We start from the raw sequence: 57,671 nt of genomic DNA on the forward strand, positions 1-57,671 counted from the left end.
TTTAGATTTTTATGCATCTAAGCAACATCAAATTATTGCGAGTAGCTCGCTTATTCCTGGTAACGATGCGACTTTATTATTCACTAATGCTGGCATGGTGCCATTTAAAGATGTATTTCTTGGCGATGATATTCGCAGTTATACCCGAGCCACGTCAGCACAGCGCTGTGTTCGTGCCGGTGGTAAGCATAATGATCTAGAAAATGTCGGTTACACCGCACGTCATCATACTTTTTTTGAAATGATGGGTAACTTTAGCTTTGGTGATTACTTCAAAAAAGAAGCGATAAATTATTCTTGGGAATTTTTAACCTCAGTATTAGCATTACCAAAAGAAAAATTGCTGGTAACTGTTTATGAAAGTGATGTTGAAGCATACGATTATTGGTTAACTGTTATTGGTGTGCCAGCGGAGAAAATTATTCGTATTGGTGATAAATCAGTTGATAAACCCTATGAGTCAGACAATTTTTGGTCAATGGGTGATACCGGCCCATGTGGCCCATGTTCAGAAATTTTTTATGATCACGGAGACGATATTTTTGGTGGTCCTCCAGGTTCTCCAGATGAAGATGGCGATCGCTTTATCGAAATTTGGAATTTAGTTTTCATGCAATACAACCGTCAAGCCGACGGTACCATGGATAATTTGCCTAAGCCGTCAATAGATACTGGTATGGGTTTAGAGCGTATTTCAGCGATAATGCAAGGTGTGCATAGCAATTATGAAATCGATATTTTCCAAGGCTTAATTCGTGATACCGCTACATTACTTGAATGTAATGATTTAGCACATAAATCACTACGTGTTATTGCAGATCATATTCGTTCGTGTAGCTTCTTAATCACTGATGGTGTTATGCCGTCAAATGAAGGCCGTGGTTATGTATTACGTCGTATAATTCGCCGCGCTATTCGCCATGGTCACAAGTTAGAAGCTAAGTCATTTTTCTTCCATAAAATAGTCGCCTCACTTGCTGAGCAAATGGGCGAAGCTTATCCTGAACTTGTACAGCAACAGGCCATTATTGAGAAAGTTTTACTCAGAGAAGAAGAGCAGTTCGGTCGAACGTTAGACCGAGGCATGGCGCTGTTAGAAGATACGTTATCAGCACTTAAAGGCGATACTATCGCTGGCGATGACGTTTTTAAACTCTACGATACTTATGGTTTTCCTGCTGATTTAACCGCTGATATTGCCCGAGAACGGCACTTAAATATTGATCTTGACGGCTTTGATACCGCCATGGCTCAACAACGTGTTCGCGCTCAAAAAGCTAGCCAATTTGGCACAGACTACAACGACACCCTTAAGTCAGAACATCGGACTGAATTTAAAGGTTATACCCGCCATGAAATGTCTTCTACTGTGGTTGAACTCTTTAACAATGAAGCCTCAGTTGTAGCATTAAGTGCGGGTGAAACCGGTATTGTAGTGCTTGATAAAACCCCTTTTTATGCTGAGTCAGGTGGACAGGTCGGTGATAGTGGCATATTACAGTTTGATGGCGGCATATTTGAAGTTTCTGATACCTTTAAATTAGGTCATGCCTTTGCGCACAAAGGTATTGCCCGTGACACTATTGGTTTAAACAGTCGTGTTAACGCGCAAATTAATAGCGAACGTCGTGCCGCTATTGTTAAAAACCACACAGCTACACATATATTACACGCCAGTCTTCGCACAGTATTAGGCGATCACGTTACGCAAAAAGGCTCATTATGTGATGCAGAAAAACTACGTTTTGATTTTTCTCACTTTGAAGGCGTCACACGCGATGAGTTAAATACTGTTGAACGTATGGTGAATGAGCAAATTCGTGGCAATTTAGCGCGCGAAACCAATTTAATGCAAATTGACCAAGCGAAAGAAAAAGGCGCGATGGCATTATTTGGCGAAAAGTACGACGATGAAGTGCGAGTGGTCACCTTAGGTGGCTTTTCTACTGAACTTTGTGGTGGTGTGCATGTTGACCGAACCGGTGATATTGGCTTATTTAAAATTGTCTCTGAATCAGGCATTGCTGCCGGTGTTCGTCGAATAGAAGCCGTAACAGGTGAGGCCGCATTAAACTACTTTGCCGCACAAGAACAAACATTAAGTACTATTGCCGCCTTGGTTAAAACTGACCCAGTGAATGTGGCCGGTAAAGTTGAGCAAGTGATATTACGCAACAAAGAACTTGAAAAAGAATTAGCACAATTTAAGCAAAAACTTGCTAGTCAAGCCGGTGCTGATTTAGTCAGCCAAGCTATTGACGTTAATGGTGTGAAAACCCTTGTTGCTAATCTAGCAGGCGTCGAGGCTAAATCATTGCGTGGCATGGTTGATGACCTGAAAAATAAAATGGGCTCAGGCATTATTTTACTAGCCGCAACCAGTGACGATAAAGTGAGCTTAATTGCTGGTGTTACCAAAGATCTTGTTGGCCAAGTAAAATCTGGCGAACTCGTTAATATTGCCGCGCAAGAAGTCGGTGGTAAAGGTGGCGGACGTCCTGATATGGCTCAAGCCGGAGGTAGCCAACCAGAAAATATTGAAGCAGCCTTAAAAGCAGCACAAAGCTGGTTAAAAGATAAGTTGAGCTAATATCTAGGTAGGTAAGTAGATAAATTAATTTAAGGGGCTTTTGGCCCCTTTTTTTATCTATAGGATGTGCTTAGTGTGGTGAGTGTATTGTCGTTCTTAGCCATTTATGGCTCCACAGCATTGGTGCATTCATGTATATGGATGCACAAGAGCGAATAAATAGCATGTAGGTTATATTTAGAGGACATAGCCGTTCCTAGCCATCAATGCTCTAGGATACTCATATATCCTGGTACGTCGATGCACAGGAGCTTGTGTGACAGGAACATCAATAAGATCCATTGCAATATTTTTTGCCACTGAACTAACTTAATGAACTTGGTATAAATATAAATTCATTAATTTATTATTTTAATATAAATAATAAATTACAATCAGATAGAATTTTTATCCACCTTCAAGCTTTTTTGTTAATGGTATGTAGCTACAGTGTTTCTATTCATATGTTTTTGATAAAAATTTACAAAAACTTACTTATAAAGTGTTTATTGTTTCATGAAGGTTGTTAATATGAGCAGTAATTGCTGCAATTGCATTCTGCGATTGTTCTGCAAGTTTTTTGTTAAATATTGAAAATTCGATATGGTTAGTAGAATCGTCAATGTTTGATAAGTATTCTAGATGCTTATTGTGAACATTAGTGCACTTTTGCAAATAGTAGACTAAATTTAATTTGTTACTAGCTTATATATATTTAGTGGAGCTCGTTTTTAAACATAAAGGAAATTAAGATGTTAATATTAACTCGCCGAGTTGGTGAAACGTTGATGATCGGAGACGATGTCACAGTGACAGTGTTGGGTGTTAAAGGTAACCAAGTACGTATTGGTGTCAACGCCCCGAAGGAAGTCTCGGTTCATCGCGAAGAAATATATATGAGAATACAATCTGAAAAAGGTGAGGGTGAAGCCTCAGGTAATGAAATCTAATTACTTTCTCATAATTAAAGCCGACATCAGTCGGCTTTTTTGATCCAGCAATAAAATTAGCTAGACCATTTTAGCGTGTTTTTCGCAAGTTAACGTTTGAAAAATGACCGTGTTGTTTGAATTGTCACCAAACAGTCAGTAAATAGGAATAAAAGCGGGAAAAAGTTTGACTTATTTTTATAATCCCTTATGATTCGCCCCATTGGAGAGGTGGCCGAGTGGCCGAAGGCGCTCCCCTGCTAAGGGAGTATCTGGTTTGTAGCCGGATCGAGGGTTCGAATCCCTCCCTCTCCGCCAATTTTTTAGATTGGAATCGTAGGAACAACGATAGTTACATAGTTCATTGCGGGTACATATAATATTTACTAGGTTGTCTACCTAAGGGGATATTGTTTAGCTCGTTATCTCTTGAACTAGAGATATAAATAACAGGTTTGATTTTAGGACGCGTAGCTCAGCTGGATAGAGTACCTGGCTACGAACCAGGCGGTCGCAGGTTCGACTCCTGCCGCGTCCGCCACTTTTCTTTAAGTGGCTAAATAATAAAGACTAGCAAATATTAGCGCTAGTTAAAAAATAAATATATTATAGGTTGGTCATCTCCTAAGCATGAGATATAAAAAAACAGTTTATTGCGGACGCGTAGCTCAGCTGGATAGAGTACCTGGCTACGAACCAGGCGGTCGCAGGTTCGACTCCTGCCGCGTCCGCCACATTGAAAAAACCAGTCTTATGACTGGTTTTTTTTCGCCTAAAATTTCTTGCCAACCACTTATCTGCGATAACTTTCCCCAAAAATCTTTTAAAGCTAGTTTTTATCCCTGTTGGATTTATAGTAACTTGATGAATTACCTGTTTATTTTTAATAGTTAAAATTAAAAGCTACAGCGTCATAAAATTTATAAGATGAAAAATACCAATCTCACTAATTATCTGATCATTTTTACGGGTTAAAATAACCCACTACTGCGTTATTTATTTAATAATTAGAACCACTAGTGATTAAATAAATGCCTTATATTTGGCCATTTTTCCTGCGTATAAAGTTGACCACCTAATTAATGAAATTGGTATAACTAGTGATTAAATTTAATTTCTTGTATTTATTCACTTTTCCGGATTAAAAAGTAGAACACTTAATTAATTTAATAGGTATCAGTGAGCTAAGTACAATAAATATTAAATTTAGCATAAGCAAAGTGTTTGAAACATTATGACTATCGGTTATGTTTTTTGAGTTAGCGCAATACAGGCACTCATTTGGTTGAGTATTTTTATAGTTATTAGCTTGCCTCTGAACTAACCACCTCCCTCTGAACTAACCAAAGGTGAGTTTAAAAAACTTTTGATCGACATTCTTATTATCAACAACATTTATCTGAAACTAAAAATATGCATTACTAGTATTTTAATGCTGTCTAAATAAGCCATTATTTAGTCTAATCAGTTTATGTGTTTTTAGATTTTTATTGACAATAAAATAATGATTTATTGTGATTTATGTGTGTTTTTTGAGCAAAAAAAGGTGATTAGTTAGTGTCGGCTTTAAGTGTTGTATATTGTATAATATCTTTGTTTTTCTGTTTCTAATAACCGCTATTCATGGATTTAATATTGTATACAATTTACTTGATATACCATTTTTTATAAAATAATGACGAAATATTATTAAATTTAGTTGTTTTTTTGAACTATTTTAGCTTGACATCGTTTTTTTTTACCAATTTGTAATAAATTGTTTGCTTTTTACACATTGGAGTGATTATTCTAATTATATAAAATTGCTTGAGAGTAAAAAAATGGAAAATCTTCAACACTTATTTATTGAAGCAGGTACTTTAATGCTAGCCGGTATGGTCTTTGTATTTACCTTTTTAGGTTTGTTGATTGTTTTTATCAAGGTTGTGCTGGTTAGGTTGGCAACAAAATTTCCTGATGCCATTGTTGAAAGTAGAGCCTCAAGTAAAAAAAACAATAAAAAACAAGATGGCAACGGTGTATCACCGGCAGTCGTCGCAGCAATCTCTTGTGCTGTTACCCAATATCGTCAACAACATTCTGCACAGAAATAGGAAATGACCATGACTAAGCCCTTAGGAATAACTGAAGTCGTATTACGCGACGGCCATCAATCATTGCTCGCCACACGTTTACGTTTGGAAGATATGTTACCCATTGCTGCTAAAATGGATGAAATTGGTTATTGGTCAATTGAATCTTGGGGTGGCGCAACATTTGATTCTTGTATTCGTTATTTAGGTGAAGATCCTTGGGAGCGTCTTCGAGCGCTAAAAAAGGCGATGCCAAAAACAAAACAGCAAATGTTGTTTCGTGGTCAAAATATTTTAGGTTACCGTCATTATGCTGACGATGTGGTAGAAAAATTTGTTGAGCGCGCTCACGTTAATGGCATTGATGTGTTTAGAATTTTTGATGCGATGAACGATGTGCGTAACTTACAAACATCGATTAAAGCCGCGGTAAAGGTTGGCGCGCATGCTCAAGGAACCTTAAGCTATACTGAGAGTCCTGTGCATACCCTTGAAGGCTGGCTAACCATGGCTAAGCAACTAGAAGACATGGGCGCACACTCTTTGTGTATCAAAGATATGGCTGGCCTGTTGAAGCCTTACGATGCCGCTGAGTTGATTAGCCGTTTAAAAGAAACTGTAGCTTTACCTATTGCACTACATTGTCATGCTACAACAGGCTTGAGTGTTGCTACCCACATGAAAGCCATTGATGCAGATATTGACGTGATCGACACGGCTATTTCTTCAATGAGTATGACTTACGGCCATTCACCAACAGAAACTATTGTTTCTATTGTTGAAGGTACAGCACGTGATACTGGCTTAGACATGCTTAAATTAGCAGAAGTAGCCACTTATTTTCGTGAAGTTCGCGAAAAATATGCCCAGTTTGAAGGTAGCTTGCGGGGTATTGATGCGCGTATCTTAGTCGCACAAGTACCTGGTGGCATGCTAACCAATATGGAAAGTCAATTAAAAGAGCAAGGCGCGGCTGATAAACTTGATGAAGTGCTAACAGAAATTCCAAAAGTGCGTAAAGACCTGGGTTATATTCCTTTGGTAACACCAACCTCGCAAATTGTCGGCACACAAGCGGTATTAAATGTCTTGACCGGTGAACGCTACAAGTCAATTACCAAAGAAACGGCCGGTGTATTAAAAGGTGAGTATGGTAAGACTGCCGCGCCAGTTGATGCTGAATTACAAGCAAAAGTGCTCGATGGCAAAGCAGCAATTACTTGTCGCCCAGCAGACTTACTTGACCCAGAAATGGATAAATTATCGGTTGAATTGCAACAAATTGCCGAAGAGAAAAATATTACGCTAGCTGAAGATACTATCGATGACGTGCTAACTTATGCATTGTTCCCACAAATTGGTTTGAAATTTTTAACCAATCGCAATAACCCAGATGCTTTTGAACCAGCACCGACTAAAGCCTCTGCTAAAATTACGGCTGCAGCACCAGCAACGAGTTCAGCAAACACTGGCCCTGAAAGTTACGCGGTAAGTGTTGACGGTAAAGTCTTCGACGTTGTTGTTGCCCCTGGTGGTTCAATAGATACTATTGCGCCATCGAGCAAAGCACCTGCGGCAAGTTCAAGCGATGGTGAACCTTTGAAAGCGCCTTTAGCGGGTAATATTTTTAAAGTGCTGGTAAATGAAGGTGACGAAGTCGAAGCAGGTGAAGTAGTTATCATTATGGAAGCGATGAAAATGGAAACTGAAATCCGGGCAATAAAAGCCGGTGAAATATCCGCTATTCACACCAAAGAAGGTGACTCAGTTGCCGTTGGTGATATCTTGTTAAGCTTGGTATAGGATAACCCATGGATTCTTTAAAATTATTGTGGATGTCTACAGGCCTAGCAAACTTTGAATTAGGTCAAGTGATCATGATGCTAGTGGGTTGTGGCTTACTTTATCTTGCCATTGCCCGTAACTTTGAACCGCTATTATTAGTGCCGATGGGTTTTGGTGCTATTTTAACTAATATTCCTGCCGCCGGTTTTTCTGAAGTAGGTGGTTTGCTGCATTACATTTACTACGCTGGAATTGATACCGGCATATTCCCGTTACTAATCTTTATGGGCGTTGGTGCCATGACAGATTTTGGCGCACTGATTGCTAATCCTAAAACATTGCTATTAGGTGCTGCTGCGCAGTTTGGGATATTCGCCACTTTGTTTGGTGCCATAGCGTTGAACTTTGTTGGTCTAGACTTCTCTATGAAAGATGCCTCAGCTATCGCTATCATTGGTGGAGCAGATGGTCCGACCGCGATATTTTTAGCTTCTAAACTTGCCCCTGACTTACTGGGAGCTATTGCTGTTGCTGCTTATTCATATATGGCGTTAGTACCGATTATTCAACCGCCAATTATGCGAGCATTAACCACAGAAGATGAACGTAAAATTGAGATGGCGCAATTACGTCATGTCACAAAAGTTGAGAAAATTATTTTCCCACTCGGCGTTTTAATGATGACAATTTTCTTTCTACCGGCAGCAACGCCGTTAGTGGGGATGTTTTGTTTGGGTAACTTAATGCGCGAGTGTGGTGTGGTAGACCGCCTAAGTTCGACAGCACAAAATGAGTTAATTAATATTGTCACTATCTTCTTAGGACTAGGTGTTGGTTCTAAGTTAAGCGCTGATCAATTCTTAAATGCTAAAACCTTAGGCATACTCGCGTTAGGCGCAATAGCATTTTCTATTGGTACTGCTACGGGTGTGTTAATGGCGAAACTCATGAATAAATTTGCTAAAGAAAAAGTTAATCCACTCATTGGTGCCGCAGGTGTTTCGGCAGTACCCATGGCTGCTCGTGTCGCTAATAAGGTTGGTTTAGAGGCTAATCCGCATAACTTCTTACTTATGCATGCGATGGGGCCAAACGTTGCTGGTGTGTTAGGCTCAGCGGTTGCTGCCGGCATATTGTTAGCTTTAGTCGGATAATTTTACAACAGATACAATATTAAAAAAGGAGCCATGTGCTCCTTTTTTGCTTGATGGTATGCGTTAATTCACTTAGCGGTATTAAATTGTACTGTGTTTAAGGTTACTATGTTTAAGATTATGGTGTTTAAGGTTGCAGTTTGAAATTCTTCCATTGATTGTTATGCTGTTTAAAACAAACCCTGTCATGCAAACGGCTTGCTCGGCCTTGCCAAAACTCTATATAGTTTGGTTTAATGCGCCAGCCCCCCCAAAACTCAGGTAAAGGTACTGAGTTACCAGCAAATTTTTTCGTGTAATAAGCAACGCTATCAGCCAGTTCAGTCTCAGTTTGAATTTCTCTACTTTGTTTTGATGCCCAAGCGCCAATTTGGCTGCCGCGATCGCGGCTATGAAAATATTTTGCTGACTGCTCAGCACTGACTTTTTCAACACAGCCTTCAATGCGAATTTGACGTTGCAATACATTCCAGTGAAATAGCAAAGCAATTTTGTCATTTTGATTTAATTCTTGGCTCTTTCTACTGCTGTAATTGGTATAGAAGATAAAACCATCTTGGTTAAACTCTTTTAATAATACCATTCGACAGCTTGGTTGCCCGTCTTGGCTTACACTACTGACAGACATTGCTTCGGGCAGCAAAACACCCGACTTATTGGCGTCATCAAACCAAAGTTTAAATAATGAAAAAGGATCGGCATTTTCATCAATGGCTGGCAATGGTAAGGCAACGCCTTGACCAAAGGTAAATAAGCAGCGCAATTTTTCAAATAAAGTCATAATGTAGGATCATTAAGTAGCGTAAATATTACACTAATGATATCAGCTTTATGTCAAAAACAAATTTTTACCGATAAAATATTATCGATAATATTTACTGTTGGCTTTTAACTGAGTGGTAACACTTAACTTTGCGCCATATCATTGATTAGATATCCCAATTGTCTATGTCATCGAGCAATGCTTTGAGGCGTTTTTGTGCTAATAAGTCGTCAATGCGTTTTCTGACTTCGCTGTTATGGGCGGCCTGCTGGCCTTTAGGCAAGTCTTTGTCATAACTGTCCTGTTCGACGTTTAGGCTAGTGTCATCTGTGAAATCGTCGCACATTTTTTATACCTATGGCTTTTACAGTATTTTCTGTAATTACAATAAATAGTGGCTTAAACCTGTTAATGCTAGCTAAGGGTTAAATTTAATCCTATTGATTGTCATCATTGTAAAATATTTTAATGTTTAATTGCCGACATTCTAATTGCTGACATTTTAAAAAGGACGAGTTTACAATCATAGAAAATCTAACAAAGTTAGATAATTTTAACATAGGCAACTAATAGTAAATTTTCAACTAATTATTTTTTATTCTAAAAATGTTGTACTAAAAATGCTCAGTGACGATTTTCTACTGTGCAGTTATTTAGCTTTGATTAGTGCTTAGATTGCAGCTCTGCTAAGCTGTACCTCGCAATGTATTAGGTATATATCTCTTGGTGTTAGCCAAGATAACTTTTAAGGTTAACTAGCATGTCGAAAGAAAGTTTTTCTCACTGGTGTCTGCAGTTACAACAATTAACGCAGGCTAAACGCTGGCGTAGTTTAGTGGTGTTAGTGGGTGATGCTGCTTGGACTACTGAACAGCTTGAGACAAGTTTAACTTTATTTTTATCCGCCCAAGAGTCAAACGATAAGCTCGATAGACAAGGTCTTGTTTATGGTGAACTTGCCCATGCTAGTCGCGCTAATCAGTTAATTTTAGTCAATCGAAAAAATTATGCTCAGTATTTAGGTACTGAGCAAGACGTTATTGTATTTGCGGTAGAAAGTAAGGTTGATAATGATGCCCGGCATGTCGAAAGTGATTTTGATGTTGATGCCTTTGCCGCGCTTTCGGGCACTTTAGTGGCTGGTGGCGTATTTTTACTTTTATTAAAGCCGTCGCAAGTCGAGCAAATTAACCAGGCGCAATCGCAAGATTATTTCCTTCAGCGTTTTATGCTGCAATTAGCCGCTGAACATTGTTATTTCATTAGACAAGATAAAGCCGAATTGCCAGCGTTATGGTCTTTCAATAAAGCCGCGCAAGACAATCGTACTAACGATGGACAATTAAGCACCACTCAACAAGTAAAAAACCTGTCATACGGCTGTATCACTCAAGAACAAGTGTTAGCGGTTGAAGCTATGCTAAAGGTGTTGACGGGTCATAGAGATAGGCCTTTGGTACTCACCGCAGATCGAGGTCGGGGTAAGTCTTCAGCTTTAGCACTTGCTGCGTGTCACATGTTGGCTAATGCTAAACAGCCACTAAAAATCATCATCACTGCGGTAAGTAAACCAGCGCTTAAGGTGTTTTTTCAGCAAGTTGAAACACACTTGCCTGATGTCAAGGTTGGCATAAATAGTGTAGATCATACCAATGGCAGCATTATTTTTTATGCTATCGATGTGCTGTTAAAAGAGCAACCCGAAGCCAGTATAGTCATGGTTGATGAAGCTGCTGCTTTGCCTGTTTATCTTTTGCAACAATTACTTAGCCATTATCATCGCTTAATATTTGCCACTACTGTTCATGGCTATGAAGGTGCAGGTCGCGGCTTTAGTCTTAAGTTTGGTCTGGTGCTACAGCGTTTGACGCCAAATTGGCGCAAAATGCACATTAATGAAGCTATTCGCTGGGCAAGTGATGATCCGCTCGAGCAATTCGTTTTTGCTAGTTGCTTGCTAAACGCTAGATTGCCCAATTACCCCAACACTTTCTTAGCCATGAATAATGCTATCCCTGAGATCAAAAGTGAGATTAAGAGTGAGGCTAAAGTCGGGGCTGAAAGTGTAGCTAATAACGCGCAAGCGCAAAGTGATTTACTTTCGCAATATAAGCTAGTGACCGAGCTTATTACCCCCACAAAATTACTGCAAAACGAAACGCTTTTAGAGCAAGTTTTTGCGGTGTTAGTAACAGCTCACTATCAAACCTCACCCAGTGATTTAAAGTTACTGTTAAACAATGGCGCTATATCATTATTTGTACTTAAACGTGAAAACGATATTTTAGGTGTTGTTATGCTCATGCGAGAAGGGCATGCAGATGAAAAACTGGTTGAGCTAATTCGTGAGAATCAGCGTCGGTTACGCGATCAATTTTTACCACAATCATTACTGATGCATTGTGGTATTAAGGAAAGTTTTAATTATAGTTATCAACGTGTGATGCGTATTGCGATACATCCTCAATTTCAGGGACAAGGCTTAGGTAGGCACTTTTTAAGTGCTATTGAACGGCATATTACACACCAAGGTATAGACTTTATTGGTGCTAGTTTTGCGGGCAACGCTACTTTGCTCAAGTTTTGGCAGCAAGCTGGCTTCGCCGTTGCCCGAGTAGGATTTAGTAAAGACAAAGCCAGCGGTGAGCATTCGTGTTTGGTGACTAAAGCCTTAACGCCTAATGCTAGCAACTTACAGCAAGTGATTGTTGAGCAGTTTTACCAACAATTTGATTATTGGCTAACTGATGAGTTTACCCATATGCCAGCAAAATTAGTCTGGCAGTTGCTCAAGGGTAATACGAGGTTAAAAACCTTGGTACCAGCGCGTGATATTTTGCAAAGCGTTAACGACTTTACTTCTGGCCAACGTCAATTTAGCAGCTGTGTTTATGCGCTACACCAATGGCTATTAAAGCATTGTACGGAACAGTTTAATCCTGAAGTATTACCCTTAGTTGCGCGTGTTTTACAAAAAAATAGTATTGAAAAAGTTTGCCAACAGTATGGATTTACTGGTAAAAAAGCCTTAAACCAACACCTAATCAAGTATATTAGGGCTCATCAAGCGCTAGTCCATACATTGTAAACAGTCAGTGTTATACCCAGTTGCTTAATACCCAGGTAATTAATCAACTGGGTATTAAGCCACGTCGTAACGCCATTGCCAATAATTTTTCATTTTATGATAGCTGCAATGATTATTAGCTATTTGATCAAAGTCGTCATGTTGCATAATGCCATTGATCGCCATGCATATTTTTGCCAGTGACTGTTTGTTCGCTGATGGCTTGCAGTGACAAACAAAGCTCTCTAGCCAAGCCTCTAAATAGTAAATATCAACAATAGGTGATTCTGTGGTCATTTTATTTCTCCGGCGCTTTTTAAGTGAGTCGTTGAATGAATACTTAAGTCCAGCAAAGACTGCCATAAGGTGCTACGGGCATTGTTGTCTAGGCCTCTACAGTTATGGCCTGTTAACGCGCCAGAGCTAATTAATTGTGCTAACAATAACGCTGAAATTTCAACTTTGGCTTTACCTCTACACCCTGCATTTATTTGTCTAGATCCCATTATTCATCCTTAATATTGTTGATAAAACAGGTTTGTTAAAACAATAATTGAAAACACAAGTAAATGCAAATGATAATTATTATCATTTGATGGGTATCTCTGTGCTGGTATTAATATGTTAAGTGAGCCGTTAAAATACAAGCTAGGTTTTATTGAGGCGTGACATGCAAGCAGATATTTGCGTTGAGAACTTAACCAAGCGTTATAACGATGTTGTTGCGGTAAACAATATAAACTTTGCGATTCAAAAAAATCATTGTTTTGGCTTACTCGGACCCAAGGGTGCTGGAAAAACTACTGCCATAGAAATCATGGAAGGCATTATCAAAGCGAGCAAAGGGCAAGTGTTTTATTATGCTAAGCCCGTTGATGAGTCAATATTGCAAAAAATTGGCATTCAATTTTAGCAATACCGCCTTACAAGACTTTCTTAAGATTAAAGAAACCTTAATCTATTTAGTGGCGGGTGCTTTTATAATTATCACCGAAGCGGCAATATTAGCGAATATCAGTTACTATGTCGCCATTTTTATGCTAATGAACGCGGTCTTTTTAACCTTAGGGTTTATTTCTTTAGCTGGAATACTGAGCGCTAGTTAATTGAAGATTAACGGCGGATTTTAACTGAATGCTAAGGGGACTATAACCTTATGTTGTTAAAGATAGTGGGAATATTTTTTGTGGCATTAGCCTTTATTGGCGTTTTTTTGCCTCTATTGCCCACCACACCTTTTTTATTGGTTGCCGCTGCCTGTTTTGCTAAGTCGTCGCCGCGATTGTATAACATGCTATTGGACAATAACGTCTTTGGGCCAATGATTTATCACTGGCAGCAATCTCGTTGTATTCCCAAACGCGCAAAAGTGCTAGCCTTAAGTTCAATGCTTGTTGCTGTATTGTGGTCGGGTTATATTTTGCCTACCATTTGGTTAAAGGTGTTAGTGGTTACCTTGGTTGTCTGGCCATTTATTTTTCTCTGGCGTTTACCTATTTCTAATAGCCATCTGCGAATGCCATTAACAAACCATAGGGCAGGTAAATCGCCTGAAAAATCTAATCCTGAAAAGTAACCAAAAGCTCAGGGGGAAGTAAATGTTGAATATGCATGTTAAAGCACTAAGCCAGTGCTTTAACCACCAGCTGCGCTAAATGGGGCGGTAAGGTTAAGCTTAAGGCAATTTCTTGGCCTTGCGTTGACATTTTCCGCCAAGTTAGCTGTAAAATACGAATGATTTTTTCTTCTTTATGTTTAGCGGCCAAGGCATCAAAATAGTATTGTAAAAACACTAAGCAGGCTACGTCTTCCAAGGTTTGGCTTTCACTGTTCGATTTTAAGTTTTCTTTACGAATAATCGCTGCGCTAGTTTCAGCGGCGTCTTCACTATAGCCATGCTCAAGCATTAGGGCTTTAGCGGTAGCCGCATGAAAAATGCCTAATTCTTTACGCCAGGTTAAATACCCTTTTTTGCCAATGGCGAAGTTGGCGCGCTTTAAGTGCCAGCGTTTTACGTGTTGTGCACGAACCGCAACCTGTAAATTTTCACTGGCATCTGGCCAATGATTTTCAAGGCAATCTGTCATGTATTGACCGTACAAAAGCTCTTTAGGTTGGCTAATGCCGTCAACAATCGTGGTGTTGATATCGGCTTTATTTATAGTGTCGATAGCATCTAATACTTTTTGTAGTTGAGTCATAATGATTAATTTTTATTTTTTGCAAAGGAAAACACCAGTTTACCCCGTTTTTTAATATATTCAATCATGCTTTAAAGCAAATGTTGAGTATTTAAATGAAATTTTGTGCAACTAGATGGCTTGATCATATTGTTGTGTAGACGGCTTTTCAGTATAATGTTTTCCCGTCCTACTAAATTTATTTGTTAACCAAACATCAAATCAATTTAGTGCAAAATTTCTGTTTTTCCTGACTCTGGGTATCGCATGACAACTAGATATATTTTTGTTACTGGCGGCGTTGTATCGTCTCTTGGTAAAGGTATTGCTGCAGCATCACTAGCAGCAATTCTCGAAGCACGTGGTTTAAAAGTTACCATGCTTAAGCTTGACCCTTATATTAATGTTGATCCGGGTACAATGAGCCCAATTCAGCATGGTGAGGTTTTTGTTACCGAAGACGGAGCAGAAACCGATTTAGATTTAGGTCACTACGAACGTTTCATTCGAACCAAAATGACCAAGCGTAATAACTTCACTACCGGTCGTATCTATCAAGATATTCTAGCGCGCGAGCGTAAAGGTGAGTTTTTAGGTGCCACTATTCAAGTTATTCCTCATATTACTAACGACATTAAACGTCGAGTGATTGAAGGTGCTGAAGGTTACGACATTGCCATGGTTGAAATTGGCGGCACTGTGGGTGACATTGAATCACAACCCTTTTTAGAAGCTATCCGTCAGTTAGGGGTAGAATTAGGCCGAGAACGTGCGATGTTTATGCACTTAACCTTAGTGCCTTATATTGCTACAGCTGGTGAAATCAAGACTAAACCTACCCAGCACTCTGTGAAAGAACTACGTTCAATCGGTATTTTTCCAGACATTTTAGTTTGTCGAAGTGAGCGTGCGATTCCCGCTAATGAACGCGCTAAAATTTCACTATTTACTAATGTCGAAGCAAAAGCGGTTATTTCATTACGCGATGTTGACTCTATTTATAAAGTGCCAGCCTTACTTAAAGCGCAAGGCGCTGACGAGTTAGTGGTTAAGCGTTTTGGCCTTGATGTTCCCGAAGCTGATTTATCTGATTGGGAGCAAGTACTTTACAAAGAAGCTAACCCATCGGGTGAAGTGGTTGTTGGTATGGTCGGCAAATACACCGAATTACCTGATGCGTATAAATCAGTTAATGAAGCGTTAAAGCATGCAGGCATTAAAAACCAAGTAAAAGTTAAAATTCAATATATTGATTCACAAGATATTGAGTCTAAAGGGCTTGATATTTTAAAAGGTTTAGACGCTATTTTAGTTCCTGGTGGCTTTGGTGAACGTGGTGTTGAAGGTAAAATTTTAACCGCACAATATGCGCGTGAAAATAAAATACCTTATTTGGGTATTTGTTTAGGTCTGCAAGTGGCATTGATTGAATATGCCCGTAATGTTGCCGGTTTAACTGATGCACACAGTACCGAGTTTAATGCCAAAACACCTTACCCAGTTGTTGGCTTAATTAACGAATGGTTAGATGAAGAAGGTAAAGTTGAATACCGTAATGCTGAATCTGACTTAGGCGGAACCATGCGCTTAGGCTCACAATTGTGTCACATTATGAAAGGTACCAAGGCATATGACGTATATGGTAGTGAAACAATTTATGAGAGACACCGCCATCGTTTTGAGGTAAATAATAACTACCGTGAACAATTAAGCAAAGCAGGTTTAGTGTTCTCGGGATTATCTGCGGATAAAACATTAGTTGAGGTGATTGAAAATCCTAATCACCCTTGGTTTATTGCTGGGCAATTCCATCCTGAGTTTAATTCAACTCCTCGTGATGGTCACCCGCTTTTTGCTGGCTTTATCGCCGCCGCTTTTGAATGTCAAAAGCAGCGAGCAAGTTAAACCAAACTCATGAAAACCGTAGCTTATTGCTACGGTTTTTTTTAAGCAATTTTAACCTTTAATTTAACGTTTATAACCTGCCTAGCTTAGCTAGTAAGGAATAGGAAACATAATGTCTAATATTAGTAAAATTATCGCCCGCGAGATCATGGATTCTCGTGGTAACCCAACAGTTGAAGCTGACGTTTATTTAGAGTCGGGTGCTTGGGGTCGAGCGGCTGCTCCTTCTGGCGCATCAACTGGCTCTCGTGAAGCACTTGAATTACGTGACGGCGACAAATCGCGTTACTTAGGTAAAGGTGTATTAAAAGCCGTTGCTGCGGTTAACAATCCGATTGCTAACGCATTGAAAGGTAAAAGTGCTTTAGAGCAAGCAAACATAGATCAAATCATGATTGATTTAGACGGCACAGAGAATAAAGAAACCTTCGGCGCTAATGCCATTCTTGCCGTTTCTTTAGCGAACGCAAAAGCCGCCGCAATGGAAAAGAAAGTACAATTATTTGAGCACATTGCCGATCTTAATGGTACGCCAGGTCAATACTCACTACCTTTACCTATGATGAACATTATCAATGGTGGCGAGCATGCTGACAATAACGTTGATATCCAAGAATTCATGGTACAACCGGTTGGCGCGAAAAGCTTTAAAGAAGCGCTACGTATGGGCGCTGAAATTTTCCATGCTTTGAAAAAAGTATTGTCTGCAAAAGGTTTAAATACCGCTGTGGGTGATGAAGGTGGTTTTGCACCTGATTTAGCTTCAAATGCTGATGCCTTAGCGGTGATTAAAGAAGCGGTTGCCGCGGCGGGTTATGAATTAGGTAAAGACGTAACCTTAGCGATGGATTGTGCTGCTTCTGAGTTTTATGATGCAGACAAAGGTATTTATGACCTAAAAGGTGAAGGCAAGCAATTTACTGCCAACGAATTTTCTGATTTTTTAGCAAGCCTTTGTGAGCAATACCCTATCATTTCAATTGAAGACGGCTTGGACGAGTCAGACTGGGATGGCTTTAAATACCAAACCGATCTACTTGGCGATAAAGTGCAAATTGTTGGTGATGACTTATTTGTCACTAATACTAAAATATTAGCCCGTGGTATTGAGCAAGGTATTGGTAACTCTATCTTAATCAAATTCAACCAAATTGGTACATTAACAGAAACCTTAGCGGCGATTAGAATGGCGAAAGACGCTGGCTTTACCGCCGTGATCTCACATCGCTCAGGCGAGACTGAAGATTCAACTATTGCTGATTTAGCCGTAGGCACAGCCGCAGGACAAATCAAAACCGGTTCTTTATGTCGCTCAGACCGTGTTGCTAAGTACAATCAGTTATTGCGCATTGAAGAATTTTTAGGTGATAAAGCTATTTTTAACGGCTTGTCTGAAGTCAAAGGCCAATAATCATAAGATTTTTGTGTGATGACGCTTATGTTTGTCCGTTAGGTTACCTTACCTGTGGTAGCAAAATCACGCGGCTAATTTAAGCGTTATTGAATATTAAAAAAACCACTCAAATGAGTGGTTTTTTTGTGATAATCAGGCATTAAGCTGACTCATTAATTATGGCACTACTTACCTTGCCTCCACCGACAGTGTTTAAATACAGCGCCTTTACTTGATATTATACTTGTGAATAAATCGTCAGATTTGCCAGTATTTATGATTTCATCAAACTCATCATTCTTATCTTAAAATAAAGCTCATTGAATCAGTTTGTTATGTTTGGCCTGTATCTTGCTTTTATTCTATTTTAAGCCATAGAGCTAAACCATGAAAAAATCCGTTCTTATTATTTTGTTATTGCCACTGCTTTGGTATCTATTGCCTAAGCAGAAAGCGGTTAGCGATGACATAGAAAATATTGAAAAATATATCCCTGCTTTGATGCAAGAAGCTGCTATTCCGGGCTTAGCCATAGCTAAAATTTCAAACGCTAAAGTCACTTTTTTACAAGTTTATGGTAAAGCTAATGTCGAATTGAACACAGCAGTGACACAAAATACGTTATTTAATATAGCCTCTATTAGTAAGCCGATTATGGGCTTGGTGTTGTTGCAGTTGGTAGAGCAAGGAAAATTAGCTTTAGACCGAGACATTAACGACTATCTGCCATTTAAAATCGATAACCCTCATATGACTCATGAAAAAATAACCTTAAGACATTTAGTTACTCACACCTCAGGTATTGCGGATTATTATGATGTTGACAGTTATGCCATTAATAAAGATGCTGATATTTCATTAGAACAACACCTTAAATCCTTGTTAACCCCAACAGGAAAAAACTATAACCAAGGGCAATATTTTTTAAATAATGCCCCTGGTACTAAAAGGAAATACAGTAATTTAGCCGCTGGCCTAGCTGGATATTTAGTCGAAGTAACAACAGGTATTACCTTAGCCGAATATAGTCAGCAACATATCTTTAAGCCATTAGGCATGCAGGATACCAGTTGGTTATTGCATGATTTGTCACTAGCACAAATCGCTGTGCCCTATGAGGTTGAGCAGTGTATTCCATTTATGGCTATTTGCAGTGACACTGAGTCGGCCGAGTTAAACTTGTTTATTAGTCGTTATTTTAATCCACCTTCAGAAAGTAAGCGTTTTGTCGCTTATCCTCACTTTGGCAACCCACAATATCCAGATGGTGGTATACGCAGCAGTATTAAAGACTTGAGCAAGCTGTTAGTTGCTGTGCTAGAAAATAAAGACGCATTAGTTCATAAACTGCTTTCAGATGCTATGTATAAAGAAATGCTAAAGTTACAATTACCTAAGGATATTTCAGATAAACAACGTTTTTTTTGGCGAGATAATAGCATGGGATTAACCGGGCATATGGGGGCTGATTTGGGTGTTTTTACTGCCCTATATTTTGACCCTAATAAGAAAGATGGTTTTATTATTTTGATGAATCGAGGTATGGATAATAATGCCGCGATAGCGATGAAAAAAATAGCTAATAAACTGGTCGCAATGCCGTAGTTAACGAATAAACAGGGTTACAAAGCGCACACTTGAGCTTTTTTAGCACAACGTATTGAATACTATGCTCAATGTTTGTTATCGCGATAAAAATTGAGCAAAACACCGTTAAGATGTTGCAGCTAGCACCTTTAGTCACTAGGTTATAGTAACTACTTAGTGCCAAAAATTTTATCACCCGCATCACCTAAACCTGGCAATATATAACCTGCGTCATCTAAGCAGTCATCAACAGCGGCGGTATAAAGTTCAACATCAGGGTGTGCTTTTTCTAACGCGGCTATACCTTCTGGCGCAGCCACTAAAACTAAGGCTTTGATATGGTTTGAACCACGCTCTTTTAATAAGTCGATTGTGGCTATCATAGAACCGCCTGTCGCTAACATGGGATCAATCACTAGGGCGAGACGTTCTTCAATTTGCCCAGCTAATTTTTCAAAATAAAACACCGGCTCTAGTGTTTCTTCGTTACGATACATACCAACAACAGAGATACGGGCGCTAGGAATAAGTTCTAAAACGCCGTCCATCATTCCTAAACCTGCGCGTAAAATAGGGACAACGGTGACTTTTTTACCTTTAATTTGTTCTACTTGAATTTCACCATGCCAACTATTGATGGTTTTAGTTTCTACTTCAAGGTGCTTAGTGGCTTCATAGGTTAATAGACAGCCAACTTCTGAGGCAAGTTCGCGAAAACGCTTGGTACTTATATCGGCTTCACGCATTATGCCGAGTTTGTGTTTAATTAGGGGATGCTTTACTTCAATTACGCTCATTATTTACTCCAAAACGGCCTAGAGAACTATTTTTATATTATAGCCAAACCATTTGTAAGTGTTGGTTTGGGCTGAAATTTAAAGTCATGTTGGCGCATGTTTTTTTAACTGCGGTTGTACACCTTTAAAAAACATCTTTAAAAAAGATATCCCAGTATAAATTGTTATTACCCGTCATGGTATAGGTAAAACGATGCGCAGATCAGCTTTAGCGATTTTATCTTTAACCACAATCAAGTATGCTTAAATTATCAGCGTTAATTAAAGTAGTCATTAAATTCATGGTCACTCAATCATTATTATGGCAATCGGCGCAGCAGTCATCAGACTTTGCTGAACTGTGTAATGCCCTTTATGAACGAGAGTTAATCACCTTAGCCCGCAATGAATGTTTAGCGCTAGCAAGTTTACAAGGCAGAATTAAAAGCTTACCTCATTATGTTAAACGTACAGCATTCGCGTTATTAAAGGCACAAACACCACTGGCATTAGATATTCAAAATGCCAGTTGGTTAGCTAAGCAAGTAACTAGGTCACCTGAAATAAGCCAATTATCGGCTTATGATGAAACTGTTATTGCTTGGTATAAGAGCCAACAGCTAGTGCATGGTTTAGTGGTGCCTATCGCGTTAAATGGCCATATTGTGCTCGATTGTATCGACCGAATTGATTTAGAAAAACAGCAATTTCGAACCAATGTTTATGGCTGGTTTTATTTAACGGATAACGAAGCGGTCCGCGGTGCAGGTAACAAGGCAAAAAATGAGCATAACAGAGCAAGTGAGGCAGACATTGAAGCAGATAGTGAGGAAGAGAGCGAAGTAACTTGTCATAAAGTGAATTTACTCAAGCCAACGAAAAAAGTAATGAGCGCAGCATGCGCTGGGCATCGTTGGGAAAATGGTCAGAAATTGCAGCCAATTATGCCTTCATTGCGAGAATTGTTATTGTCTTGCACCATTAATTGGCGTAATTTCAAACAACCTAGGGTAAATTTGCCTGACAATTGATTTTAAATCTTGTTGGGTGTTTACAGCAGACGGTACGTATTTATAATAGCGTATCAATATTATCTCTTCGATATCGACTTTAGATACATTATGCGGCTGATCACGGCAGTTTTACTCATTTTTCTGGTACTTTTGCAATACCGACTTTGGTTTGGTAAAAACAGTGTGCCTGATTATCTAGCATTAGAAGAAGAAGTGACTCGCCAGCTCGCCAATAACAACAAGCTAAAGCAACGTAACAAATTACTTTATGCTGATACGGACGATTTAAAATCTGGCACCGAAGCGATTGAAGAACGTGCTCGCCATGAATTAGGTCTGATCAAACAGGGCGAGACATTTTTCCGCGTCATTCCTAATGATGACGATGCCGACAAGAAGGAACGATTGCGATAATGAGTAACTTATTAGGGCATTTTACTGTCGTAGTGCCCGCTGCAGGTGTTGGTAAACGCATGCGTTCGTCTTGTCCAAAACAATATTTAACCATTGAAAACATAACTATTTTAGAACATACCGTTCAGCGTTTACTCAGCCACGAGGCAATTTCTCATGTCATTATTGCCTTAGGTGAAAATGATGAATATTTTTCTAGTACTAGCTTAGTTAATCATAAAAATATTACTTGTGTTGTTGGCGGCAAAGAGCGTGTTGATTCGGTACTTGCCGGTTTAAAATATTTACAGGCTGGCCAAGAACAATGGGTGTTGGTGCATGATGCCGCCAGGCCTTGTGTTCGACATCAAGATTTAACCCGCTTAATGAACTACTGTCTTGAAAACGATCATGGCGGCCTATTAGCAAGCCCAGTTCGCGATACCATGAAGCAAGCGAATACCGCGCAATTAGTAGCAACCAGCTTGGATCGTAGCCAAATGTGGCATGCGCTGACGCCACAAATGTACAAAACGCTTGAACTAACCTCAGCTATTACTGCGGCTTTAGCAAAAGGGATCAGTATTACCGATGAATCATCAGCGATGGAAGCATCGGGTTTTGCAAGTGGTTTAGTTAATGGCAGCAGTGACAATATAAAAATTACCCAGCCAGAAGATTTGCTTTTAGCTGAATTTATTCTTAACCAACAAAAAAATAATTTACAATCAGAGGTAGTATGCGAATAGGTCACGGTTTTGATGTTCATCAATTTGGTGGTGCAGGGCCATTAGTGTTAGCGGGTGTTGTTATTCCTTATGAATTTGGTTTTATTGCTCACTCTGATGGTGATGTGGCTATTCATGCCTTATGTGATGCCATTTTAGGAGCATTATGTTTAGCCGATATTGGTAACCATTTTCCTGACACTGATGACCAATACGAGAATATATCGAGCCGTATTTTGTTGCGCCATGTGGTTGGTTTAATGCAAAGAAAAGGCTACGGCTTAGGTAATGCCGATATTACTGTTTGTGCGCAAGCACCAAAAATAGCACCGCACCTTTTAGCCATGCGTGAATGTTTAGCACAAGATTTACAAGCAGATATCGAACAAGTCAATGTCAAAGCAACCACCACTGAAAAGTTAGGCTATGTGGGTCGCAAAGAAGGCATTAGTGTGCATGCTGTTGTATTATTGATAAAAACTGAATCTAACCGTAAGTTAAATACAGTTGCAGAGCCGATTAAGCAAGACGAAAAAAAAGTACCCAAGCCCGCTGTTCAAAGTGAATTGAAAGCACCAGAGCCAGCCGCTCAAAGCGATAAGATAGCAGCTAAGCCAAGCCAATCTCCCTTGCCTGAATTTTCCTATTTATATGGTAAACCAAAGTCGACCGGCTTGTTGCGTCGTCATAGGTCAGACTTTAAAGTTTTTGAACAAATACCTTTTCAACCTTGCGGTGAAGGTGAACACCTTTTTATTCACATTCGAAAAACTGGCGCCAATACCGCCTTTGTTGCCAAGCAATTAGCGCAATACTTTTCGGTCAATGAATCATTAGTTTCCTATGCCGGCTTAAAAGATCGCTTTGCGGTCACTGAACAATGGTTTGGTGTGCATGTTCCCGGCAAGCAAAATTATGATTTAAGTGATGTAAAAATCGAAGGTGTCGAAGTTTTATCCTATAAACGCCATAACAAAAAATTGCGTATTGGCGGTTTAGACGGCAATCGTTTTGAAATCACGTTACGTGACGTGACTGATATTGACGAGCTAATAAGACGTTGGCACGTAGTGACTAATTTTGGTGTGCCAAACTATTTTGGCGAACAACGTTTTGGTATCAATGGCGGCAATATTGAAAAAGCCTTAGGTTTATTCTCCGGTCAAAAAGTTAAAGACAAGAAAAAACGTGGTATGTATTTATCGGCTGCACGTTCATTGATTTTCAACCAAATGGTGGGCCAACGTATCGAACAACAAACATTCGACAGCTTAATTAATGGTGACGTCTTGATGTTAGCGGGAACACAGTCGGTATTTCTCGCTGATGTTATCGATGAAAGTCTACAAGCACGATTAGTTGAACATGACCTAGATATTACTGCCTCTATGTGGGGAGCGGGCGAATTAATGACCACAGGCGATGCGCGTGCTTTTGAGCAAAGCATTGCCGATGGCCAGCCAAAATTTTGCGAAGGTTTACCGCGTTTTGGTTTGAAGCAAGAACGTCGACGTATTCGCTTAACGATTAAAGACACTAACATTAGCGTAGATAACGATGTTGTAACCTTGTCATTTTTCTTGCCATCAGGTGCTTATGCCACCACCATTATGCGTGAGTTAATCGACTATAAAGATATGACCGAGCGGGTTGATGTTAGTGCAGTCAGGCACACAACCGCTGCAACTAAGACTAGCGCAGTAAATAACAACAAGGAGTTAAAAAGCTAACATGAGAATATTACTGAGTAATGATGACGGTGTTCATGCTGATGGCATTAAAGTGCTTTTTGACGAATTAGCCAAAATATTTGATGTAACCGTAGTTGCGCCCGATAGAAATTGCAGTGGCGCAAGCAATTCGTTAACACTATTGAATCCATTACGAGCGCAGACATTAGAAAATGGCTTTATTTCTGTCAATGGTACACCCACTGATGCCGTGCATTTAGGTGCCGCCCAATTAATGCAGCCAAAACCTGATTTAGTGGTGGCGGGTATTAATCACGGTGCTAATTTAGGTGACGATACCATTTATTCTGGTACGGTAGCGGCAGCAACAGAAGGGCGTCATTTAGGTATGCCTGCAATAGCGGTGTCACTAGTGTCTTCAGATCCCAAATATTTTCAAACCGCCGCCGTTGTTACCGCCAAGTTTATTGAGCGTTTGCAGTTGCACCCGTTGCCAAGTGATCAAATTATTAATATTAATGTGCCTGATGTGCCGCTAGATGAATTAAAAGGTATTCAAGTCACACGTTTAGGTAACCGCCATAAAGCGGAAACGATGAAAAAGGTGCAAGACCCTTGGCAACGTGATATTTATTGGTATGGCCCATTAGGAAAAGAACTTGATGCTGGCGTGGGTACTGATTTTCATGCCATAGCCAATGGCTATGCATCAATTACCCCATTAACCATAGATATGACCGCTTATAAAAGCCTGGCAAAAATGACCGAATGGATTAATGAACTTTCACTATGAGACAAAGTAATATCAATACCCGAGTAGGCAGTAATATCGGCGGAAAGTCGAGTCGAAGTGGAGAATTACTGGCGCAAAAATTATTGGCTGAAGGGATTAAAAATCAACAAGTATTACAGGCTATTGCCCGTTCGCCTCGGCATATTTTTGTGCCTGAAATTCTAGCGCATAAAGCCTATGACAATACGGCGTTACCGATTGGCCAAGGGCAAACCATATCACAACCCTATATTGTGGCAAAAATGTCAGAGCTGCTACTTGCTGATAGCGTGCCAGACAGCATTCTAGAAATAGGCACGGGCTCTGGCTATCAAACCTCCATATTGGCGCAGTTATCAGCTAAGGTGTTTACTGTTGAACGTATTAAGTCGTTGCAATGGCAAGCAAAACGAAGATTACGCACTATGGATTTACATAATGTGGCAATGAAACATGGTGACGGTTGGCAAGGTTGGCACAGCAAAGCCCCGTTTCAAGCCATTATAGTTACTGCTGCACCCAAAGAGGTGCCAGCGGCATTACTAGCCCAGCTAGCTGATGGCGGTCGCTTAATCATTCCTGTTGGTGAACAAAACCAAGTTTTAAAATTAATTACTCGTCATGGTGATGAATACAAAGAGCAGCAAATTGAAGCTGTTCGTTTTGTTCCCCTTGTACCTGGCGCTTTAGGATAATTTGTGAAAATATTTTCTGCATTATATGAATGGACACTTAAGTGGGCTGAGCATAAGTTTGCCCCTAGAATTTTAGCGATACTGACCTTTGCTGAGTCGGTTTTTTTCCCTATTCCACCCGACGTTTTATTAGCCCCTATGGTACTGGCCCAGCGCGATAAAGCCTGGCGTTTTGCCACGATAACTACCGTTGCTTCAGTGCTCGGTGGAATGGTAGGTTACGGCTTAGGTTATTTGATGTTTGAACCTTGGATCCAACCCTTAATTACTGAATTTGGTTATCAGGCGCGCTTTGATAAAGCCATGTTGTGGTTTAGTGAATGGGGTGTGTGGGTGGTATTTATTGCTGGTTTTTCTCCTATCCCCTATAAGTTATTTACCGTGAGTGCTGGTTTTTTAAATATGGCATTTTTACCCTTCTTATTAGCGTCATCAATTGGTCGCGGCATGCGATTTTTCCTGGTAGCCGGTGTTATTCGTTGGGGCGGAGCGCCGATGGAACAAAAAATTAGACAATGGGTTGATGTCTTAGGTTGGTCAGTTGTTATCGCTATTATTATTGCCTATATTGCGACACGATAAGGACGTTATTTTTGTTATGACGAGATGGATGCAAGGTAACTTATTTAGCGCTAATAACCTATTAACGCTAATCATGATATTAGCGTTAAACGGCTGTTCAAGTCGTAGTAAACCTGCACCTGTTGTTGACGTACAAGGCTCTCTTCCTCTTAGTCAAAGACTCAAAAATAGCGTCAGTGGCACTGAGTATATCGTTAAGAAAGGTGAAACTTTATATTCAATAGCATGGCGTGCAGATGTCGACATTCGTACCTTGGCAAATATCAATAATATTAAAGCGCCATACAATATTTATCCGCAACAAAAGTTAATGTTAACAAAAGGTAAATTAAAGTTAACAAAGAGTAAAATTAATGATAAGTTAAGGAGTCAGAAAAAAAAAGATTCCAATACTCCAAAACAAAAAGTGATAAAAAAACCTATTGCACAGAAGAAAAAGCAGGAGTATGGTAAAAATATAGCTGTTCAAAAAAGCAGCGATGAAGTTCAACGACACACGGCCTTTTCACAAAAAATTAGAAAATGGCGGTGGCCTGCGAAAGGAAAAGTTATTCATAATTTTTCCACCGCAAAGCAAGGAAATAAAGGAATCGACATTGCGGGGCGACGCGGTGATTCGGTGAAAGCAACTGCAGATGGAAAGGTAGTTTATGCCGGTGATGCGCTACAAGGATACGGCAAGTTAGTCATTGTTAAACATAACGAAGACTATCTCAGCGCTTATGCCCATAACGATCACATTCTAGTCAAAGAACAGCAAGTTGTAAAAGCCGGTCAAGTGATTGCCAAAATGGGTGATACTGACGCTGAAAGAGTCATGCTTCATTTTGAAGTTCGCTTTCGCGGGAAATCAGTTAATCCTATGAAGTATTTGCCGAAATAATAATAAAAATTTACCAATAATAACTCGAGGTTAATGTGAATAATTAGTCAGTAAGTTTAGCTAATGCTAAATAGGGAGATATAACATGGGCATAAAAAAACAAATAGAATGTTCTGATCTTGCAGTAAAAGAAAAGCCAAAAAGCACTCAGGTAGAAGAACCTGAAGAGAGCCCGTCTAATTTAGATGCAACACAAATATATTTAAGTGAAATAGGATTTTCACCATTATTAACCGCCGAAGAAGAAGTCTACTTTTCTCGCCTTGCCCTAAAAGGTGATGAACGCTCTCGCAAACGCATGATAGAAAGTAATCTTCGTTTAGTGGTAAAAATTTCTCGCCGTTATAACAATCGTGGCTTACCTTTATTAGATTTAATTGAAGAAGGCAACCTAGGCCTAATACGTGCTGTTGAAAAATTTGATCCTGAACGTGGCTTTAGATTTTCAACCTATGCGACTTGGTGGATTCGACAAACCATTGAACGCGCCATTATGAATCAAACTCGTACTATTCGATTACCTATTCATGTGGTCAAAGAACTTAATATTTATTTACGCACAGCCCGTGAGTTAGTGCAAAAGCTTGATCATGATCCAACGGCTGAAGACATTGCTTTTGAGCTTAACGTACCTGTGGAAAGTGTCAGTAAAATGCTGCGCTTGAACGAACGTATTGCTTCAGTTGACTCGCCATTTGGTGGTGAAGGTGAAAAAGTGTTATTAGATGTTATTCCAGATGAAACAGCGGGTAGCCCGGAAACAAAATTACAAACCCATGATATTAAACATAGCATTGTAGATTGGCTGAATGAACTTAACTCTAAACAACGAGAAGTACTAGCAAGAAGATTTGGCTTGCTAGGCTATGAAGCCGCAACATTAGAAGATGTAGGTGTCGAAATAGGCTTAACACGCGAACGTGTGCGCCAAATTCAAGTTGAAGCATTAAAACGTCTGCGTGATATTTTAAGCCAACAAGGCTTGTCGATTGAAGCGCTATTTCAAATATAGTGCGATAGGCTCAAGTTCAGATAATAAACAAAAAACCAGCGATTGCTGGTTTTTTTAGGCTTACATTTTATGAGTAATGTAGCTGCCTATGGATTTACATTAGGAGGTCATTTTTAAGACCTAATTACCCTCTGTGGCGGTGATTTTTTAGGTCGGACTTCAGTCCGTGAAGCGTTTAGCGAGCGATTAACTCAAGGGGTCAAAAATATCAGTAGCAGATGTTTTTTGTCGGTCGGACTTTAGTCCGTCAACCGTTTAGCGAGTAATTAACTCGATGGGTCAACAAATATCAGCAGCAGATATTTTTTGTAGGTGGGTATTTTGCCGGATGAATTAAAGTCCAAGATTAAATCCTATATTGTCACGGGTGACAATATAGGGTTGGGTAGTCGTTCTTCTAGGTCGGCATTGATACTGTCAGCCCGCACAGATTAAAGCTGATCTACACTTTAATCTGTGCGGGCTGCATAGGTATACTAATGTAAAACAATCCTCTATTTAAATTAATTCTTTTAATTTATATAATAAATCTAAGGCCATTTTAGGGCTCAAGTCATTCACCTCTATTGTACTTAGCTGTTCAACAACGGGGTGTTGGCTATCCAAGAAAGACAGTTGTTCAAAGGCTTGGGGAACAGCACTCATCACCGAAGGTGCTTGCATATTTTCAAGTTCAGCTAAACGTTGTTTTGCCCGCACAATGACACTTTTTGGCACGCCAGCAAGTTGCGCCACCTGTAAACCAAAACTCTTACTTGCAGCACCTTCTTGCACTGTGTGCATAAAGACAATGCTGTCACCATGTTCAACAGCGTCTAGATGAACATTTGCTAAAGTATCAATTTGTTCAGCCAGTAAGGTTAACTCAAAATAATGGCTAGCAAAAAGCGTGAAAGCTTTCGTCTTTATCGCTAACATTTCAGCACAGGCCCAAGCCAGTGATAAACCGTCGTAGGTACTAGTACCTCGACCAATTTCATCTAACAATACTAAACTTTTGTTGGTGGCATTATGCAAAATGTTAGCGGTTTCTGTCATTTCTACCATAAAAGTTGAACGACCACTGGCTAAGTCATCAGAAGCGCCAATACGGGTGAAAATTCTATCTACCATGCCTATTTGGGCGGCACTTGCTGGTACATAACAGCCAATATGCGCCAGTAGTACAATTAACGCTGTTTGGCGCATATAGGTAGATTTACCGCCCATGTTAGGGCCAGTAATAATCAGCATTTCTCGGCTGCTGTTTAGCACTACTGGATTAGCAATAAAGGGCTCAGCGGTCATTTGTTCTACAACAGCATGACGTCCAGCTTCGATATTAATACCGCTGGCTTCTTGCAGTATAGGTTTAACATAATTTAAGCTTTCGGCCCGTTCGGCAAAAGTATTTAAGACATCAATTTCAGATAGCGATTGCGCAAGGAGCTGCAATTTTTCTAACTCAGGTAATATTTGCTCAAATAACGCTTCATACAAGCGCTTTTCAAGGGCAAGAAATTTACTTTGCGCGGAGAGCACTTTCTCTTCATGTTGCTTTAATTCGTTAGTAATAAAGCGTTCGTTATTTTTTAAGGTTTGTCGACGAATATAATCATCAGGTACATCAATGGCAGAGGTGCGACTCATTTCTATATAGAAACCATGGACTCTATTATAGCCAACTTTGAGTGATTGAATGCCGGTACGTTCTTTTTCGCGTGCTTCAAGTTGCGCTAAAAACTCGGTTGCACCATCGCTTAAATCTCGTAGTACATCTAATTCGTCGTTATAACCTGGAGCGATAACGCCACCGTCACGAATTAATACCGGTGGGTTTTCCACAATAGCTCTTTCTAATAGTGCTTGTGTTGCCGGTATAGGCTGACACTGTTCAACTAATGCCGCTAAATGCGGTTGAGTACAGCTAATCATAAGTGTTTGCAAATCAGGTAAATGCATTAAGGCATTGCGTAAACGTGCAAAGTCGCGCGGGCGAGCTGATCGCAAAGCAATACGGGAAACAATACGTTCAATGTCACCAAATTGCTTTAAGTTAGCGTTGAGTTCAAACGGTAAGTCTTGTTGTAATATTTCTTCGATCGCATTTTGACGATTATTTAGCGTATTTAGCTCGCGCAATGGAAAGTGTAACCAACGCTTTAGTAATCTAGAACCCATGGGAGTAGCGGCTTTATCAAGAATTGCTGCTAGGGTATTTTCATTACCCCCTTGCAGGTTTTGGGTTAATTCCAAATTACGGCGAGTGGCAGCGTCAAGGATAACGGCAGTCGATGAGCTTTCACCAATGATGGCTCTAATATGCGGTAGTGCACTACGCTGACTATCTTTAACATATTGAAATAAACAACCTGCAGCAGCTATACCTAAAGGTTTATCTTCAACGCCGAAGCCCGACAATGACTGAGTACCAAATTGTTTATTGAGTAAGGTTTTACTGGTGTCTAAATCAAACTCCCAATCGGGGCGTCGACGCAAACCTTTGCGACCAGCAATAATGCTAGTGGCGACTAATGATTCGGGATATAACAATTCTGCCGGTGATAAACGTTGAAGCTCGGCTTGAACTTGCTCTTCAGTTTTAGGCTCAACCAGCACAAAACGGCCACTGGTCATATCTAAATAAGCGAGGCCAAAACCTTGAAGTGTTTGATGAACAGCAACAATCAAATTGTCTTGTCGGTCGCTAAGCAAGGCTTCATCACTCACTGTGCCAGGCGTAACCACGCGTACAACCTTTCGCTCTACCGGGCCTTTGCTAGTCGCTGGATCGCCAATTTGTTCACAAATAGCGACTGATTCACCTAATTTGACTAACTTAGCTAAATAGCCTTCCACCGCATGATAAGGCACGCCAGCCATTGGGATAGCATTACCGCCAGTTTTTCCACGTGCAGTTAATGATATATCAAGTAAATCAGATGCCTTTTTAGCATCATCAAAAAACAGTTCATAAAAATCCCCCATGCGATAAAAAATTAAAATATTAGGGAATTCCGCTTTAATAGTCATGTACTGACGCATCATAGGTGTGTGTTTGGATAGATCTTGCATGATTTTATTACACTTTTTTATTCTGTATAGCCACCTGTGTGACTGTTTTTGTGTCTGTTGTAATCTAGTGAAAAAAACTGAAATTTCAATTCATTTCATGTGTTCCCATCAATAAGTGTAGATTTTTTAGTGTCTAATTTGTCCATAAAAAAACCTACACCAGATCTGCTAGTTTACTAACATTCTCAGTTATAAATGCAATCATACGGATATTAAAAACTTAGTGCTATAGCTGCCATGAAATCAGGGGATAAAGTTCTTTCTGATGTGGATGAAAATGAAGGTTTACGAGTTTCATATGTTGAAATTGGTGCTAAATTTTTTTATTTTTATAAAAGTCCTACAAGCCATAAACTTTGCCAAATAAAAATTGGTAAATCCCCGCATAATTTCGTTTCCTCTAATAATCATATTTATTAGAGGAAATACTTATGCCCGGTATCTCTGGAAATATTGGATGTAAGCTTGAAGTATATTGGCCTAAGATTTTAGGCCGTTTTGTAGCAAAAGTGACGGTTAGCTCTAACTCGCTCTAGGGGCGAAAGCGCCTTAGAATCTTTAACCCTACTTTATACCGTTTCATGTGCATCAATATGTAAACTTAATCTATTTTTAGCGCTTTTTTCAATGGTGTCAAATGCTCTTCAAAATGCTGCCATTGTTCTATAGCGCTTTTGTATATGGGTTGACGAACTTGCTCAGAGCTTGGTGTTTTAATATTGCGTTTGGTTTTATGAAAGTCAAGACACGATTGTTCAAACTCTAAACCACAAAAATCAAGTATTCTTCGCACTTGCTTTTCCAAGTTATCAACGACATCTTCATGATTCACTGTTAAAACAAAGCCTGGCAATACGTCATTCCAATGTGTCATTAATTTTAGATAAGCTTGGTAATAACGACCAATGTCTTCAAGGTTGTAGCTAAAGTCTTGCCCTTCGGCAAATAACTGCTTAAAACCACTAAAGCAACAAGCCATCGGTGAGCGTCTTGCATCAATAATTTTGGCATTTGGCAGAATTAATCTAATCAAACCTATATGCAAAAAGTTATTGGGCATTTTATCAATAAATAATGGTGCTTGCTCTCGATAGTCACGCGTTTCATCAATATATTGTTGACCAAAACGTTTAAAGTAATCTTGATTAATTGTGCTTAAATTTTTAGGGTATTGGTTTTCTTTATCACTTTGGTTAGCATTTTGAGAGTGGTTACGACCTCGTAAACGTGAAGCTAAACCTAATATATTATGCAGTTCCATGGTGCCGTCAACTTGGCTGTGCGAGGCAAGTATTTGCTCTAGTAAGGTAGAGCCAGATCGCGGCAGGCCGACAATAAAAATAGGATCGGGTGAGTTGAAGCCTAAATGGCCACGGATTTCAAATAATTCGGCAGTACAATATATTATTTGCTCTGCTACTTGTTGTTCTATTTTGTTGATGTCAAAACCATTGTGTTCATGCTGTAATGCATTTCCTTGTTGATAAGCCTGAAAAGCTTGGTTGTACTCTTTTCTGTCTTCAAAGGCTTTACCTGTCGCAAAATGTAGCTGAACTTTATCTGTTATTGCTAAGTTTTTATTTTCTAGCTGTGCTTGCATTTTGGTGATTTCTTCATCGCTAAAACGATACGTTTTCGTATTCGCTAAGCTCCAAAAAGCATCACCATAGCTTGGGTTTAATTGATACGCTTTTTGGTAAGCGGCAACGGCTTTGATGATGTCGCCCTTCGCTTTAAGTGCATGCCCCAGCTGCAATTGAAAACCAGGCGTTTTATTGTCTTGTGCTATAACTTGTTCAAATAAAGCAATGGCTTGTTCTGTTTCTCCTAATCCATTGATCACACTGGCTTTGGCTATTTTAAAGCTTAAATTGTCAGGTTGTTCAACTAGCAATTTTTGAACTTGCTGTTCTGCGGCTTTGTATTTACCTAAACGAATAAGTAGGTTGAGGTATTGAGAACGGGCATGAATGTGACTGGGATCTAACTCAAGTGCGCTGGCAAGTAAAAATTCAGCGTCGTCATAAACTTTTAGCTCAATACCTATTTCAGCGAGCAAACACATGCCATCAATATGACGTTTATTATTTTGTAAAAAATGTCGGCAAATTTGCTCTGCTTTTAATAGTTTTCCTTCGTGCATTAATTCAGTGACAGCCAGTAGGGCAGGCGGTAGTTTTTTTAGTTTAGCTAATTGATTTGCAGCAATTTGCAGTTTTTTTTGTTGTTTATTTGCACGATAAAGTTCAATGAGTTCTTGCCAACTAGCGACTAAACTTGGGTTACCTTTTACCGCATTTTCAAATGATAACTTAGCTTGTGTTGGCTGACGCAAGGCAAGATTGATATGTCCTTGCTCTTGATAGGCTCGGCTATGTTTTTCATCAAGTTTAAGTAATGCGTTAAGACTAGTTAATGCTTTGGAAAAGTCTTTGTTATAACGTTGGGCTACGGCAATTAAATACCATAGCTGAATTTTCGGTTGTTGTTCAGAAGTTTGCTTTAATAACTGCTCGCTTTGTTCAATGGCGTCATTGAATTTTGTCGTTTGAATCAATTGCTGAATTGATTTTAATTGCACTTCAATTGAGGATATATTATTCAACGACTTGGCTCCATGAGAGGTTAGCGAATGGGGAACACTTTACTTTATCAATAAAAAGCCGCTTGATACAAACATCAAGCGGCATAGATTGGCTTTGTAGATTTTTATTTGGTATAAAATTTAATAATAATCATACGAAAATCTAAAGCCAATGGTACGAGGCCTATTACTAACAACTTTAGGTGTAAACTGTTGCGTATCAGTATATAGGATAGCACTTTCATCGGTTAGATTATCGATGAATAGTTCAGCTTTCCATTGTTCATTCGTTATGCCGAAACTTAAATTTGCCAATATGTAACTATCTTGCACATAACGACCACCGGCGAATGTTTCACCGTTCCTGTCTTGATAATTCACACCGGAATAAACGTCAGCTTCTTGTTGGATACTTAAACCTGAACCAGTGCCATAGATTAAATTAGAGGCATCTTCTACCACATAAGCATCCATCGTCATACCCGCCAGCCTTTCCCCGGTATAACTGATTGAAGCGTTAATATAACCCGTTATATCTTTATCAATTGGATAGAAATATTCGGCTTGTAAATTACCTGAAAACTTCGCTGAGTAAGGTAATCGACCTCCGACAGCAGGTGCAATTCCAGCAAGTTCGTCATTGACTGACGTTAGTTCGGTATCAATAAAGCTAAACGCACCAGAAATTATCAAATTATCAGTTGCTACCCAGGTAAAGTCCCCATCAATACCTTTAATTTCAGCATCGCCTACGTTATCAGTAAAGACTAAGAAACTGATATTGGTTGGGTCAAACCGTGATGTTTGCAAATCCGATATTTTTGAATAATAGGCGGTAGCATTAATGCGTAATGTTTGATTAAACAATGTTGATTTAAAGCCTAACTCAACGTTATCTAAACTATCTGTGGTGGAGTAAACTGGAATACGAAAACCATCAAAGGCACCTTCTTGACTTGTAGACTTACCACCACCAACTCGGTTAGTAACAGGCGGTCTAAAGCCTTCTGAGTATGAAGCAAATACCATCACATCTTTTGCTATTTTCCAATCAAGTGATGCTTTAATAATAGTATCATCTACCGTTAAGGTACCATCACTATCTAGTAAGCTAGTTTCTAACTGACCACTGGCAATTGCTGCTTGAATTGATGCCGCTTCTTCTGCACCAAAAAACTCGGTTAAGGCTGCATCACTACCATCACCAAAGGCCTGTAGTCGGCCACTTACATCAACCGTTGTTGTAGCACCTTTAAAAATGTCATCAATTTGATACCAACGGGCACCAAAACTTGCTTTGACTGTATCGGTGATATCAAATTCCAACTGACCAAATACGGCAACTTGATCTATGGTGTGGGTGATATCATTAACGAAGCTAACTTCAGAAGAAAAAGGTCCGCCATTACTGTTAATACCGTCATTACCGGCAAGCGTTTTTTGCAAATTAGTAAAGTAAGGTAAATCGGTATTACCTAATTGGAATTGGCCAACCGTTGATAATTCTTGAGAATCATAAAAAACACCAGCAGTGACACGCCAGCGGTTTTCAGCAGAGGTGTTTACACGAAACTCATGAGTGATACGTGATGTGCTCGTTTGTTCTTTATAATATTTAGTTGGGTCAACACACTCTTGTGTTTCTGGAGTACCAGCGTAGTTACAAGCATAATAGGCAGCAAATGAACCCCCATTGGTATACCCTGTGTAATCAATGGTTGAATTGATATCTCTATCGAGATAACCACCCGTATAAACGAGTTCTAGATGCTCAAGCCGACCTGATAATGTCCATGTGGTTAAGCCAAAGTCATCATTGTTGTTTTCTGGCACAAAACGGTTAGTTGATGATTCACCCTCAAGGTTAGGATCATAAGCAAACACCCCTTCAGTATCGAGTGATTGTTGGGTATGTTGAACTAAAAGATCCCAATCATTATTGATTAAATAAGATAAACCAAAGCGTGCACCAGCATAATTCGCCGTATTAAAGTTATCTTCCACTAAATCATCATTTTTTGGGGCAATACTAGAGACATTTTCAGGATTTGTTAATGCACCACCAGACACTCGACTAATAACGACGGCACTACCGCTATAGCCACCTTGACCGGGTACGTTTAATATATTATCTATCCACCCACCTTGGTGGTCGTTGTAGGTGGCAACGCGTACAGCAAGTGAATCAGTTAAAGACATATTGAAATAAGCTTCAACAGAGTTACTCATGTCGCCGCCTTTGGTAGTACTTGTGCTAGTATCAAAACCTGCAGCAAAACCGTCATGGGTTGGCTTGTTGGTTATTAAGCGTACGGTACCTGATTGAGAGCTAGCACCAAAAAGTGTGCCTTGTGGCCCAGGTAAAACCTCTACCCGTTCAACATCGGTCGCGTAAATATCTAAATTACGTCCTTGCATTGATACGGGTTGCTCGTCTAAATAAAAGGCAACAGAGGGTTGTAATGCTTGCACAGATGAAACCGCAATATTGGTTTGTGTGGTAGCTGCACCGCGAATATATATTTCATTTTGCCCAGGGCCTGTGCCCTGAAAAACTACGTTGGGTAAAAACTCTACATACTCACCAAAATTAGCAACACCAAGTTTTTCTAAACTATCGCCTGTTAATGCTGTGACGGTAACCGGTACTTCTTGAATGGATTCTACGCGTTTAGTGGCGGTAACTTCAATGACTTCAATTTTTGCTTTTTCATGCTTTTTAGCTTCTTCGGCATAGAGAGAGCCTGATGCTGCTAGAGCTGTTAAAACAGCACAATGCAGTTTAGTAAGTTTCATATGTATTCCCCTTGGTTTTTATTATTATGTTTATGTTGTTGAACATTTTATAACCGCTTTAAGTGTAAAGCCTTAGCTGAAGGTATAACTAACGCTTTGCGACATTAAACAAACAATTACCGTCGTTAAAATCAGTTTATTGATAAGTTAGTTGCCGGTATTTTAACTTGACATAACCCGCTCTTCTATCAGTGAAGCTAGAACCGCTTGTGCTGATTCTTCTACGTCAGGTACTACTTTTCCTTTATCACCAGGGGAGGGGGCGGTTGTGATGGTATTTAACTATTTTAATACCTATAGGGGAGTCACATGGATGAGCTAAATTAGGGGGGTACAGGAGTAACGATAAAAAATAATCATTATCAATCAATGCCTTGCCTCTAAGCTTTTTCATTCCACATTCTCAATATCATAAGACTCTGACTCCATCATTATTACAATACGTTGTACTGAAGAGATCAATTTATTTTGTTCCCAAGACTCCAATATACTCTCGCATTAACGGCACTAAAGCGGCAAAGAGAAATAGCCCAAATCCGTGGCTAACAATTTGGTTCAAGCCAAAAACAGCAGAAATACGCACAATGAATTCTACAACTATGATAAATATGAGTAAATATCAGTAAATTTTCTATGAGTTTTTCAGGATATATGATGAATATAAAGTGATTACGGCATTGAGACTAGGTTGATCAATTTATTAATCAACCTAGTCTCAATCTAAGTGGATTAACTACACCAAGCCTTCTTCTATCAGTAAATCTAAAATTGCTTGTGCCGACTCTTCCACACCATGTACCACTTTACCTTTTCCGCCAGATGCTTTTGCCGTGGCGGCTTTAAAGCGGTCTGCTGCGGTTTTTGCTTTGATTATTTTAAGGCGTTTCGGACGTTTTTTGGCCTCGGCTGTTTGCCAACCTGAAGATTCTTCATCAGCGAAACTACCAGCCAATGTCGCTTCAAATTGACCACGCATCGCTGGGCCAAAAGCACTTTGTCTTGGCAGTGCAGCAGCCATATCAACACTGGCGATAAAGGGTAATTTAACCTTGAGTTTACGACGCTGGCCACGCGGTAAAGCTTGTAAGACTTCCGCTTGTTTATTGACTTCATCGATAGATAAAATATCGGCAATCGAAGTAACCATTGCTATACCAAGTTGCTCTGCCAATAAGTAAGGCAACATACCCGAGGATTCGCCATTTTCAGCGCGGACACCCGTCAAAATAATATCAGCTTTTTGCTGCTCTAAATACTCAGCAATCACCAGAAAGGCGTCTGCATTTTCTGGCATTTCTAACAGATTTATCTCCGCAAGCCCCATACCTAAATAACTTCGCAATGCCGTTTGTTGGCTAGGATCGTCAGAAAATTCTCCAGCGTGCAAGGTTTGTAGATTATCACCAACGAGTTTAAGTCCTAATTCTATCGCTCTAGCGTCTTGCTCGGCACGCCTTGGTCGACGTGACGTTGGATGTTCACCAATAGAAACTAACGATATCACCGACAAGTTATTGTTGCTCATTTGTCGCCTCTTTATTATTTGTTTGCTTGGCCTGCTTTCTTTGCTCAACGAGTTCAACCAATCGAGCTAATATGTCAGTACTGTCGCCAATGGCACTTATGTCGGCACGTTTAATCATGTCACAACCCTCATCAGTATTTATCGCCACGACTTTGTCACATTGACCAATACCCTGCATGTGCTGGATAGCCCCTGATATGCCGACTGCAATATAAACTTGCGCTGTTACCCAAGTACCAGTGGCACCCACCTGTCGCTCACGTGGCATATTGCCATCATCAACAGCGACCCGGCTAGCAGCTTCAGTAGCACCCAACACACGTGCCGTGTGATGAAATTGTTTCCAGTCGTTAATACCATTACCACCGGAGAGAATAAAACCAGCTTCCGCCAGAGGAATTGCATTGGGATCAACACTCATATTGCCTTGATCAAACAGTTTTCCGATAGTTACAGGGCTTGGCTGTTGCGACATTAAGATATTCTCATGTCGCGTTTCACTGATGGGTTCGCTACATTCTTCCATCACCAACAATAACTTGCTTAAAGGGCGGGTTATATCTCTCTTGCCGGCACTACCACGACAAATAACAGTGTCGTCATTTAGTTTCCACACACCACACGCAGGTCGTTGTTGTAATGCAGCGGCCAAGCGACGACCTAAATCTCCACCACCATTAATGCTATCTGGCAACAAGATGTGTTGTGGATCTAACTCAGCAATAATGCTTTGAAGATCATTACATCGTTGTTCAGGATTATAATGGTCATATTGCTTATCGTTAATGTGGATTAAACGATCAACGCCTGCTTTATCAAACGAGTCATCTTTTAGCTCACCAAAGGCAATGGCAACTACTGCGCCACCGCCATTATCATTACCACAGTTCCGATTCGCTAATTGCTGCGCCAGACCCAGCGTATCCTTGTCATGGCCGTTTAAACGTCCTGAAACTAAGTCAAGTACCACCACAATATAAAATGCAGGATCTAGTACTTGATGCAATGGTAATATCACTTCACTTGCAGTAGATGAACGACGTGAGCCTTGCTCACTATCGTTAGATACGCCAGAACGGTCGATACGTTTCAAACCACTAGGACCAATAAAACCTATGAGATGCAGGTTTTTACGCAGTAATCCTGAAGGGCCAAATACAGGTCCAATAACTAATGTTTGATGCATGGGATGTAGACGATTACGTGCTATCCATTGCGCTCTTGGGTCTCGGCGGAATAATTCACTCATACTGCACCTCCCACCATGCTTTCAACGACAACTTCGCTCTTATCTTCGACTACACCTTCGCCCGTATCTTCAATGAGTGCATCTAACATTAACTCAGCGATATCTTTCACTTCAGGTCTTGGTTCAACCACACCTTCAAGCATCGCACTACACCCTGGACAGGCGACAGCAACAATTTCAGCCTTAGTCTCAATAACATCCGCCATACGCATATCAGGAATACGTTGTTTACCTGGAATATCGGTAACCGGTGCACCACCCCCACCACCACAACAGCGAGCGGTTGATTTACTGCGTTCCATTTCTTTTATTTTGATGCCCATACTTTCTAACAAGAAGCGAGGAGCATCATACTCACCGTTATAACGACCTAAATAACAAGGGTCGTGATAGGTCAGTGCCAGTTCTTTACTGTTATCTAATTTAATTTTCTGTTGACGCACTAACTCGGCAAAAAATCCGGTATGGTGCATAACGTTATAGTTGCCGCCAAACTCACCATATTCATTCTTAATACAATGAAAGGCATGCGGATCGGCAGTAACGATAGTATTAAAGCGGTATTTATTCATGGTACTAATATTACTGTTGGCTAAGCGCTGAAATGTCGCTTCATCGCCCAAACGTCTAGCCAAGTCACCACTGTCAAATTCAGCATCTCCTAAGACAGCAAAATTAACCTTAGCAGCGCGTAATAATTTAATCATTGCCCGTAGAGTGCGTTGATTACGCATATCAAAAGCCGCGTCACCAACCCATAAAAGTACATCAGCCTGAGTGACTTCCTGCTTTTCTGCATTGTGACCAAACACGGTAAGGTTTTGATCCGCCGCCCAGTTCATCCGAGTACTCGGAGCAAAACCATTAGGGTTATCTGTTGCGCTCAGGTTCTCTAAAATCTCACTACCTTTGCCCGGAGTTTGCCCTTTCTCCATGGTTTCAAAACGTCGCATATCGACAATCGCATCAACATGTTCAATCATCATAGGACAAGCATCAACGCAGGCACGACAAGTAGTACATGACCACAAGGTATCGCTTTCCACCAACATATTAACAATAGGAATGATCGCACCACCTTTATGTGTGCCCACTTTAATACCGGGATACGGAGTGCCTGAAAATTTTGCGTCATCACCGCCGGCCATACCAATGACCATGTCCTGGATCAGTTTTTTCGGATTTAGCGGTTGCCCCGCTGCCAATGCTGGGCAGTTATTCTCACAACGTCCACATTCAACACAAGCATCAAAACTTAATAATTGATTCCATTTAAAGTCAATTGGTTTTTCTACGCCAAGTTTCTTCGAGCTTAAATCTATCGCTTTTAATCCCGTTGACTGGCCGCCGCCAAAACGTGCTTGACGTCTATGTAAACCTAAATGCAAAGCACCCGCAAAAGCATGCTTCATCGGTCCGCCCCAAGTCATGCCGAAAAACATTTCGCCAATCCCCCAGATAATACCCGCAACTAGCAACAGCACAAGTAACCAACCGCCGGTATCAGTAGGCAATATTCCCGTTGCTGGTAGGGTAAGGATAAAAAAGCTTAATGAAAAAACCATCAAACTCTTGGGTAATCGTTGCCATTGACCCAATGATAAATTAGGCGCGGGATGACGACGTCTGATCATGACAAATATGCTGCCAACAAACATTAATAACGAAGAACCAAGTAATGCCCAAGTCAATATCTGTAGCTTTAGCTGAAAGACATAAAGCAGTACGATTAATATCGAAGACAACACAAAACCACCCGCGGTAGCGACGTGGGTATTGGACATATATTTATCACGGGCAACGACATGATGTAAGTCAACCAAGTAACGACGAGGGATCTGTAATAATCCAAGCCAGTGTATCCTTGATGATTGTCCCTGTGACCACAGCAACATACGCTTAACTGCACCGACTAACGTTAGCAATAAGGCAAACGAAATAAGGGTAAACAAAAATTGGGAGAGAAATTCGGATGATGACATAACAAGACCTATTAATTATCCTAGGTGTATATATACCCAAGCTACTTGAAGATGTGTATTCATGTGCCTTGAGTATGTATACCACCTGACAGAAGGCACGGTGGTATACAATCTAAAAGCTGCTTAAGCTAGAAATCCTTACATAAACGCAATGCGTCATATATTGCCGCATGAGTATTACGCTGAGATACACAATCACCAATCCGGTAGAGTATGTAGCCTTCGCCTTCTTCAGCTAGGATAGGCTGAGGTTTTGCTGCGTATAACGCTTCAATGTCGATTTGTCCTTTGTTACGAGAATCACCTTTTAATTGCAGGTAAATCTTTTCATCAGGACGTACGCCATTTTCAATCACAACTTGATCAACCACACGCTCTTCTTGCTGCCCGGTATATTCATTCTCTAACACTGCGACCAGTTTATCGCCTTCACGATAGACTTTTTCTAGTATTAAATCCGAGGACATAATCACGTCTTTTTCATACAAGCTGCGATAGTAGGTTGGGAATGTTGTTCCACCCACTGCAGCACCTGGTTTAATATCATCGGTTACCATCTCAACCAATGAACCATTTTGTGCTAAAAAGTCAGCGGCAGATAAACCACTAAATTCACAAATGGTGTCATACACTAAAACATTTTTACCTGGCGCAACCTTGCCACTTAAAATATCCCAAGTGCTTACAGATAAGCCTTCCTCAACACCCCAATGCGGGTTTTGTGCTAAGAAAGGTTGACCACCAACAGCCAAAATAACTACATCAGCATTAAGGCTACGGATCAATGCTTCATCAGCGGCGGTATTAAGACGAAGATCGATACCTAAACGATCGAGTTCTAAGGCAAACCAGCGGGTAATACCGGCAATTTGATCACGCTGTGGCGCTTTTGAGGCAATAGTGATTTGCCCGCCAAGTTCCGGATTCTTTTCAATTAAAATAACTTCATGGCCACGCTCGGCACAAACACGTGCAGCTTCCATACCGGCAGGACCGCCGCCAATAACGACAACTTTACGTACTTTTCCTTCGGTTTTGGCGATAATGTGTGGCATAGTCGATTCACGCGAAGTTGCCGCATTTTGAATACATAATACATCTAAGCCTTGGTACTGACGGTCAATACAATAGTTAGCACCAACACACTGTTTTATTTGGTCAACTTGACCAAGTTTGATCTTGGCGATCAAATGTGGATCAGCAATATGTGCACGAGTCATACCGACAAAATCCACATAACCACTCTCTAAAATACGCTGTGCTTGGTTCGGATCTTTAATGTTTTGTGCATGCATAACGGGCACATTAACCACTTCTTTAATACCTGCGGCCAAATGTAAAAATGGCTCAGGAGGGTAGCTCATGTTCGGAATGACATTAGCTAGGGTATTATGGGTATCACAACCAGAGCCTATTACGCTGAAAAAATCGAGCAAACCAGTGGCATCATAATAAGCCGCAATTTCTTTCATGTCGTCTTGGTTGAGTCCATCAGGGTGAAATTCATCACCACAAATGCGTAAACCAACAGCAAAATCACGCCCCACTTCTGCGCGAATCGCATGTAATACTTCCATACCGAAACGCATTCTGTTTTCTAAACTACCGCCGTATTCATCGTCGCGCTGGTTAACCCTAGGACTCCAGAACTGATCGATTAAATGTTGATGTACTGCCGAGAGTTCAATGCCATCTAAACCACCCGCTTTGGCGCGGCCAGCTGCTTTGGCATAATCACCAATAATGCGGTGCATTTCTTCAATTTCAATCGTCTTACAGGTGGCGCGATGCACGGGTTCACGAATACCACTTGGGCTAACTAAGGTCGACCAATTACCACCATCCCAACGAGAACGACGTCCCATGTGGGTGATTTGGATCATTATTTTTCCGCCGTGCTTGTGGACCGCGTCAGCTAAATTTTGAAAATGAGGAATGATCCTGTCGGTAGATAAGTTAACGGACTTCCACCAATTTTGTGGACTGTCTATTGATACGACACTGGAGCCACCACAAATTGACAAGCCAACTCCGCCTTTTGCTTTTTCTTCGTAATACTTTACATATCGTTCGGTCGTCATGCCACCTTCGGTAGCATACACTTCGGCATGTGCCGTACTCACCACACGATTTCGTATGGTGAGTTGATTAATTTTTAATGGCTGAAATAGTGCATCGAACTGCGCCATGATGAGCTCCTGATATTAGATCTTTAAAAAGCTGTTTATAATAAAAAGTTAGCGTGGTGTTACTTCAAAGTAACCAACATCACAACCTTCTTCAGCGGCACATTGTGTTTGTTTTGCAACGGTTTTCACTGGGTAACCTAAGGTTTCAGAAATTTGATCCATCGCCCCAGCAAACCAACCCGTAAACATATAATCCACTTTGCGATTAACCTTGCCGTATTGATAAACAAAAGCAGAGTTCTCTAATCGAACTTTTGCTGTACCCTTTTTAAGATCGAGTTCTTCCGTGATGAAAAATCCCCAGCCTCGTTGTGATAAACGTTTCATGTAATGCTCAAATAATGCTTCACCACGAATACCGTGCTCTTCGCCTTCTTTTTCACACCAGTAAAAAGCAGATTTATAGCCAGCTTTATATAAAACATCAGCGTATTTTTCGGCGCCAAGTGCTTCTTCGATGCCCATATGGTTGTTAACAAAAAAGTGACGCGGTACATACAACATAGGTAAGGCATCTGTGGTCCAAACGCCAGTCTCATTGTCGACTTCAATCGGCATTTCCGGACTGTGGCTCGATGTATGTAGACTATTTAAAGTGCTCATTGTCTATTCTCCCCAGACGTCTTTTAGAACGCGAACCCAGTTCTCGCCCATGATTTTTTTAATTTTAGATTCTGACCAACCATGTTTTAACATCGTCGCGGTCAGGTTAGGAAATTCACCTAAGGTACGAATGCCCTTAGGGTTAATAATTGTGCCAAAGTTGGTTAAATTGCGGGCATAACCTTTGTCATGAGTTAACATGTCGAAGAATGCTTGATCATGGCCTTGGGTAAAGTCTGTGCCTATACCAACACAATCTTCTCCTGCAATATTGATGACATAATCTATCGCTTCAACGTAGTCATCAACCGTAGAATCAATGCCATTTTTCAAGAAGGGGGCAAACATAGTAACGCCAATAAAACCACCGTGTTCAGCGATAAAACGTAATTCTTCATCTTTTTTATTGCGCGGATGTTCTTTTAGTCCATAAGGTAAACAATGTGAATAACACACTGGCTTAGTTGATGCTAAAATAACTTCTTCTGAGGTTTTTGGACCCACATGAGATAAATCACACATGATGCCAACGCGATTCATTTCCGCAACGATTTCAAGACCAAAGCCAGATAAGCCACCGTCACGTTCATAACACCCAGTGCCGACTAGATTTTGCGTGTTATAGGCCATTTGCACTATGCCAACACCCAATTTTTTAAATATTTCGACATAACCAATTTTATCTTCAAAAGCATTGGCATTTTGAAAGCCTAAAATGATGCCCGTTTTGCCCTGCTGTTTCGCTTTAGCGATATCAGCAGTCGTATGCACAGGTATAATTAAATCACTATTATCACAGAAAAATTGATTAAATTCGGTGATATTGTCTATGGTATCTTTAAAGCCTTCCCACACTGATACGGTACAGTTAGCGGCGGTTAAGCCACCTTTAGCCATGTCTTCAAATAAATCTCGGTTCCATTTTGCGATGACCAAACCATCGAAAATTATTGAGCTTTCATGTAACGCTAAAGCTTGATCTGTATTCATTTAATTAACCTCATCTATGCTGTGAGATCTCTACTGATCAATCACAGGCAAATTTAAACTAAAGTCAGTCTAACAAAGGCAAATAGCTTGATATGGGAGAATGCGACATCGACCATACTAAAAACGGCGAAGATGTCGTTATTTGTATGGCTGAACAAACTTAGGGTTAAACTCAAAATAAGAACTATTAACCAAGTTCACTTAATTAGCGATTTAAAGTCAGGATTGTAAATGTTTTCGGTATAACAGTAGCGTTTTACGCCAGTTAATATTCGCTTTAGGGATCAGCAATGGCGGGTGTGGTTCAAAAATATTACTCGATTGTACGCTTCGTTTATTTTCGTGATAATAGTCAATAACATGTTGCTTATTCATGCCATAGGTTTGATGCATAAAGTCGAGTTCTTCATCTCCTAAGCAAATACCATAATAACGATGTATCGCTTGTGCCATATGCTCAGATGCTTTAACCATATCTTTTTGCACTTCTTTGGCTACTGATTCGCCCCAGCCAACTTTAGTCGGGGTACTTAAACCAGGTTCGAAGCTACCTAAATCGACGGAATTAGAGGAATATATGGCGCGCTGCACTTCAGGTAAACTAATAAATACACAGGGATCTAGTGCCAAAGCTAAGTCTATTGCCATCTGTTTAGCAGCTCGAACATGTTGATTACTCTCTAACCAATGGCTCTGTTGAGTGCGATTCTTTATTGCCTTGAAAAGAATGCTATCAGTGTTAAAGTGATGGGAGATTTTTTTTACCACTGTAATTTTATCAGCATCACTTAACTGTATTTTCCGCTCGACAATATTCAGGCCGCGCTTACCGGTAACTGATACCGTTGTGTTAGCATCTGCATATTTTCGATCCACTCTCTGCCAACTATATATATCTTTCAAGAAATCAGCATGTTCAGCGATTACCATTGCACTACTTTTATAGGCCTGCTGATATAAATCTAGTGACTTAAGTAACTTGCTATGGTTAAGTTTTAACGCGCGCATATCGACTATTTCACGTTTTTCGACACGCTTGAGATCTAGGCAAATATTTTGGCAAAGTAAATCCAGTGTTTCGAGGCAAATTTGTAATAAGTCATTGCTTGGCAAGCGTTCGGCCACGGTTGAATAATCAAGTAAATTACTGTCACTTAAAAAATTAGCCAAAGCCAATAACTGGCTGTAACCACGGGCTCTAGCGATGCGATATTTGGAGCGCTCTTTCTCCAATTTTTCGGTGGCAATGGTCAATTGCGATGAGCCAACACAGTTGACCACCAGCATTGGAATACGTCGCCCAGACAAAAGTTCAAAAGCCAAAGTTAATACTTCTTCAACATCGCTTAAGCCCATAATTTCTTCGTTATCTTCTTCAATCGCCGAAAATATACGTTCAATGAAAAATGGTTCTCGTTCTACACCGCTACGCAGCGTATTTTTTTTACCTTGTAGGCGTTGTTCTAACAGTAGGGCCAAGCGTGGACGATCTGGTTCTAAGCTTGCTAGGGCAGCTGAGATTTCTGTTGAAAGCTCTTGGTTAATATCGTGGACACGACTATACATACCCGCGCGGCAATAAATTTCAATATTAGCCACTGCTTGAGCAATCACGGGTGAATCAATAATGCTATTTACCGCAAGCGTTAACCATTGCGGACCAAGATCTGATTTTTGTAACAATATACGCGCGGATTCATAACGCCTTGACTCAGGTTCCATACGATTTAGGGTAAGATCTCTCACCGACAGAATGAAATCAGGTAAGCTGCCAATAACCAGCAACAACTGCTCTTTGGTATCTTCAAGTGTTTGCCCTTTTGTCGCCTTGTAGATGAACTTAACCAAGACGGCAATCAATCCCATTAACACGGTGTAACCGACAAAAAAGATCAAGTTCTCATTAGGCAACCAAGTACCAAACCCCAAAAAAGATCCCCCTTGAGCCGCCAAAAAGGTTACCGGACCCGCGGTCCAACCGACCTCGGCGAGACTCCATAATGACGACTTACCTACACCAGATTGCGCCATGCGATCGATACGACGTTGGCCGCTTTGTTGAATTTGAAGATAATTTTTTTCTGAGTTTTCAGAATTTAATAAGGATGATAATTTCATATCGTTAAGTATTCATAAAGTAAGGTGTATTGCCAAACTAATTCAAAATGCAGGGTTCAGCGGGAATTAGAAACGTCTTAGACATATCTATTATATCCCAGTCAATTCAATAGGTACCGTTTAATCTCAAGAGTAAACGGTATTTTCCTGTGTTTTGTTATCTAATGATGTTGCAGATGTTGAATCTTAACCGATCCCAAACTGGATTCTTTACTGGCGGCAAATTGCTTACTTATAGCTAAAACGTTGCGTTCATCTCGGGGCGGGATGCTAAACGAATTACGATAACATTTACTAAAATGCGGCGTAGAGACAAAACCACAGGCTATAGCGATTTCAATAATCGACATATTGGTTTGCTTTAATAACTGACGGGCTTTCCCTAGTCGTAGTTGTAAATAATAACGATGCGGCGAACAGTTGAGATATTTTTGAAACAGTCGCTCTAACTGACGTCGAGATAAATCAACAAAGATAGCTAATTCATCGAGGCATAATATTTCTTCAATATTTGCTTCCATTAACGCGACTACATCTTGTAGTTTTGACTGAGTAGCGCCCACAATATGCTGTAATGGTATGCGTTGCTGGTCGTTTTCATCACGAATATGTTCATGAGAAAACATGTCTGAAATAGCCGTTGTTAATTTTTTACCATACTCTTTTGAAATCAGTTGCAACATCATGTCAATGGGTGCAGTACCACCTGAACAAGACATGCGGTTACGGTCAAAAGTGAACAGTTTATTGGAACTTTTTACTAAAGGGAATTCTTCCAGGCAGCACGCCAATAACTCCCAATGAATGGTGCTTTGATAGCCGTTTAATAAACCCGCTTTGGCTAACAAATAACTGCCTGTGCAAATGCCACCTAACACGATATTACAACGAGATAAATGGGTCAACCAGCTAAGCACTTTTCGCGTCACCGTGCCTTTTATGTCAACACCACCACAAACCAACACAGTATCAAACTTAACATAATTATTGATGCAAGAATCAACCTCAACCCTTAGTCCATCACTGGCAGTGACACTGCGGCCATCTTCGCTAAGAATAGTCCAACGATATAATTTTTCTCCAGACAATTGATTGGCCATTCGCAATGGCGCAATGGCCGAGGACAAGGCTAACATGGTAAAGTTGGGTTGTAATAAAAAACCAATATGTTTACATTTTATCTGTGCCTGACTGCTATTTGGATTTGCTAATGGCATGTGATTCATTCCTACTATTATTGCAGTTTTGATTAAAAAGCAGAGTGTTGATTCCCCTAATAACTTTGTTCTCTTTTAAATCTGACGGGTTAAAATGAATCAAAGTTCAATCTTGCTATACAATAGATTTACAGTACTTTAAATGCATTCTAATTACGACTTTATTCATATCCAATAACGACACCTGTTGATAGGTGATTGATTTATAAATTATTATCTATTTATTTTTTCAGTGGTGCTAGCAACAGGCCAATGTCTCAATTAGCTATGAAGGTATTTTAATCGGCTATATTTATTATAATCACTTATTTGATAATGTAAAAATTTCCAAAGGATTATTATGACTGCTACCCATGTGCAAGGCCTGCAACTGATTTCGACTCCTTGGATTGACTAAATCTATTTGCTATGGCCACTAACGAAGAAAATGCTGCAGGTGGACGCGTGGTTACTGCACCAACCAAGGGTGCTGCTGGGGTTATTCCGGCTGTTCTTGCCGAGTATTTAAAATTTCACAGTAAAAATGATGAAAAAGCAATAATCGAATTTTTAGCTAGCGCTGCGGCTATTGGTTGATTATATCATTACAATGCTTCCATTTCTGCCGCCGAAGTGGGTTGTCAGGGCGAGATTGGAGGTACCCCAATGCCAGTAGAAAATGCTGCCGATATTGGTATGGAACATAACCTGCGATCCTATCTATACCTAGTGCAAGTACTGTTTATTGAACGCAACACTATGGGCGCAGTCAAGGCGATAAACGCTAGTAAACTAGCTCGGAAATTTGATGGTGTTCATCATGTGCACTTAGATGATGTCATTGCCACCATGGACCAAACAGGTTTAGATATGACGAGTAATACCAATTTCATTAATTAGGTGGTCTACTTTATACGTAGGAAAAATGGCCAAATATAAGGCATTTATTTTAATAACTAGTTGTTCTAATTATTAAATAAATAACGCAGTAGTGGGTTATTTTAACCCGTAAAAATGATCAGATAATTAGTGAGATTGGTATAAGTATAAGGAAACCTTACTAGGTGGTTTAGCCATTAATTGGGTGGCCTGTTAACATATAATATTTTAATATATTGCTTTATTAGCCGTCGTTATACCTATTTAGTTGTCTTGGTATAAGGGCTTTCCTGTCGATTAAGGATAGGGCAATCCATACCTTGATAAATTTTTAACCGAATATGACTTCTGTTTGGAATCAGTCAACCTTTGGCTACTGCTTTAAACTATTCACGCTTAGTGTATTTTAATCCCAGACTCTAGCAGGGTTTATCGGTAATCATAGTATAACCCTGCCATGTCTATTTTCATCGCCATGCTTGATCATATAACTACTGTCCCTCGTGGTTTGTATCACTTAATTTCAGGAGTGAAAAAGCCAGAGCATTTTATTGCTTCTGGCTTGTTTGTTTATTTATACTACCCATTGTAAATTATAACTAGGTGGTACTGAGTTTAGATTTGTGATCGACTAAAGGAACCACATCCTCCTGTTTTAGAGATCTTATTAAGCCCCACATCATGATGATCATCACAAATGAAAAGGGTAATGCTGCGGTAATAGTGGCGGTTTGTAGCGCTTTGAGCCCGCCAACCATCAATAAAATGGCGGCGACAACGCCTTCACCTAATCCCCAAAATATTCGATGGCTAGTGGGTGGATGTTCATTACCCATTGACAAAATAGTCGTCACCACTAAGGTGCCTGAATCTGATGAGGTAACAAAAAATGTCGCAATCAATAGAGTTGCCAGAAATGCTGCTATAGTACCCATAAAACCGGCATCAAGCTTGTCTAAAGTCACATACAATGCTTGGGTTACATCAGCTTTAACAGCATCAAGGATACCCGCTTGTCCAACGGCCGAAACCAGTTCACCCGCTTCATTGGTTATTTGATGGAAAAGCTCAAGATATATTGCGGTGCTACCGAACAGAGTTAACCAAACAATACCCAACATCGTTGGCACCAGTAATACGCCAACGATAAACTCACGAATGGTACGACCTTTAGAAATACGCGCAATAAACATACCTACAAATGGTGCCCAAGCCATCCACCAACCCCAGTAAAATGCAGTCCAGGAAGATTGCCATTGGCTGTTTTCGTTTGCATCAGTCCAAGTGCTTAATGATAATACATTACTAAAATAATCACCGGTATTTTGCAATAGGCTACCGAGTAAATAACGTGTAGGACCAAAGCAAAGTAAAAAGACCAAAATACCAATCGTTAACCACATGTTTACTTCAGATAAGATTTTAACGCCTTTACCTACACCGGATACGACAGAAATCGTAGCGATAGCAGAAATAACGGCAATAAGCATAATTTGATTACTAAGGGAAACCTCCATACCAAACATGGTATTAAGGCCGGTATTCATTTGAGTAACGCCTAAACCTAACGAAGTTGCTACCCCAAACATGGTACCGAATACAGCGAGTACATCAACCGAATGACCTATAGGCCCATACATTTTATCACCAATTAATGGGTAAAGAGCAGAACGAATGCTCAAAGGTAATTTTTTTCGATAAGAAAAATAAGATAAAGATAAACCGACTATGACATAAATTGCCCATGGATGGAGTCCCCAATGAAAAAAGGTCAGTCGCATGGCCATTTGTGCCGCTTCTGGCGTTAATCCTTCAGTAATGAATGGATTACTCTGGAAGTGGATAATAGGTTCAGCAATAGACCAAAAGACTAAACCTATGCCCATTCCTGCGCTAAACAGCATCGCAAACCATGAAAAATTATTATAGACAGGTCTGGAGTCATCATCACCCAGCCGTAAATGTCCATAGCGACTAAATGCCAGCCAAATGCAGAAAAATAAAAATATTGCAACAATACCAATGTAATACCATTTAAGATAAGCCAATATCCAACCCGATATGCTATTGAATACCGCTGCAGTTTGTTCAGTGAAAAATACACCAGCCAAAACAAAGAGCGTAATTATAGCCATCGACGTAAGTGTTGTAACTGGATTCATACCTTTTAGCAGGCCATTATTCGCCACCATGATAAAGCACCTTTTTTTTAATTGTTATAAGTAAATATGTCTATAAACTATTCGTTCTGTTTATCAGTTTTTAATCATCTAGGTGAGGGGATTTGTTTAATTATTCATTTATAAATAAGCGACTCACTTATAATTTGAGCCCCACTGCAAAATATATTTTTTGTTAAGTTAATGGGAAACACTAAAGAATCCTATTAAGTCAGAGTTGATTTAGTACTAGCTATCTAAATACGACACCCAGATAACATGAACCGACTTATGTTAATTTTAATAATATTTCACATAATTCAGAGCTAGATAACTCAGCTCTAAATAACTGAGGTTACACAAGGCATAAAATAATCAGTGGTTTTAATTGTTTTCCCTGATCTAGTCCCTCTCAGCTTTTGGGATTAGAAAATTTTTATACAAAAAAAACCAGTGATATAAATCACTGGTTTTCAAGGGATATTGATCTTGTTCCTTACAAAAAAATTTTGTTAAAAACAATCTATTTATTTCAAGATATTTTTAAATGACTCCATCACATCGATTATTTACGGTTTAGTGTTAATATTTTTTTGCATCGTATTGCTGAACCAATCAATGAAATTTACCACACCAAACTCATAACGGGTGGAATAGGGACCAGGTTGGTATGCCATAGAATTAATACCCTTTTGATTGTTCTCAGCTAACATTTTATCTTGCATATTGGTTGCATCCCAAACTCGGCGTAGCTGATCTACATCATAATCAACACCTTCCAATGCGTCTTTATGTACTAACCATTTAGTGGTTACTTGCGTTTTTTGTGGACCTAGCGGCAAGATTTGAAAAGCAACTACATGATCCGCCATTGCATGATTCCACGAATTTGGCAGATGCAAGATTCGCATTGATCCTAAATCAGGGTTTTTAATACGACCCATCAATTTTTTACAACCCGCTTTACCATCAATCGTCATTGATACTGTGCCTTCAAGTAAAGGCATCCGAACAATGCGATTACGAAAGCCATGGCCATGAGAAACATGTTTGTAAGGTATTCCTTGCTCTTCCCACATTGCTTGTTTGGCCGCTACCTGTGCTTTAAATTCATCACTTGCTCTTGGATCTTCGGTGTCGTCCCATTCTAATAAGCTATTCATTAATTCCGGATGATTAGCGTTACAATGGTAACATTCACGGTTATTTTCAATCACTAACTTCCAGTTGACATCTTCAATTAAAGTACTTTCGAAAGCTACCTTACAATTATCTAAATCATAAGGCTCAAGATAATGCGTTAAATCGTCAAGGAAACCATCAATATTAGTTGGGTTATCACTTAGCGAGACAAAGATATAACCACCGGCTACACGACAATTAACACTGTGCAAACCAAAATCACTCTTAACGAAATCATCACCCATTTCAGTACCAGCATAGAGCAAGTTACCATCTAATTCGTATGTCCATTGATGATACGGACATACCAATTTAGGTACTTTACCTTGTTTAACTAAACAAATTTTAGAGCCGCGATGACGACAGGTATTGTGAAAAGCACGCACTTCACCATGTTGATCTCTAATAACGGTAATTGGATTATCGCCAATATTTAAAGTGATAAAACTACCTTTATCTGGAATTTCACCAGTAACGCCAACAAACAGCCACTCTTTGTAAAAAATTTGCTCCATTTCCACTTGAAAAACATCGGCATCGTTATAAAACTGCTGTGGTAAAGTGAACGTTATTGGGTGTTTTTCTAAGGTATTAGCAATAGCCTGAGCCGATTTATTTTCTAAAGTAAGCAGTAAGTTTTGATGTTCATGTGAACAAGTCATGAGTAATTCCTTTGTGCTTTCTAATCGACAGATTAGATGTCGTTGTTTATTTAGATAATGAACAACTTTAAGCAATAAAGTGTTCATAGTATTTGTTGTTAGATATTGAATCTCACGGCGTTAATCGGTTTATCCAAAAACGACCCAAAAGCTAATTAATACCGACCCAAAAGCTAATTAATACCGACAAAAAAAGAAATTAATAAATAAATTGATCTAGATCAATATGAGTACATAAAGGATTAAACACTGAGGTGGCAAAAATGACTAGATCAATGTCGCTTTTAGTTAAGCGGTAAATAAGTACTTAGTGCACCTTATCATTATAAATATAATATGCGGTTCCACCTATGACAAATACCTCCCTGCACTCGGTTAAAACCCAAACATGGACCAACGGACGTCACAATGTTCAGTGCGACAAAGTGATTGACGAAACCCTTGATGCTCGTACTTATTGCTTTGCCAGCACAGAGCCTGTAATGCACTTTTTTAAACCTGGCCAATTCGTGACGCTAGAATTAGAAATTGACGGTATGCAAGTATTACGTAGTTACACTATTTCGTCATCTCCTTCAGTGCCATACAGTTTTTCAATCACGGTAAAAAGAATGCCGGGAGGCAAAGTATCAAACTGGTTACATGACAACCTGAAACAAGGTGATCAAATCGCGGTGCATGGCCCAGTAGGTATATTCAACTGCATTGATATTACTGCCGACAAAGTTTTGCTACTTTCTGGTGGTGTTGGCATAACACCCGTGATGTCAATGGCCCGTTGGTGGTTTGATACTAACGCTGAGGTTGATATGATTTTTGCCCACAGTGCCCGTACACCTAGGGACATAATATATCGTCGCGAACTTGAGTATATGGATTCTAGAATAACTAACTTCAACCTCAATTTTATTTGTGAGCGATATGACCATGGCGATAGCTGGAGTGGTTATAGAGGCTTCTTCGATGAACAAAAGCTTAGAATGATAGCGCCCGATTTTCTCGAACGCACCGTTTATTGTTGCGGACCAACGCCTTATATGGCTGCTGTTAAAAGTATGTTAGAAAAAATAGGCTTTGACATGGCAAATTACCATGAAGAAAATTTTGGTGCGCCACCGGAAGAAGCACAACTCGATGCAGAACAGCAAGCGGAAGATGCTGCAAGCGAGTCGGTTGATGATGATACTGTAATAGAAGTAGCATTTAGCAAAACGGGTAAATCGGTCAAGATACAACCAGGTAGCACAGTGCATTTAGCCGCATCACAAGTGGGTCTTCACATTCCTAAAGCCTGTGGTATGGGCATATGCGGCACCTGTAAAGTGAAAAAGATTTATGGTGAAGTCGTTATGTCACATAACGGTGGCATCACAGATGAAGATGTTGCTGATGGATACATATTGAGCTGCTGCAGTGTTCCTCAAGGTGATATTTCTATTGAGTACTAATTTTTCATAAGGGATATAAACTAGCTCAAGCAAAATGTTTCATCATTTTTAGTGCTTGGATGCAGAGTTTTTACATTACAACTTATAACCCAAGTTGTAATGTGTTCTAACCATGAACTGAACCATCTCTTTGTTAACATGGATAGGGTTTGTAGCCATTTCTAGTCCAATAGGCGATAACGCATTAGAAATGGCTAATAAATACTGTCCTTCGGATTCATTTAAATGCTGCTTGTTCTTTGTGATAAGGAATTTACATAGAACAACTATGCTAGATTTCTAACGCTGAGATTAAAAAGTATTTAACTCGAACAAAATTTAAACATGAAAGATCAATAGACCTGAGTAAAAGGTTATTATTCTATTTATCTAAAATTTAGATGTCTTGGTGGCATTACCATTCCTATTTGGCATTAAACTGAGACACTTCGAGTTAAACATTATTAGGCGAATCACCATCAAGCTTTTACAAGTAATTGCCGTTAAAATATGACCTTATGGCTAAAAGAAGTAATACTGATTTCAGTCTTCCATATTATTCCTTGATGATTGTTGTATCTATTGGAGATGGTTATGGTCAACGGGGCTGAAAATCAATGATATATAACCGATATATTCCTGCTTAGCTTAATGGTTTCTCCATTAGTAGATAAACACTAAAACTAGGATACCTCCTAATAAATAGCTTGTAAACTCACTGACAAAGCATATTTATCAACGATTTCTTTGACTTGACGAGAATCAATATATCGTTCAAATTAGCAGTATAAAATTAAAGGAGACCGAATAATGCTAACTCATACCAAAATTTTAGTTGTTGATGATGACGAGTTGACGCGTCAGGTCTTGAGTAGTTATTTTGAAAACGAAGGTTATAACGTTCTGTGTGCAACTACTGCTGAAGAAGCTGAAGAAGTATTAGCTCTTGGAGCCGTAGACCTTATTTTACTTGATATCAGAATGCCTGGCAAAGATGGTTTGACTTTAACCAGAGAATTACGCGTTAACAGCGAAACGGGTATTATTTTAGTAACCGGTAGTCAAGACGAGGTTGACCGTATTATAGGACTAGAATGTGGAGCAGATGAATACGTAACTAAGCCTTTTAATCCGCGCGAAATTCTGGCTAGGGCTAAGAATCTTATTCGCCGTGTCAAACTGTGCCAACAGGCAAAATTGGAGGTTACTGGCGACTATATTCTGAAGGCATTTGATCGCTGGAAATTGAACCCTGTCAGACGGCAGCTTATTGATGAACAAAAAATCATAGTGCAACTCACGGAAGGTGAATTTCAATTATTGAAATGTTTGATGGATCACGTTGGCAAAATTATGAGCAGGGACCAAATCCTTGATCAGATTCGAAGCCGTGAGTGGGTTTCTACTGATCGTACTGTTGATGTATTAATAGGTCGATTACGTCGTAAACTTGGTGATGATTCCGCAGCTCCACGATTAATCTTAACGGTTCATGGCGCAGGTTATCTATTTACACCCAAACTTGTTAATGTCGTATGAAATCACCCTTGTTAGCACCAATTTTTTTGACAGTCATTGGCTTATTAATGACACCTCAATCGTCCAAAAGTCAGGAAAGAGAGCTAATAGCATGTGGTCACCCCTATTATCCACCCGTTTCTTGGGTTCAGCAGCAAGAATTAATTGGTGTTGCACCAGCGGTAGTAAAACTAATATTTGGTGAATTAGGCTATCAAGTAAGGCTTGATACCTTAGGTAACTGGAAGCGGTGTTTATCGGAAGTTAAAACAGGACATGCTGATATCGTGGTAGCTGCCTATCGAATAGCAAGCCGAGAGCCTGATTTTGACTTTAGCCAACAACATATTGTCGCCGATACCATTGGCGTTTTCATCAACTCAAATAAAAGTAAAAATTTTCATTCTGTCAATGACTTAAAAGGAAAAAACGTAGGCTTGCTATTCGGTGATAGTTTCGGTGATAGTTTAGATAAACTTATTAATGACAATAATCAAATTGAATATGTCTCTCAGGGTAAACAAAACTTTGAAAAATTGGCTCTCGGAAGAATTGATTTCATGCCATTAGGTATTGTGAGTGGTAAGTTACAAATTCAAAAGTTGGGATATCACAAACAAATTATAGAAACGCTATTTAAGTTAGAAACCGAATACTACTATCTAGCAATAAGCCCCCGTAGTGAACTTAGTCAACACCTGCCTTACATTAATCAACGTTTAAAGCAGTTGCATAAAAACGGTAAAATCCAACATTTACTAACCCAGTACAGCAAGATATACCTTGAATCCTCGACTGAGCTTGATATACCTTGAACTTGCCAAACATCCCCCGCTGGCGTCGTCTAATCAGTTACCCTAAAGATCACCCCTTAAGTTATCGTATGATAATTTATATCAGCCTGTGTAGTTTTGTTTTTATTATGTTGTCAACGGCGTTACAAATTACGTTAGATTATCAGCGAGAAATGCGTAATATTGATCAACAGATCCAGTTAATACGCACGAGTTATACTGCCAGTCTGGCCCGTAGTATGTGGGATTTTGATCAGACACAACTTAAACTGCAACTTAAAGGTATTAAAGCCCTTCCTGACATAGCGAGCCTTGAGCTTAAAGATCATACACGTAATACTTTTATTCGTTTGCCAGCACAAGTAGTTGATAGCAACAAAAATGTGATGAAAACAAGTTTTGTCCTTAGCGTCCCTAATAAACAAATTGGTCACACTAAAAGCGTCACTGACAAAAACATCGAACAAAGTGGTGGTCGCCAACTAGGAACACTGATTATTGCTACCGATCTCGCCGCTGTAAAGGCTCGATTATGGGGCACGGGTTTTAGTATCTTATTAAACCAGACATTACTCGTAGTACTCATCATGCTAGTGATTATGTTCATCTTACAGCGGCAAATTACCCGACATCTAGAAAGTATGGCGAGCTACAGTAAAGCTATTGGTGACGGTGAGCTCGAAGCCTCCCTAACGTTAAAGCGCCGACAACCTCGCACCTCAGACGAATTGAATCAATTGGTCAATGCGCTTAATGATATGCGTCTTGCAATTGGACATGATATCAATCGACGCGAACAGGAAAAACAGGCACTG

At 39.8% G+C, this 57,671-nt stretch carries 44 protein-coding genes, 3 tRNA genes and 2 pseudogenes (2 of these 49 cut by a window edge); 30 read left to right on the plus strand and 19 right to left on the minus strand.

Annotated elements, in window-relative coordinates; genetic code table 11:
* The 8 genes from alaS to H4J54_RS11525 all read left to right on the plus strand — a co-directional run.
* A protein-coding gene (gene alaS / locus H4J54_RS11490) for an alanine--tRNA ligase (RefSeq protein WP_182191012.1) crosses the window boundary here: on the plus strand, nt 1-2,590 show its 3' portion. The gene continues 35 nt to the left of window position 1, outside the view; only the last 2,590 of its 2,625 coding nucleotides appear in the window; the start codon falls outside the window, past its left edge; its stop codon occupies nt 2,588-2,590.
* A 731-nt stretch (nt 2,591-3,321) separates the two neighbouring features.
* Nucleotides 3,322-3,519: a carbon storage regulator CsrA gene (gene csrA / locus H4J54_RS11495; protein ID WP_085304221.1), complete on the plus strand. Its 198-nt coding sequence runs from the start codon at nt 3,322-3,324 to the stop codon at nt 3,517-3,519.
* A 204-nt stretch (nt 3,520-3,723) separates the two neighbouring features.
* A tRNA-Ser gene (locus tag H4J54_RS11500) sits at nt 3,724-3,816 on the plus strand.
* 146 nt (nt 3,817-3,962) lie between these two features.
* Nucleotides 3,963-4,039: transfer RNA gene (locus H4J54_RS11505), tRNA-Arg, on the plus strand.
* A 116-nt stretch (nt 4,040-4,155) separates the two neighbouring features.
* Nucleotides 4,156-4,232 (plus strand) — tRNA-Arg (locus H4J54_RS11510).
* Nucleotides 4,233-5,318: 1,086 nt separating this feature from the next.
* On the plus strand, nt 5,319-5,591 hold the full coding sequence (locus H4J54_RS11515; RefSeq protein WP_182191013.1) for an OadG family transporter subunit: 273 nt from the start codon (nt 5,319-5,321) through the stop codon (nt 5,589-5,591).
* Nucleotides 5,592-5,600: 9 nt separating this feature from the next.
* Nucleotides 5,601-7,373: a sodium-extruding oxaloacetate decarboxylase subunit alpha gene (gene oadA / locus H4J54_RS11520; RefSeq protein ID WP_182191014.1), complete on the plus strand. Its 1,773-nt coding sequence runs from the start codon at nt 5,601-5,603 to the stop codon at nt 7,371-7,373.
* An 8-nt stretch (nt 7,374-7,381) separates the two neighbouring features.
* The gene (locus tag H4J54_RS11525; RefSeq protein ID WP_182136173.1) at nt 7,382-8,509 is read left to right on the plus strand and encodes a sodium ion-translocating decarboxylase subunit beta; all 1,128 of its coding nucleotides are present in this window, start codon (nt 7,382-7,384) and stop codon (nt 8,507-8,509) included.
* Between the two features lie 127 nt (nt 8,510-8,636).
* Here H4J54_RS11525 and pdxH read toward each other — a convergent pair whose 3' ends face one another.
* Nucleotides 8,637-9,290: a pyridoxamine 5'-phosphate oxidase gene (gene pdxH / locus H4J54_RS11530; protein ID WP_182191015.1), complete on the minus strand. Its 654-nt coding sequence runs from the start codon at nt 9,288-9,290 to the stop codon at nt 8,637-8,639.
* A 148-nt stretch (nt 9,291-9,438) separates the two neighbouring features.
* Nucleotides 9,439-9,618, minus strand: coding sequence for a PA3496 family putative envelope integrity protein (locus H4J54_RS11535; protein ID WP_182191016.1), 180 nt, complete (start codon nt 9,616-9,618; stop codon nt 9,439-9,441).
* 414 nt (nt 9,619-10,032) lie between these two features.
* Between H4J54_RS11535 and H4J54_RS11540 the strand changes: the two genes are divergently transcribed.
* A complete protein-coding gene (locus tag H4J54_RS11540; RefSeq protein WP_182191017.1) occupies nt 10,033-12,360 on the plus strand; it encodes a GNAT family N-acetyltransferase in 2,328 nt (775 codons plus the stop codon).
* Nucleotides 12,361-12,414: 54 nt separating this feature from the next.
* Here the strand turns inward: H4J54_RS11540 and H4J54_RS11545 are convergent, their stop codons facing one another.
* Nucleotides 12,415-12,636 (minus strand): hypothetical protein, encoded by a 222-nt coding sequence (locus tag H4J54_RS11545; protein ID WP_182191018.1) that lies wholly within the window; start codon nt 12,634-12,636, stop codon nt 12,415-12,417.
* Nucleotides 12,633-12,845, minus strand: coding sequence for a hypothetical protein (locus H4J54_RS11550; protein ID WP_182191019.1), 213 nt, complete (start codon nt 12,843-12,845; stop codon nt 12,633-12,635). Before H4J54_RS11550 ends, H4J54_RS11545 begins: the two co-directional genes overlap by 4 nt.
* Before the next feature lie 164 nt (nt 12,846-13,009).
* Between H4J54_RS11550 and H4J54_RS19470 the strand changes: the two genes are divergently transcribed.
* Genes H4J54_RS19470 through H4J54_RS11560 form a run of 3 tightly spaced genes read left to right on the plus strand, consistent with a single transcriptional unit; the run spans nt 13,010 to nt 13,915 of the window.
* The gene (locus H4J54_RS19470) at nt 13,010-13,252 is read left to right on the plus strand and encodes an ATP-binding cassette domain-containing protein (RefSeq protein WP_259366983.1); all 243 of its coding nucleotides are present in this window, start codon (nt 13,010-13,012) and stop codon (nt 13,250-13,252) included.
* Nucleotides 13,236-13,445, plus strand: a complete 210-nt coding sequence (locus H4J54_RS19475; RefSeq protein WP_259366984.1) for a hypothetical protein — start codon at nt 13,236-13,238, stop codon at nt 13,443-13,445. Before H4J54_RS19470 ends, H4J54_RS19475 begins: the two co-directional genes overlap by 17 nt.
* A 50-nt stretch (nt 13,446-13,495) precedes the next feature.
* Nucleotides 13,496-13,915 (plus strand): YbaN family protein, encoded by a 420-nt coding sequence (locus H4J54_RS11560; RefSeq protein WP_182191020.1) that lies wholly within the window; start codon nt 13,496-13,498, stop codon nt 13,913-13,915.
* A gap of 46 nt (nt 13,916-13,961) precedes the next feature.
* On the opposite strand, the gene H4J54_RS11565 is transcribed toward H4J54_RS11560, so the two are convergent.
* Nucleotides 13,962-14,540, minus strand: coding sequence for a DUF4202 domain-containing protein (locus H4J54_RS11565; protein WP_182191021.1), 579 nt, complete (start codon nt 14,538-14,540; stop codon nt 13,962-13,964).
* A gap of 246 nt (nt 14,541-14,786) precedes the next feature.
* Between H4J54_RS11565 and H4J54_RS11570 the strand changes: the two genes are divergently transcribed.
* From H4J54_RS11570 to H4J54_RS11580, 3 genes are all read left to right on the plus strand, one after another.
* The gene (locus tag H4J54_RS11570) at nt 14,787-16,424 is read left to right on the plus strand and encodes a CTP synthase (RefSeq protein ID WP_182191022.1); all 1,638 of its coding nucleotides are present in this window, start codon (nt 14,787-14,789) and stop codon (nt 16,422-16,424) included.
* A 112-nt stretch (nt 16,425-16,536) separates the two neighbouring features.
* Entirely contained in the window at nt 16,537-17,835 is a 1,299-nt protein-coding gene (eno, locus tag H4J54_RS11575) for a phosphopyruvate hydratase (protein WP_182191023.1), read from the plus strand.
* A gap of 369 nt (nt 17,836-18,204) precedes the next feature.
* Nucleotides 18,205-19,422: a serine hydrolase gene (locus tag H4J54_RS11580; RefSeq protein WP_182191024.1), complete on the plus strand. Its 1,218-nt coding sequence runs from the start codon at nt 18,205-18,207 to the stop codon at nt 19,420-19,422.
* 152 nt (nt 19,423-19,574) lie between these two features.
* Here H4J54_RS11580 and upp read toward each other — a convergent pair whose 3' ends face one another.
* Nucleotides 19,575-20,201 carry a uracil phosphoribosyltransferase gene (gene upp / locus H4J54_RS11585; RefSeq protein ID WP_182191025.1) on the minus strand — a complete coding sequence of 209 codons (627 nt, stop codon included), beginning with the start codon at nt 20,199-20,201 and terminating at the stop codon, nt 19,575-19,577.
* Nucleotides 20,202-20,482: 281 nt separating this feature from the next.
* On the opposite strand from upp, the gene H4J54_RS11590 reads away from it, so the two are divergent.
* The 10 genes and pseudogenes from H4J54_RS11590 (at nt 20,483) to rpoS (ending at nt 27,949) form a co-directional block, all read left to right on the plus strand.
* Nucleotides 20,483-21,211 carry a hypothetical protein gene (locus H4J54_RS11590; protein ID WP_182191026.1) on the plus strand — a complete coding sequence of 243 codons (729 nt, stop codon included), beginning with the start codon at nt 20,483-20,485 and terminating at the stop codon, nt 21,209-21,211.
* A 90-nt stretch (nt 21,212-21,301) separates the two neighbouring features.
* Nucleotides 21,302-21,607 (plus strand): cell division protein FtsB, encoded by a 306-nt coding sequence (ftsB, locus tag H4J54_RS11595; protein ID WP_182191027.1) that lies wholly within the window; start codon nt 21,302-21,304, stop codon nt 21,605-21,607.
* Nucleotides 21,607-22,335 (plus strand): 2-C-methyl-D-erythritol 4-phosphate cytidylyltransferase, encoded by a 729-nt coding sequence (ispD, locus tag H4J54_RS11600; RefSeq protein WP_182191028.1) that lies wholly within the window; start codon nt 21,607-21,609, stop codon nt 22,333-22,335. The genes ftsB and ispD overlap by 1 nt, the downstream gene beginning before the upstream one ends.
* Nucleotides 22,326-22,799: pseudogene (ispF, locus tag H4J54_RS11605) on the plus strand (2-C-methyl-D-erythritol 2,4-cyclodiphosphate synthase); the annotation flags it as partial. The gene ispD and the pseudogene ispF, both read left to right, overlap by 10 nt.
* Nucleotides 22,800-22,880: 81 nt before the next feature.
* Nucleotides 22,881-24,044 (plus strand): tRNA pseudouridine(13) synthase TruD, encoded by a 1,164-nt coding sequence (truD, locus tag H4J54_RS11610; protein ID WP_404851903.1) that lies wholly within the window; start codon nt 22,881-22,883, stop codon nt 24,042-24,044.
* A 1-nt stretch (nt 24,045) separates the two neighbouring features.
* Complete coding sequence (surE, locus tag H4J54_RS11615) at nt 24,046-24,798, plus strand: 5'/3'-nucleotidase SurE (RefSeq protein WP_182191029.1); 753 nt, start codon at nt 24,046-24,048, stop codon at nt 24,796-24,798.
* Nucleotides 24,795-25,472, plus strand: coding sequence for a protein-L-isoaspartate(D-aspartate) O-methyltransferase (locus H4J54_RS11620; protein WP_182191030.1), 678 nt, complete (start codon nt 24,795-24,797; stop codon nt 25,470-25,472). Before surE ends, H4J54_RS11620 begins: the two co-directional genes overlap by 4 nt.
* A gap of 3 nt (nt 25,473-25,475) precedes the next feature.
* Nucleotides 25,476-26,054, plus strand: a complete 579-nt coding sequence (locus H4J54_RS11625; RefSeq protein WP_182191031.1) for a YqaA family protein — start codon at nt 25,476-25,478, stop codon at nt 26,052-26,054.
* A 73-nt stretch (nt 26,055-26,127) separates the two neighbouring features.
* On the plus strand, nt 26,128-26,937 hold the full coding sequence (locus H4J54_RS11630; protein WP_259366985.1) for a peptidoglycan DD-metalloendopeptidase family protein: 810 nt from the start codon (nt 26,128-26,130) through the stop codon (nt 26,935-26,937).
* Between the two features lie 85 nt (nt 26,938-27,022).
* A complete protein-coding gene (rpoS, locus tag H4J54_RS11635; protein ID WP_182191032.1) occupies nt 27,023-27,949 on the plus strand; it encodes an RNA polymerase sigma factor RpoS in 927 nt (308 codons plus the stop codon).
* 498 nt (nt 27,950-28,447) lie between these two features.
* Here the strand turns inward: rpoS and mutS are convergent, their stop codons facing one another.
* From mutS to H4J54_RS11690, 11 genes are all read right to left on the minus strand, one after another.
* On the minus strand, nt 28,448-31,003 hold the full coding sequence (gene mutS, locus H4J54_RS11640) for a DNA mismatch repair protein MutS (RefSeq protein WP_182191033.1): 2,556 nt from the start codon (nt 31,001-31,003) through the stop codon (nt 28,448-28,450).
* 601 nt (nt 31,004-31,604) lie between these two features.
* A complete protein-coding gene (locus tag H4J54_RS11645) occupies nt 31,605-33,608 on the minus strand; it encodes a tetratricopeptide repeat-containing sulfotransferase family protein (protein ID WP_182191034.1) in 2,004 nt (667 codons plus the stop codon).
* 120 nt (nt 33,609-33,728) lie between these two features.
* Complete coding sequence (locus H4J54_RS11650; RefSeq protein WP_182191035.1) at nt 33,729-36,383, minus strand: TonB-dependent receptor; 2,655 nt, start codon at nt 36,381-36,383, stop codon at nt 33,729-33,731.
* A gap of 733 nt (nt 36,384-37,116) precedes the next feature.
* On the minus strand, nt 37,117-37,908 hold the full coding sequence (locus H4J54_RS11655; RefSeq protein ID WP_182191036.1) for an electron transfer flavoprotein subunit beta: 792 nt from the start codon (nt 37,906-37,908) through the stop codon (nt 37,117-37,119).
* Nucleotides 37,895-39,157, minus strand: coding sequence for an electron transfer flavoprotein subunit alpha/FixB family protein (locus tag H4J54_RS11660; RefSeq protein ID WP_182191037.1), 1,263 nt, complete (start codon nt 39,155-39,157; stop codon nt 37,895-37,897). Before H4J54_RS11660 ends, H4J54_RS11655 begins: the two co-directional genes overlap by 14 nt.
* On the minus strand, nt 39,154-41,139 hold the full coding sequence (locus H4J54_RS11665) for a (Fe-S)-binding protein (protein ID WP_182191038.1): 1,986 nt from the start codon (nt 41,137-41,139) through the stop codon (nt 39,154-39,156). The genes H4J54_RS11660 and H4J54_RS11665 overlap by 4 nt, the downstream gene beginning before the upstream one ends.
* A 128-nt stretch (nt 41,140-41,267) precedes the next feature.
* Complete coding sequence (locus tag H4J54_RS11670; protein WP_182191039.1) at nt 41,268-43,328, minus strand: NADH:flavin oxidoreductase; 2,061 nt, start codon at nt 43,326-43,328, stop codon at nt 41,268-41,270.
* A 48-nt stretch (nt 43,329-43,376) separates the two neighbouring features.
* On the minus strand, nt 43,377-43,931 hold the full coding sequence (locus tag H4J54_RS11675; protein WP_182191040.1) for a 4-vinyl reductase: 555 nt from the start codon (nt 43,929-43,931) through the stop codon (nt 43,377-43,379).
* Nucleotides 43,932-43,934: 3 nt separating this feature from the next.
* Nucleotides 43,935-44,921 (minus strand): dipeptidase, encoded by a 987-nt coding sequence (locus tag H4J54_RS11680; protein ID WP_182191041.1) that lies wholly within the window; start codon nt 44,919-44,921, stop codon nt 43,935-43,937.
* A gap of 219 nt (nt 44,922-45,140) precedes the next feature.
* The gene (locus H4J54_RS11685; RefSeq protein ID WP_182191042.1) at nt 45,141-47,039 is read right to left on the minus strand and encodes a hypothetical protein; all 1,899 of its coding nucleotides are present in this window, start codon (nt 47,037-47,039) and stop codon (nt 45,141-45,143) included.
* Between the two features lie 161 nt (nt 47,040-47,200).
* Nucleotides 47,201-48,256, minus strand: a complete 1,056-nt coding sequence (locus H4J54_RS11690; protein WP_182191043.1) for a GlxA family transcriptional regulator — start codon at nt 48,254-48,256, stop codon at nt 47,201-47,203.
* Nucleotides 48,257-48,649: 393 nt separating this feature from the next.
* Between H4J54_RS11690 and H4J54_RS11695 the strand changes: the two are divergent.
* Nucleotides 48,650-49,135, plus strand: a pseudogene (locus tag H4J54_RS11695) (L-serine ammonia-lyase, iron-sulfur-dependent, subunit beta); the annotation flags it as partial.
* Between the two features lie 578 nt (nt 49,136-49,713).
* Here H4J54_RS11695 and H4J54_RS11700 read toward each other — a convergent pair.
* Together H4J54_RS11700 and H4J54_RS11705 are read right to left on the minus strand one after the other, a co-directional pair.
* A complete protein-coding gene (locus H4J54_RS11700) occupies nt 49,714-51,306 on the minus strand; it encodes a BCCT family transporter (protein ID WP_182191044.1) in 1,593 nt (530 codons plus the stop codon).
* 536 nt (nt 51,307-51,842) lie between these two features.
* On the minus strand, nt 51,843-53,117 hold the full coding sequence (locus H4J54_RS11705; RefSeq protein ID WP_182191045.1) for an SRPBCC family protein: 1,275 nt from the start codon (nt 53,115-53,117) through the stop codon (nt 51,843-51,845).
* Between the two features lie 350 nt (nt 53,118-53,467).
* Between H4J54_RS11705 and H4J54_RS11710 the strand changes: the two genes are divergently transcribed.
* The 4 genes from H4J54_RS11710 to H4J54_RS11725 all read left to right on the plus strand — a co-directional run.
* The gene (locus tag H4J54_RS11710; protein WP_182191046.1) at nt 53,468-54,565 is read left to right on the plus strand and encodes a hybrid-cluster NAD(P)-dependent oxidoreductase; all 1,098 of its coding nucleotides are present in this window, start codon (nt 53,468-53,470) and stop codon (nt 54,563-54,565) included.
* A gap of 789 nt (nt 54,566-55,354) precedes the next feature.
* Nucleotides 55,355-56,083, plus strand: a complete 729-nt coding sequence (locus H4J54_RS11715) for a response regulator transcription factor (protein WP_182191047.1) — start codon at nt 55,355-55,357, stop codon at nt 56,081-56,083.
* A 47-nt stretch (nt 56,084-56,130) separates the two neighbouring features.
* Nucleotides 56,131-56,877, plus strand: coding sequence for an ABC transporter substrate-binding protein (locus H4J54_RS11720; RefSeq protein ID WP_259366987.1), 747 nt, complete (start codon nt 56,131-56,133; stop codon nt 56,875-56,877).
* 68 nt (nt 56,878-56,945) lie between these two features.
* On the plus strand, nt 56,946-57,671 hold the start of the coding sequence (locus H4J54_RS11725) for an ATP-binding protein (RefSeq protein ID WP_259366988.1). The gene runs 1,575 nt beyond the window's last position; only the first 726 of its 2,301 coding nucleotides appear in the window; its start codon is at nt 56,946-56,948; the stop codon falls past the right edge of the window.

This window comes from Colwellia sp. MB3u-8 (assembly GCF_014076985.1).
Classification (GTDB): Bacteria; Pseudomonadota; Gammaproteobacteria; order Enterobacterales; family Alteromonadaceae; genus Cognaticolwellia.

Coding starts and splice junctions, on each gene's coding strand:
- csrA (WP_085304221.1), top strand. CDS start 3,322: ATGTTAATATTAACTCGCCGAGTTGGTGAAACGTTGATGATCGGAGAC.
- H4J54_RS11515 (WP_182191013.1), top strand. CDS start 5,319: ATGGAAAATCTTCAACACTTATTTATTGAAGCAGGTACTTTAATGCTA.
- oadA (WP_182191014.1), top strand. CDS start 5,601: ATGACTAAGCCCTTAGGAATAACTGAAGTCGTATTACGCGACGGCCAT.
- H4J54_RS11525 (WP_182136173.1), top strand. CDS start 7,382: ATGGATTCTTTAAAATTATTGTGGATGTCTACAGGCCTAGCAAACTTT.
- pdxH (WP_182191015.1), bottom strand. CDS start 9,290: ATGACTTTATTTGAAAAATTGCGCTGCTTATTTACCTTTGGTCAAGGC.
- H4J54_RS11535 (WP_182191016.1), bottom strand. CDS start 9,618: ATGTGCGACGATTTCACAGATGACACTAGCCTAAACGTCGAACAGGAC.
- H4J54_RS11540 (WP_182191017.1), top strand. CDS start 10,033: ATGTCGAAAGAAAGTTTTTCTCACTGGTGTCTGCAGTTACAACAATTA.
- H4J54_RS11545 (WP_182191018.1), bottom strand. CDS start 12,636: ATGACCACAGAATCACCTATTGTTGATATTTACTATTTAGAGGCTTGG.
- H4J54_RS11550 (WP_182191019.1), bottom strand. CDS start 12,845: ATGGGATCTAGACAAATAAATGCAGGGTGTAGAGGTAAAGCCAAAGTT.
- H4J54_RS19470 (WP_259366983.1), top strand. CDS start 13,010: ATGCAAGCAGATATTTGCGTTGAGAACTTAACCAAGCGTTATAACGAT.
- H4J54_RS11560 (WP_182191020.1), top strand. CDS start 13,496: ATGTTGTTAAAGATAGTGGGAATATTTTTTGTGGCATTAGCCTTTATT.
- H4J54_RS11565 (WP_182191021.1), bottom strand. CDS start 14,540: ATGACTCAACTACAAAAAGTATTAGATGCTATCGACACTATAAATAAA.
- H4J54_RS11570 (WP_182191022.1), top strand. CDS start 14,787: ATGACAACTAGATATATTTTTGTTACTGGCGGCGTTGTATCGTCTCTT.
- eno (WP_182191023.1), top strand. CDS start 16,537: ATGTCTAATATTAGTAAAATTATCGCCCGCGAGATCATGGATTCTCGT.
- H4J54_RS11580 (WP_182191024.1), top strand. CDS start 18,205: ATGAAAAAATCCGTTCTTATTATTTTGTTATTGCCACTGCTTTGGTAT.
- upp (WP_182191025.1), bottom strand. CDS start 20,201: ATGAGCGTAATTGAAGTAAAGCATCCCCTAATTAAACACAAACTCGGC.
- H4J54_RS11590 (WP_182191026.1), top strand. CDS start 20,483: ATGGTCACTCAATCATTATTATGGCAATCGGCGCAGCAGTCATCAGAC.
- ftsB (WP_182191027.1), top strand. CDS start 21,302: ATGCGGCTGATCACGGCAGTTTTACTCATTTTTCTGGTACTTTTGCAA.
- ispD (WP_182191028.1), top strand. CDS start 21,607: ATGAGTAACTTATTAGGGCATTTTACTGTCGTAGTGCCCGCTGCAGGT.
- surE (WP_182191029.1), top strand. CDS start 24,046: ATGAGAATATTACTGAGTAATGATGACGGTGTTCATGCTGATGGCATT.
- H4J54_RS11620 (WP_182191030.1), top strand. CDS start 24,795: ATGAGACAAAGTAATATCAATACCCGAGTAGGCAGTAATATCGGCGGA.
- H4J54_RS11630 (WP_259366985.1), top strand. CDS start 26,128: ATGATATTAGCGTTAAACGGCTGTTCAAGTCGTAGTAAACCTGCACCT.
- rpoS (WP_182191032.1), top strand. CDS start 27,023: ATGGGCATAAAAAAACAAATAGAATGTTCTGATCTTGCAGTAAAAGAA.
- mutS (WP_182191033.1), bottom strand. CDS start 31,003: ATGCAAGATCTATCCAAACACACACCTATGATGCGTCAGTACATGACT.
- H4J54_RS11650 (WP_182191035.1), bottom strand. CDS start 36,383: ATGAAACTTACTAAACTGCATTGTGCTGTTTTAACAGCTCTAGCAGCA.
- H4J54_RS11655 (WP_182191036.1), bottom strand. CDS start 37,908: ATGAGCAACAATAACTTGTCGGTGATATCGTTAGTTTCTATTGGTGAA.
- H4J54_RS11660 (WP_182191037.1), bottom strand. CDS start 39,157: ATGAGTGAATTATTCCGCCGAGACCCAAGAGCGCAATGGATAGCACGT.
- H4J54_RS11665 (WP_182191038.1), bottom strand. CDS start 41,139: ATGTCATCATCCGAATTTCTCTCCCAATTTTTGTTTACCCTTATTTCG.
- H4J54_RS11670 (WP_182191039.1), bottom strand. CDS start 43,328: ATGGCGCAGTTCGATGCACTATTTCAGCCATTAAAAATTAATCAACTC.
- H4J54_RS11675 (WP_182191040.1), bottom strand. CDS start 43,931: ATGAGCACTTTAAATAGTCTACATACATCGAGCCACAGTCCGGAAATG.
- H4J54_RS11680 (WP_182191041.1), bottom strand. CDS start 44,921: ATGAATACAGATCAAGCTTTAGCGTTACATGAAAGCTCAATAATTTTC.
- H4J54_RS11685 (WP_182191042.1), bottom strand. CDS start 47,039: ATGAAATTATCATCCTTATTAAATTCTGAAAACTCAGAAAAAAATTAT.
- H4J54_RS11690 (WP_182191043.1), bottom strand. CDS start 48,256: ATGCCATTAGCAAATCCAAATAGCAGTCAGGCACAGATAAAATGTAAA.
- H4J54_RS11700 (WP_182191044.1), bottom strand. CDS start 51,306: ATGGTGGCGAATAATGGCCTGCTAAAAGGTATGAATCCAGTTACAACA.
- H4J54_RS11705 (WP_182191045.1), bottom strand. CDS start 53,117: ATGACTTGTTCACATGAACATCAAAACTTACTGCTTACTTTAGAAAAT.
- H4J54_RS11710 (WP_182191046.1), top strand. CDS start 53,468: ATGACAAATACCTCCCTGCACTCGGTTAAAACCCAAACATGGACCAAC.
- H4J54_RS11715 (WP_182191047.1), top strand. CDS start 55,355: ATGCTAACTCATACCAAAATTTTAGTTGTTGATGATGACGAGTTGACG.
- H4J54_RS11720 (WP_259366987.1), top strand. CDS start 56,131: ATGACACCTCAATCGTCCAAAAGTCAGGAAAGAGAGCTAATAGCATGT.